Raw genomic sequence first — 56500 nt, forward strand, 5'->3', positions numbered from 1 at the left:
GCGACACCCTCGATGTTGCAACTTGCGTGATCTTCGGCTGACGAGTTTTGCAGCGTGAATAAACAGAATCCTGAATTTACCTGTCACTGCTTTTATTAAGGCGGTAATGCAATCAAATTGCGCAATCTCCGGAGGCACTATGATTACAGTTTATAGTCTGTGTGGAAAAGACGGCATTCATTACTCTCCGCATGTTTGGAAGGTGATAATGGCGTTGCATCACAAGCAGCTTGATTTTGAAATTATACCTGTTGATTTTTCCACCATTCGGGAAATTGAGAATGGGGCCTTTAAAAGTGTACCGGTGCTGCGTGATGGGGATCGGGTGCTGGGCGATAGTTTTGAAATCTGCGAATATCTGGAAACGGCCTATCCCGATGCGCCAAGTCTGTTTGATGGCGAAGGATCCCGGCGGATGGCGCGGTTTTTGGAGAGCTATTGTTTGACGCAATTGCACCCGCCGCTTGCGGTCATCGCCGTGATGAACATGCACAACATCATGCACGAATCAGATCAGGCATATTTTCGCGCCAAACGTGAAGAGCGATTCGGCATGTCGATCGAAGCCATGGCGGAAGGGGCCCCAGAGCAGCGCAAAATCCTGCGTGAGCGACTGGCGCCCCTGCGTGCAATTCTGAATGATCACCCCTGGATATATGGCGATACGCCATTGCTTCCGGACTATGTGGCGTTCAGTGCCCTGCAGTGGTGCTGGGTCGTTGGGGTGCGGGATGTCCTGGAGGAGGATGATTCGGTGCGGGCCTGGTTTGCCCGGTGTCAGGACCTGTTTGAGGGGGCCGCCCGCAATCCGGCCCCGCACTAAGCACCGCCTAAATTCAGGGCGCTGACCGCTCCTGACGTCAGGCCCCAACGCCCCGAAGCGCGCCCCCATTTGGGCGCGCTTTTTTGTGGAATATCTGAATGTTCCAAGGCCTGTCACCAAAGCCGATAGCAGACCTCACGTTTTCCGAATTGCGACATAGAGCATCATTCGCTCATATGTGAATCAAGGCCACGATGCGTTCCAAGCTGAATTGAAATTTCGAATAATCTGGAATGAACGAGTTAATTGGTTGCGTGTCTGAAAGTGTATTTCAGTCAATTCACGATGCCATTGGAGGACTGTTGAATGAACGTCGCACTAATGGATGGTCCAAAAGACCAACACAGCGAGAATATCACGGATAGCTATGATTGGGTGCGCAAGGTTCATACGCTGGGGCCTGCTGGTACGAATTGTGAAAAAGCGGCGCTGAAATGGGCGGCGTTGAAATGCAAGAAAGCGGAGTTGGCGCTGCATGAGTCGATGGAGCGCGCGGCCGAACAGGTTGCGGCGTGTGGCTGTTCCGTGCTGCTGAGCGTTGTTGCCTATCCGCAGCTGCATTCGATCATTTACGAGCATATCGCGCAGCTTGGCCTGCTCGATGTTTTTATCATGAAGACGGATGACATGGTTCTGGCTTCGGTGAGCGGCCAGATGCCGACATTGTGTCAAACCCATCCAGCGCCGGAGAAATTGCTGCCTGCACAGATGCAGCGGATCTATGCGGCAAGCAACGCCCATGCCGCCGCAGAAGTGATGGCGGGGCGCGGTGATGGCTGCATCACCACGCTGGCCGCCGCAGAGCAACACGGGCTGAAGGTGGTGCAGACCTTTGGTCAAGTCCCGATGGGGTTCACCATTCACGGCCCGCTGAAACACGCGCGCTGCCGCGACATCGATTTTGAAGCATCAGATCATAAAAGGAGTATCCCACAATGACACAGCGCGCCTTTGAGACCAGCATCGAAGTTCGCTACCGCGACACGGATTCCATGGGCCATATCAGCAGCCCGATTTACTATGACTATATGCAGTCGGCCTATCTGGAGTACATGCACGCGCTGCTGGAGCTGCCGAAATCCGAGAAGCTGCCGCATATCATGGTGAAGACCTCCTGTGAGTACATCAGCCAGGCATATTACGGCGATACGGTGGTGGTGCTGAGCACGGTCTCCAAGTTCGGTGGCAAGAGTTTCGAGATGGAGCATGAAATCCGTCTCGGCAGTGCCAATGGGCGCGTGGTGGCAAAGCTGCAGTCGGTGCATGTGATGTTTGATTACGAAAAGCAATCGACCTACCCGATCCCCGAAGAGTTCCGCACCCGCGTTGCGAATTTTCAAGAGGCAGGCTGACACCTGATCAGAACAAGGGAGAGTGGGAATGGATTTGAGTTGGACCTCAAGGCAATTGTCGATCCGGGCGGAGTTTGCATCGCTGGGGAGCCGCACCGACCGCGATGAATTGCGGCTGGGACGGCGCGCTTTTGATCAGCAGACATGGGATCAGCTGGGTGGAGCGGGGCTGTGGCAGATGATGGTGCCCACGGACTTTGGCGGCACTGGCGTGGATTGGTGGGATGTGACGGCGGCGCTGGAGGGGCTGGCCTCGACCATCCGCACGCCGGGGCTGTTGTTGTCGGTGATTGCGCAGGCCGGGATGGCATATGCGCTGGACCTGTTTGGCACCACCGCGCAGAAGTCGGATTATTTTCGGCGTATCCTGCGCGGAGAGTTGAGCGCCACCGCGATTGCGGACCCGGACACAGGAACCGATGTGCGGGCCAGCTCGACCTTTCTCAGCCCCCGCGCCAACGAGACATTTGTGCTCAATGGCCGCAAGTACAATATCGCCCATGCGCCGGTGGCCAGTTTCACGCTGGTGGTCTGCAAACTCGAAGGCCATGCCCGTGACGGGATTTCTCTGGTGCTGGTGGATCAAAACAGCAAAGGCGTCACCATTGGGCCGCAGGATCGCAAACTCGGCAACCTTGACCTGCCCACCGGGCAACTGACGTTTGAGGATGTGCCGCTGCACTATGGGCATATTCTGGGCGTGCCGGGTGACGGTCTGCGCAATCTGGTGCGGTTTGTGTCGCTGGGGCGGCTGTACTACGGGCTGGTGGCTGCAACCCTGTGCGAGCCGATGCTGGCCGAGGCGCTGAGCTATGCCAAGACGCGCCAAACCTTTGGCCAGCCAATTGTCGACCATCAGTATGTGCAAAAGAAGCTGACCGACATGCGCATCGCAGCGGATAGCGCAAAATGGGTTTCCTATGGCGCGTTGCACCAATTGTTGAGCGGTGCGCCCGAGGCGGTCATGAGCTGCTCGATTGCCAAACTCGCCGGGGCCAGCGCGATCACGGACGGGGCGGTTGATCTTCTCAAGCTTTATGGCAGCCGGGGCTACCACGAGGGCGAGGTCTCGACGTTCCTGCGCGACGCTTTGGCCTTTTGCAGTGTCGGTGGCACCGAGGAAATGCATCGGCGCAACATCATGAACCAGATGATGCGCAAGGCCCGGCCTGCGGCCAAAGCGGCAGTGGAACCGGCGCGCGATTTGGAAACAGCCTGAAGCTGTGTTTCGTTTTTGAATTGGAGTAAATCATGTTGAGAGATTTGAAGATTTTGCAGCGCGCTGCGGTCGTTGCAATCGTCAGCGCAGCCCCAATGATGCTGGCGGCGGCGGAGCAGGCGATCATAACCGAAGCCAGTATCGACTGGACGTCGGCTGAGGCCGCAGCCACGCAGACTGCCGCGCAAGAAGAAGCGGTGACATCTGCCTTTCTGGCGCTGCCCGCCAGCGCTGAGCCGACCGCGTTGCCGGTGATGTTGTTTGGAGAGGCGGCCGGCCTCTCGGCGCCGGGGTTTGTCAGTCAGGGCAGCGCTTATGCAGCCTATTACACCCAAGGCGACATTCAGATTTCCATTTCGGGATCAAAATCCGTGGTTCAGGCCAAAGATGCGCTGACGTTGCATCATGAGCCTGCGGCCTGGGAGAATATCGGCACCGGGGCAGACTACAGCCTTGCGCAATTTGGGGCCTATTACACGTTGCGCATCACCTGCGATGAACCCACCACCGACACCCGCTGCACGCAGCCTGAATACCTCAGCGGGCTGGCTGAGCATCTCTTTGTTGTGAAAGGACAAGCCAATGCGATGTAAGTCTTTGACCGCGATGCTGTTGATCGGCGTTGCCGCAAGTCAGGCGCAGGCCGATCCGCGTTTTCTAGCGCCGGGTGATCTTTTGCCCGAGAGCGGTGTCGGGGTGACAGACCCGATGGTCTTTTTCCCGGACATGCGCTTTCCGATGGAGAGTGGTCCTGCCTACGCCAATTCATCTGCGGCGCTTATCGGTGGACGCAATGGACCGGAGGGAGATTCCTGTGATCCGTCCAACTACAGCTATCCATGGCGGGACAATTTTTGCGAATACCGCCGGATGGATCTCGCGGTGTGCGGGGCAGGGGGACATATGGGGCAGGATCTAAGACCTGCAACCTGTGAAAAAGGGGTGCATTGGACAGTGGCGGCCACGGATGGGGTGGTGTCGCATATCGGGCGCTTTGCGGTGACGGTGCAATCCCCCGACGGCGCGCTGCATCGCTATATCCATCTCGATATGGACAGCGTCACGCTGAACCCGCTTGATCGTGTCAAACAGGGCGACCGCATCGGCACCGTCAGCAATGGCTGGCTGAGTGAAATTCCGATCCATCTGCATTATGACATCCGCCAGCCGGTTCAAATTGGTGATGCGGTGCATGCGCTGTTCCTGCCGCCCTACAGCAGTCTGGTGGCCGCTTATGAAAAGCTCGACTGAGCCGCGCGGCGGCGTGGACTGCACTTGGGTCTTTGCCTATGGGTCGCTGATCTGGGATCCGGGCTTTGACCCGCAGGAGCAGGTGGTTGCGCGACTGGACGGCTGGTATCGACGGTTCTGTCTGCGTTCACTGCGCTATCGCGGCACCTTTGACGAACCGGGATTGGTGCTGGCGCTCGATGCGGGCGAGGGCAGCTATTGCGAAGGGGTGGCGCTGGCGATCCCTCGGGCCGCAGAAGAGCCGGTCATGGCGTCAATCCGGGCGCGCGAGCTGTTCAATCCGGCCTACCGCGAAATCCGCGCGCCGTTGCAATTGCAGGATGGGCGCGTGGTGCAGGCGTTCACCTATGTGGTCAATCGTGACCACGCGCAATATGGCGACTTCACCCCGGCGCAGCAGGCCGAGATGATCGCCACCGCTGCCGGAGAGCGTGGACCGAATGTGGACTACCTCTTTAATACCGCCGAGCATCTGAGCAAGCATGGGATCGCAGATCCCATGCTCGACCGGTTGTCGGCTGAGGTGCGAACCCTCCAGCGCGAATTGACCTGAGCGGAGCTCCCCAGGACTGCTTTGGCCACACCTTTGTGTGAATTCGCGTCTGGCCCTCCCGGGCATGCTGTCGTGAGAGGGTCTTTTTCTGTTTGGTTTCAAGTAAATAACGAACACATATGGCGTGCTATTTGCTTTGCCGGGGCCTCACTTCAGATAAATCGATTGGATTTCGACCGTCGGGATCGACACAGAATTGATGAATTTCATCATCAATAGGTTCGAAGTGACATGAGCAAGAAAGCACAACAGGCCAGCTTGTCTTCGGTCGGTTTCTCATTTGGAAAGCCCTATCTGGCGTTCTCTGCCAAAGCGTGGAAGATCCTGGTGATTTTCATGCTGGGGCTGTTGGCGTGGATCGGGGCGGATCGATATTTGACCCCGGAACTGGCACCGGTGGCGGCGATCGCCGTGGTGTGTCTGGGGTTCTGGGCCAGTGCTGTGATGCCGGAGTATTGGACGGCGCTCGCGTTTTTTCTGGTTGCGATGATCACGCAGATCGCCCCGCCGGAGACGGTGTTTTCCGGGTTTGAGACATCGACGTTCTGGCTGTTGTTTGCGGGGCTTGTTTTGGGGGCTGCGATTAAATTCACCGAGCTGGACAATCAGGTGGCCCGCTTACTGACCCGGTTGCCGTTTCAGACCTATGCGGGGACGCTTGCGGGGATTGTGGCGGGCAGTGTGGCGCTGGCGTTTCTGGTGCCGTCCTCTATCGGTCGCATCATGATCCTGTTGCCGGTGATTTCCGCGCTGGCGGCGCAGCTGGGATTTGGCACGCAGTCCAACGGGCGCACGGGGCTATTGGTGGCGGCGTGTTTTGCGACCTTTGCGCCTGCCTTCACGATCCTGCCCGCCAACGCGCCCAATATGATCCTGGTGGGGATGAGCGAAGCGCAATACGGGCTGGAGTTTTCCTATTTCGATTACCTTTTGCTGCATTTTCCCGTGCTTGGGCTGGTAAAGTCCGGGGTCATCATTGGCCTGACGTTGCTGTTTTTTCCGGACCACATGCCGGAGCGAGGCGATGTCACGCCGCAGACCCCGGAACCCGTAAGCCGGGCGCAGGCGCTGCTGATCGCCATTCTGGCCCTGTGTCTGATCCTGTGGCTGATGGATGCATGGCACGGGATTTCGCCTGCGTGGATCGGGCTTGCGGCGGCGCTGGTGTGCCTGTGGCCGAGCCTGAAGCTGACCAGCCCCAAATGTATCAATCAAGACCTCAGCTATGGAGCGCTGTTGTTCGTGGCGGGGATCATGGGGCTCGGGGCATTGATCGGCCATGCCGGTCTGGGCGAGGCCCTGGTCGCGGCTGCATCGGATTGGATCAACCTGTCGCCACAGACGCCGGTCTGGAACCTCTCGGTTTTGACGGGGATGTCGACATTGGTGGCCATGGCAACCAGCCTGCCGGGCGTGCCGGCGGTGATGACCCCGATGGCAGGCGATTTGGCGCAGGCGTCGGGCCTGACGGTCACCACGGTTTTAATGACGCAAGTGTTGGCTTTTTCAAATGTGTTCCTGCCCTTTCAAGCGCCGCCTCTGGTGGTCGCAATCCAAGCAGGCAACCTGCGGGCGGGCGCGGTGATCCGCTTCTGTCTGGCCTTGTTTGCGATCAGCTTGTGCCTGCTGGTTCCGCTGGATTTCCTCTGGTGGGCGCTGCTCGGTCAGATCTGAGTGGGCTGATTGCGCAATCGCGAGGCTTCGGATTTGCCGGGGTCTGCCCTCCGGTGTTTCGATTTGTGTGGCCGCGCAACCCGTTTCACACTGAGCTGGGATTAGTGACTTTTCGAGGTGAGATTATGACCCGCGTCTTCAAGAAAATGAAAACTCTTATGGCCTGCTCCGCGCTGGCGACCATCGCCCTGACCCCCTCTGTGCAGGCGGAATTGGCGTCGGATCTGCAAGATGGTGTCGCTGCACTTATGGCGCAGTCCAAATGGACCGGGGCGCAGCGCCAGCGCTCCTTGACCATTATGCATCTGGCGATGTTCGACGCTGCGAACGCCACGCAGGGTGTCTATGCGCCGTATGCCTATGCGGGCAAGATCGATACATCCGCCTCGCCGCAGGCCGCGGTAACCCAGGCCGCGCTGTCGGTGATGCAGGAGTTGCTGCCGGAGCGTCAGCAGGATCTGGAGGCGCTTGCGGGCTCTTACTTTACAGCGGCCACGGATGCGGCAAGTCTGGAGTCCGGGCGTCGGATTGGTGCGGCGGCGGCAGCGGCTGTTTTGGCTGTCCGGGCGCAGGATGGTGCGGACTTTTCGCTCGACTATACGCCCGGTGCCGCCGAGGCAGGGGTGTATCAGCCGACCTCTGATCGGGCGATGGTCGCACCAAAGATCAAGGATATGACCCCATTTGTGCTGACCTCCGCCAGCCATTTCCGGGTGCCGCCGCCGCCGTCTCTGGACAGCGCGCAGTATAAACAAGGGCTGCTGGAAGTGGTGACACGGGGGGGCAAGGACAGCCCGGCCACCGCAGAAGAGATCGAGATTGCCAAACTGCACGCGGGGTCTGGCTCTGGTGCGTGGAACCAGTTGGCGCGCAACAGCAGCCGTGCCTGCGCGCTGCCGCTTCTGGAAGAAACCCGGATGCTGGCGCTGTTGAATGTCGCCCTGAGCGATGCGCTGATTGCCGGGTTCAATGCGAAATACAGCTATGCGTTGTGGCGCCCGCAAACCGCCGTGGAGGCGTTGGGGACAAGTTACAGTCACCCGGATCTGAAAGCGGGTATGGAATGGGAGTCGCGCATCCCGGCGCCGATGCATCCCGAGTACCCCTGCCAGCATTGCACAAGCGGCAGCGCTGCGCTGGAGGTGATGTCCTCGGTGTTTGGCAGCGCGCCATTTCCGATCCGTTTTGAGGGCGCGGCCAATATCAGCAAGGACTACGACAGCTTGCAGCAATTTGCCGAAGAAGAATCTGAGTCCCGTCTGATCGGCGGGGTCCATTACCGCCGGTCGAACGCGGTGGGGGATATGTTGGGCTATCAGATCGGCCATCACGTGGCGCAGACGGCCTTGCAACCGCTCAGCGGTGGCAGCGCCCCCCAGCAGGCCTGTGACGGTTTCGACAGCACCATGGTGCTGCAGTAATTGGTAACGAGTACCGCGCCCGGCCAAGAGAAGGCCGGGCGTTTTTTGCAATGTGTCAGGAGCTGAAACAGCTTTTGATTTCACAAGTGACAGAGAGTGACCCCATGAACATGACCCCTGCACAGATCCTTTTTCGTGTGCTCCTGATCGGAGTTGGTGCAACCCTGGTGATGGATATCTGGGCCATCATTGCAGAGGCGCTGTTTGCGATCCCGCAAAGCAATTTTGCCATGGTGGGCCGCTGGATCGGCCATATGCCAGAGGGTGTGTTTGCGCATGAAAGCATCCGCGCCGCCGCCCCTGTGACAGGCGAAGTCGCACTTGGCTGGGGCGCGCATTACGTGGTGGGCGTGAGTTTTGCTGCGCTCTACGTGGCGATTGGTGGACAGCGTCAGCTGCGGCGACCTCAGTTGGTTTTTGCTCTGCTGGTTGGGTTGGGCACGATTGTGTTCCCCTTCTTTGTCATGCAGCCCGCGATGGGTGCCGGGATCATGGCCAGCAACCGTCCCGACCCGACATTTGCCCAACTCAAGAGCGTGATGACGCATCTGTCCTTTGGGGTGGGGCTTTATGTGGCGGCCTGGCTGCAGGCAAAGCTACTGCCGCAAGCGCGCCTAGAGTTGCGTGATGTCACCGGATAACCCGCGCGGCCCCTGCGTGTTGTTCGCAAGAGCAAAGCCGCCATACGCATTCCGGCGTTTGGCGGCTTTGGCGTTCATGGGGTCTGAGGCAGGGTCAGTGTTGTGGAGTGAGGCGGCTTTGCAGGATTTCGACCACGTCTGAAGGATCAGGCAGCGAATGGTGGCCATGGATCTTTTGCATATGCGGGTCGTTGTGTTCACGCCAGACCGGTTGAAAGACCTCATAGCCATCTTCGCGAATTTGGCTGACGTTGCGCTGCACCGAGGCCTTGTCCCACATTGGCCCCCCCATCACTGGAAAGAAAAGCACCGGGAATTCTGCCGCGAGGATCACCGTGGTCAGTCGGTTCTGTGACGATCCATTGGCCACGGCGCTCAGGGTGTTTGCGGTTGTCGGCAGCACGGCGAGCAGATCGTGTTCGGCGGCGATCCGTCCCGGTTTGTCGGTGCGCCAGTTTTCCGGCCGGTCGCCATGGATCAGCCGATCGACCAGCAGCGCCAGCGTGTCCGTGTTGACGAATTTCACAGCCGTGGGCGTGAGCATCAGGCTCAGCGTGCAGTCGATATTGTCTTTGATGGCGCGCAGGTAGAACGGCAACATGGTCAGATCGAGCGAGCCGCACGCGCCGATGAGAATGCGGGGTTTGGGGGCTGAGGTCATAAGAAATCCTTTCGAATAAATGGAAAAGAGGTGCGATCCATCAGGGGCGCGCCTGCGTGCGCTGGGGCCATTCGCTGGCAACAAGGGTCAGCAGATCAAATTGCGCAACACGGGTATCATCGTCGCTGCGCAAGACCTGACAGGCCCATTGCACCTCGGCTGCGCCGGCCTTGCTCAGAGGGCCGATGCAGCAGCAGGTGAGGGTGACATAGAGCGCGGTGTCGAAATAGACGGGTGCAAAAAACCGCAGGTCCTTGGCACCGAGATTGGCCAGCACCGGGCCGGGTTCAGGATCAACAAAGAGGCCATTGGCCAGCGCCATGATGAACTGACCATGCGCAACCCTGCCTGCAAAGAACGGATGGCTGCGCGCAGCGGTTTCATCCATATGCGCATAAAAGAGATCGCCGGTCAGATGGCCGAACGCTTCGACGTCCTCGGCACTGACAATGCGGTCGGCGCTGCGCAGATGATCTCCGACCCGGAGGCGGGACAGGGGTTTGCGGAACGGGTGTTCGCCTTCGCGCACCGGCACGCCCTCCATCCAGATCCCGGAGACTTGGGTCAGCAGGGTGGCTGGGCCGGTGATTTCACTCTCTTCGAGGTAGAATTCCAATAGCGAGAGGATGTCCTCCTCTGCCGGGGCGGGCGCCTGGGGTCCGGGGCTGGCGGTTTCGGGGTTGAACACGGTGATCTGGTCCAGACAGGGCGCAAGGCTGGCGACAAATTCACCCAGAAACCCGTGCTGGCGCGACACGACCGTGAGGCTGCGCTGGCCGGGAAACTGACGCAGAACCTCCAGCACGCCATGGGTGTCGCTATAGGGCACCAGAGAGATCTGCGGCGCGGGGGCTTGGGTGTTTTCCATGGCGGCGGACAGGGAGGCCGGACCGATGCCGATCTTTCCAAAAGCCGAGCGCAGACGTTCGGTGGCGCGCTCTTCGAGCGAGGCGGGCACCAGCACACAGGTTGTAAAAGAGGCGTTGCGGTGAACGGTGGCGACCGCCTCGAGAAACAGCTCCCACTCCTGCGCACCGGGGTCGTATTCGGGGGCCAGCAGCAGGGCGGTATGGCTGGCCTGACAGGCACCGAGACGCACGCTGCCGTCCAGCACCTTTGGGTGGGCGTGAAAGGTCGCGGTATGCGAGGGCTTGGCGCAGAGGGTGACGATATCGCCGCGTTGAAAATGCGGCAGGAGGGTCTCGGCATCGATCACCGGCACCACATGAAGCACGCTCTCGGGGAGGGCAGCGGTACTGCGCAGCAATCGACACAGGCCGAGGGCCGAAGGCTGTGCGATGTCCGAGACGCACATGAGCACGCTGCGCCCGGACAGGATCGCAAGGCTGAGCCGTTCCATCAGGTTGGGAAAGGAGGCGTCATTGGCCACCACATGCGCGGCCAGCCCGCTGCCCGGTTGTTTCAGTCGCATCCGCACCTGTCGATCGGGGCAGGGGGCGGCGGTCCCCGCTTGTGCGCAGGGGCGGGCGGGGTCGCGCAGGATCATTTTCTGGTCAGGAAGGCCGCGGCAGGCCAGTGCCACCAGCCGTTTCATACGCAACAACCCCTGCAGGAACCCGGTGTCGGCCAGAATGGGATCGTGGCGTGCCCGTTCGCTGTTTGCCAGTGCGGTCAGCCCGTCGTACATCCGGCGCAGCAGTTGCGCGCGTTTGGCAAAGCTCAGACTGCGCAGGCTTTGGCCGCTGGCCCCGCGACATTGGGCAATCTGTTGTGCGAGCGTGCCGTGGCGGCTCCTGTATGGGGTCTCGTGTGTTGCACGTTCTGACAGATCCGGCAGATCCGGGCGCGCGGAGGCGCAAAAGGGCGTGCCATCCGGCACACCGGACTGAATGGCATAGGCCAGTTCTACGCCACGCTGAACGGCGGTCTTGCGCCGTGAGGTCAGATCGGTTTCAACGTCGACGGTATTGGCCATGTCACGCTCCACTCAAATGCACAGATGGCAGAATTGAGCGTGATCCAGCCTCGTATTTCCAATCGATTCATCGGAGGGCGTGCTTCAGCTTTTCCGAGGTCAGTGCGCGGGGCGCGCGCCGTGGCAGGGCGTTGTCTGTGATCAGCCTTGCTGAGAGGGTTGTTCGGAAAAATCGATGCCTCTTTTTTATGCGCCTAAATTATGCTCGGGGCATTGGAATTTGGACCTATTCAGAAAAGAGGTATTTGAACATGGCGGAGCAGAAGACCATTTGTATTGCTGGTGCTACGGGGCTGGCCGGGGCCTATGCGGTGCGCGAAGCCTTGCGCAGAGGTCACAATGTGCATGCCACTGCGCGCGATATAAACCGGGCACATCGGTTATATGAGTTTCCCGGTGCGGCGGGCAGGCTCCGGCTGTTTGAGGCCCATGCCGAAAAGCCCGAGAGCTTTGTTGCGCCCTTGGTCGGCGCGGATGCGGTCATTCTGGCCTGTTTCCCAACCCCGCGCAGCGGGCGAGACGGGCGCGCGATTGCAGAACTGGCGCCAGGGCGGGCGTGGCGCGATGTGGTTGCGCCGGCCAAGATCGCCTGCCGCGAAATCCTGCAGATTGCGGCGCGCACGGATGTTGCGGCGGCGGTTCTGTGTTCAAGCACCGCCTCCGCAGCGCCCGTGCCGCCGCCGCCGGTGCTGAATGAACTGCGTGACGTGTCCTCGCTGGCCGATCAGCGCGCTGCTGGCAAATTCATGCAGGCCCAGAAAACCGCGATGGAGCAGGCCGCACAGGAAGCGGTGGATCAGGGGGGCATCCGTCTGACGGTTTTGCTTTCGAGTATGATGGTGGCCCCTGCTTTGTTGCCGTGGCATCTGGACGGCCATGTACTGGGCTTTCTTGCTGGTTTGGTGCGCGGCATTCCGGGTTGGCATCAACAGGTGCCGGATGGTGCCATGTCATTGACCAGCCCCGAGGATCTGGCGGGTTGCGCCTTGCAGGCCTGCGAGAATGCGCAGGTGGTGGGGCGCTATTTCACCCTGAGCGACAGTTGGACCTGGGCGCGGATCTATCAGGAGATCGCCCATTATGTGCCGCAAAGCGCCCTGCCGGTGACAAATGGCGCAGCGCCAAAATTGCCGACAGTTTATGACTTTTCGCGCCGGGACAGCCTTGGGGTCGCGTTCACACCGATAGACGAGATGTTGCGCCGCTTTTTTGCAAGTGTGCCGACGCCTTCGGGCGAAACTTCACCGCAGCGCGTCAGCGCGGAATGAGGCAGCGCTGACGCTGTGAGCGGCTCAGGAGAACACGATGCCGCCGTCAACATTGAGCGTCTGACCGGTCACAAAGGCGGCATCATCGGAGGCAAAGAAAGCCACCGGGCCGACCACGTCCTCGGGATCGCCGATCCGCGCCATTGCGGTTTTCGCGGACCATGCGCTGCGGGTTTCGGGGTCGTCCAGATTGACCCGGCCCATATCGGTGAGGATGATCCCCGGACAGACGCAGTTCACTGTGATGCCAAGCGGGCCGACCTCTTGCGCCAGCACGCGGGAAAACCCCATGACGGCGGCTTTGGATGCGGAATAATGCGCCTGTTCGGGCGCGCCATGTTTGCCGCCGATCGAGGCGATATTGACGATCCGCCCATACCCGCGGGCTTTCATCGAAGGCAGCAGCGCTTGTGTTACCATGAAGGTGCCCTTGGCGTTGACGTCCATCACCGCATCCCAGACCTGTTCGGGCAGACCATCAACCGGGCCTGATATCAAAATGCCCGCATTGTTGACCACGGCGTCGATCTCGCCGAGGTCTGTGCGAGCCTGCGCCACCATGGCCTCGACCTGCGCCTTGTCGGAGACATCGGCATAAAGGCAAAGCGCGCGCTGGCCTGCGGCGCGGATTTGGGCGGCGACGCCTTCCAGCTCTGTCTTTTGTCGGTCAATATCGTTGAGCGCGACATCATAGCCGCGGGCTGCAAGGCCCAGTGCGATGGCGGCGCCGATGCCGCGGCTGGCGCCTGTCACGAGCGCGGTTCTTGCTTTGGTCATGAGAAACTCCTGTTAAGCTGCGGTATAGCCGCCATCCACCGTGAGGATGGTGCCGGTGATGTAGCTGGCGGCGGGAGAGGCGAGGAACAGAACCGGGTCGGCGATCTCTTGTGGGTCGCCCAGACGCCCCATCGGGGTGCGCTGCATCCAGACCTCAAACCAGTCCTGTTTGGAGCGACCCGCCAGCGTGAGTTCGGTGGCGGTGTAGCCGGGGGCCACCGCATTGACGCGCACCCCTTGGCTGGCCCATTCCAAAGCGGTGGATTTGACCAGCAAATTGACCCCGGCCTTGGCGGCATTATAGGCGGCTTGTGGTTGCGGCCAGACGGCCACCTCGCCGCAGATCGACGAGGTCACAACACATGCGCCGCTGCCGCGGTGGGCCATGCCGGGACCAAAGGCGCGCAAACTGTGAAACACACCCGTCAAATTCACGTCGATCACCCGCCGCCAGTCGGCGGGGTCGACCGTTGCGGTCGGGGCGTTGTGAACGATGCCAGCATTGGCCACCAGTACATCGGGGTGTTCGCGGCGCGCAAGCGCGGCGCAGGCGTCCCAATCGGTCACATCAAGGGGTGCAAAGCGTCCGCCAAGCGCGGCGGCGAGGGCCTCGCCTGCGGTTTGATCCAGATCGGCGATCACCACCGTGGCACCGGCCTGCGCCAGCGTGCGAGAGATGGCAGCACCGATCCCCTTGGCCCCGCCGGTTACCAATGCGGTCTGGCCCTGCAGGCTGAACCGTGCGGCCAAACTCATGACAGCACCTGTTTCAGCGCCGGATAGAGTGCGCAGTAGCGTGTGTAGATCTCGTCATAGGCGCGGGTATTGTCCGCGCGCGGCTCAATCAGGCGTCCGGGGTGGACCATGACGCCGATGCCCTCATCGATGGTGTCAAAGATGCCAGCGCCGACGCCCGCAAGCACCGCCGATCCGGTTGAGGGGGCATCGGGCGAGGCGGGCACCCGCACCGGGATGCCTGCGGTATCGGCGTGGATTTGCAACCACAGATCAGAGGCGGTAGCCCCGCCGCCAACGGTGATTTCCTCGCCCGTGTAGCCCGCCTGCGCAAAAGCATCGAGAATGGCGCGGGTGCCAAAGCCGATACCTTCCATGGTGGCGCGGAAAATATGGTGCAACTCATGGCCAAGGTTCAGCCCGACCAAAGCGCCGCGCGACAGCGGATCGGTGTGCGGCGTGCGGTTGCCCTGAAAATGATCCTGCACCAACAGCCCCTCGGCCCCCGGTGGCAGGGCTGCGGCTTGGGCGTTGAGGCGTTCGAAATCCAGCGGAGCGCCGGTGAGGCGTGACAGCCAGTTGAGGATCGAGCCGGTCGAGGTTTGTCCGCCCTCGACGATCCAGCGGTCGGGGTAAACGATATCGGCATAGCTGCCCCAGACGCCCTGCGCGTGGATGGGGGTTTCGGTGACGCCGAACTGGAGATGCGAAGAGCCGGTGATCATCGCAAGCTGGCCGGGGCGGTGGACCCCGAGGCCGATCATCCCGATCAGCGCATCCGCGCCGCCCTGCACCACTTTGACCGATGCGGGCAGGCCCAGCTCGTTGGCGGCGGCGGCCGTGAGGGTGCCAACCACATCCCCCGGTGCGACGACACGATTGGGCCATTTCTCCTCAAGCTCGGGTATGCCCAGTTTTTGCAGAAGGCTGCTGGCCCATCCCCCCTCGCGCGAGCGGTAGTGCCAGCGCAGCCCGGCATTATCGAGGCTGGCTGCCCATTCGCCGGTCAGACGATAGGTGATGAAATCCTGATATTCGCAGATGCGATGGGCCTTTTCAAAAATCTCCGGCTCATTGCGTTTGAGCCAGAGCGATTTTGGGATCATCCATTCGGCAGAGACCGGCCCCTTGCCGCCGCCATTGAGCGCCAGTGCGGGATCTGCGGTGTCGAGCACGGCTTGCGCCTCGTCGTGGGCGCGCACATCCATCCACATGATCGCGGGTCGCAACGCGCGGCCATTTCCATCAATGGCGACCACCGTGCAGCAGGTCGTCGCGTAGCAGATCGCCTTGATCTGATCGGCGGGGACGCCAGCCGCACGGATTGCGCCCTGTGCAGCGTTGACGAAGGTCTGCCACCAGTCCTCGGGGTTTTGTTCCACCCGTCCCGGTTTGAAATCGGTTTTGTAGGGCACGGCGCTGGTCCCGAGACAGGTGCCATCGGCATCGTAGACGCGGGCGCGCAGGCTTTCGGTGCCACCATCGGCAGTCAAAAAACAGGCCATGAAACCTCCTCATATCATGGACAGGGTTCCTTTTTAGAGAGTGCGGTAGGCCTCCAATGCCTTGCCCGCGTACATGACAGCGGGCCCGCCCCCCATTTCGACGGCCACCTCAAGGGCCGCAACCAGCGCCTCCTCGCTGGCCGCATGGCGTTTGGCCGCATCGACATGATAGAGGATGCAATCTTCGCAGCGGGTTGCAACAGCGATTGCAACGGCGATCAATTCGCGGTCGGCGGTGCTGAAGTGGCCTGCCGTGGTGGCGGCGGATGACACGGCGGCAAAGCCTTTCATCAGGTCGGGTGCTTGTTTGGCAAAAGCGCCCATGCGCAGTTTTGCGGCCTTCAGGGCCTCGGTCGGCGGTGTGTCAGTCATCGATGATCCCCTTGGCGATAATGGCGGCGGCGGCTTTGGGGTCATCCCAATGCGGCATATGTCCGGCGCGGGCAAAGACGTGGAGCGCGATCTCGGGCGCAACATCGAGCGCATCCTGCCAGTCGAGCACCGCATCTTCGCATCCGGTTAGAATCCGCACTGGCATGTGCCGGGCCAGATCTGCGAGCGGGGCGCGCAGGTTCAACCGCTGCTGATCGCCATGGCTCAGATCCGAGGCCAGTGCGGTCAGACGTCCGCGCGCAAGGTCGGCGTGGATCTGCGCCACGGTGGCTGGCGAAAAGGCGGCGGCACGCGCAGAGAGGGTGCGCAGCAGATGGGCGATGGCCCCGGCGCTTGTGGCTTCGGCCATGCCAGTGAGGAAGGCACCGTTGATCCAGAGACCAAGCCCCGCAGGCGCAATCAGCGTAAGCGAGCGCACCGCTTGGGGCGTGGCAGCGGTGGCGGCAATGGCGGTGGCTGCCCCAAGCGAATGGCCCACCAGATGCACCGGGCGCGCGGGGTCGAGCTCTTGGGTCAGGGCGTTGACCAGATCGTCAAAGGTCTGCGCCTCTTGCGGCGTCTTGCCATGGGCGGGCAGATCGACCGCCCGCGCGGCGATCCCGGCGCGACCAAGCATTTTACCAAGCTGTTCAAAGGTGACGCTGTCGCCTGCAAAGCCGTGCACGAGCAGGGCAGGGGTGCCATTGGCTGGTCCCCAGGACATTGCCGCCAGACGACCTGTGCTGCCGGATTGGCTGCGGGTCACATCGATAAGCTCAATACGGCCACGCCGCCCGGTGCCTTGGATGCTGTTGAGATCCAGCCCGGCCCGGCGCGCGGCGCGGCGGGCCAGAGGAGTGGCGCGCAGACGCTCCCCGGCAGGGCGCGCCGCGGACGGAGAGGGGGCCGTGGGGGTGTTGGCGGTGGCGGCTGCGGGCGAGACCTCGGGTTCTGCGGCGGGGGGCATATCGCCTGCATCTTTAGGTGCGACTTCGACGCGGGCGATGGGGGTGTCGACCTTGACGGTCTCTCCCGGTGCAACAAGGGTTTCCACCAGGCGACCGGGCACCAGAGCGGGAAATTCAGCCACGGTTTTGTCGGTCTCGACCTCCAGCAGGGAAGCGCCGCGGGCGTAGTCTTCGCCCAGTTTTACCATCCAGCTGATGATTTTGCCCTCTTCCATGGTTTCACCCAAGCGAGGCATCAGCAGGTCGATCACCACCTTGCCCGCTGCGGGGGGCGCTGTATCAGCTTCCGTATCTGGGTCAGCATCTGTGGCGCTGACCCAATCTTCCGCGCCCGCGAGATCGATTTCGGCAATCGGCTCTCCCAGGCGCACCAGCGCGCCGGGGCTGACGAGGATCTTTACCAAGCGACCGGAGCCAAGGGCCGGGTATTCCACCGCCGTTTTGTCGGTCTCAAACTCGACCAAAGGCGCGCCGCGTTCAAACGACTGACCCTCGGTGATGCGCCATTCGGAGACCGTGCCTTCTTCCATGGTCTCGCCAAGGCGGGGCATGGTCAGGGTGACGGTGCTCATGCTGCGCTCCTTTCTGCCAGCAGTCGCGCGGCCACCTGTTGCACCGCCTGTGATGTGGGCACGGAGTTGGCCTCCAGATCGACCGAGACGGAGATCGGGATGTCCTCGCCGCACAGCCGGATCACCGGTTCTGCGAGGAAGTCGAAACATTCCTCGTGGATGCGGGCAGAGAGTTCCGCGCCAACACCGGCGGTCATGACCCCTTCGGAGACGACCATCACCCGCCCGACGCGTTCCACATGTTCGCGCACAGTGTCGAAATCCAGCGGGTTGAGGCAGCGCAGATCAATGACTGTAGCCTCAAGTCCTTGTTTGGAAAGCTCTTCTGCGGCCTTTAGTGCATGATGCACCTGACGCGAGTAGGTCACGATCACCAGATCGTCGCCGGTGCGGCGCACGGCGGCCTTGCCCCATGCGGGGGGTGGGGCCGAGAGGTCGACCTCTTCTTTCAGGGTGTAGAGTGCCTTGTGTTCGATGAACACCACCGGATCGGGCTGGCGCAGCGATTGGCGCAACAGGTGATAGGCGTCTGATACGGTTGCGGGCATCACGAGGCGCAGGCCGGGCGTGTGCAGCACGTAAGCCTCAAGCGATTGCGAATGCTGCGCGCCTGCGGACCGGCCCGTGCCACCTTGGGTGCGCAGGACCATCGGCACGCCGATCTGACCGCCGAACATATAGCGGATCTTTGCGGCCTGATTGCCCAGCTGGTCCATCGTCATGCCGATAAAATCGACATACATCAGCTCGGCCACGGGGCGCAGGCCGGACATGGCAGCCCCCACGGCAGCGCCGATGATGGCAGGTTCTGAAATTGGCGTGTCGATCATCCGCGCGGCGCCAAATTCCTCATAGAGTCCTTTGGTGACACCATAAGCGCCGCCGTAGCGTCCGACCTCTTCGCCGATCACCACAACGCTGTCGTCCTCGGTCATGGCGTCGCGCAGCGCCTGTTTGAGCGCATCCCTATATGTCATCTGGACCATGTGCTCACTCCCTTGCAAGAATTCGGTCAATACGCGCGGCCACCGCCTCGGGTTCGGGTTCGCCGGGCGCGTAGACATCGCGGAACATCGAGTTCAGTGGCGGCTCACTGGCGGCGATGGTGAAATCAATGGTGGCATCCATCTCTGCTGCGATCTCCTGATCGAGTGCGTCGAGATGTGTGCCCTCTGGCTCGCCCCCTTCGATCAGGGCGGCGCGGGCGAATTGGACCGGGTCCTTGGCGCGGCCCTGTTCCTCGTCCTCGGCGCTGCGATAGGGGCTTTTGTCCATCCGGGCGTGACCATAAAAACGGTAGCATTCTATGGCGAGAAACCCAGGCGTGCCGCCGCGCGCGGCATCAATCACCCGGGTGGCCGCGGCGCGCACCTCGCGCACATCCAGCCCATCCACGGTTTCGGCATTGAGACCAAAGGCCAGACCGCGTTCATGCAGGGCGCGGCCCTTGGTGGCCTGTTCGATGCGGGTGCCCATGCCGTATTGGTTGTTGATACAGACAAAAACCACCGGCAAATCCCAGAGCGCGGCCATGTTCATGCTCTCGTAGAGGATGCCCTGCTGCATCGCGCCATCGCCAAAAAACGCCACCGAAATGGCCCCTTTGCCCGCGCGTTTGGAGGCCAGACCCGCGCCGACCACGGCAGGGATGCCGCCACCCACGATGGCGTTTGCGCCCAGATGCCCGAGCCCCATATCGGCAATATGCATGGAGCCGCCTTTGCCCCGGCAATAGCCCTCTTCCTTGCCGCCGATTTCAGCCATCATGCGTTTGGGGTCAGCCCCACGGGCGAGAAAGATCCCGTGACCGCGGTGGTGGGTCGTGAAGGTGTCGCCCTCCTGCATCAGCGAGGCAACGCCGACAGCGGCGGCTTCTTCGCCGATCGACAGGTGGAGCATGGAGCCTGCGGACTGGCCGCGCACGAACAATTCGCCCACCCGTTCCTCGAAGGTTCTGACACGGCGCATCTGTCGATAAAGCGGGAGCAGTTCCGTGTTGGAGCGGGCAGCCCGGTCGGCCACGGCGGTTTCAATGGGTGCCGTCATAGTTGCATCCTCACAGCAAATTCAGTTTGGTCGTGCGGGAGACAATCGCCACGGCGGTCAGAATGATGATGCCTTTGACGATGTTCTGGATGTAGGTGTCCATCCCGATCAGGTTGAGGCCGTTGTTGATGACCCCGATGAAGAGCGCGCCGCAAAAGGTGCCCAGCACGGTTGCGGTGCCCGGACGGAACATGGTCATGCCGATAAATACGGTGGCCAGCCCGTCGAGCAGGTAGCGTTCGCCCACATTGGGCTGTCCCGACCCCAGACGGGAGGCCAGAAGCGCGCCAGCGATCACCGCAAAGACCGAGACAAGGACCAAGGCCGCCATCCGGTAAAAGGTGATCCGCACCCCCGAAAGCTCCGCCGCTTTCTGGTTGCCGCCGACCGCATAGACGTAGCGGCCAAAGACTGTGCGCTCCATCACGAACCACGCGATGGCCACGGCGCAGACCATAAAGAACGCAAGGTTGGGGATGCCAAACAGACGGCCCTGACCCAAGGCGAGATAGGTGTCGGGCAAGCCGCCATAAATCGCGCGTCCGCCGGTCATCAGGAAGTTGACCCCAAAGAGGATGGACCCCATGGCGAGGGTCGCGATCAGCGAGGGAATACCGACCTTGGTGATCAGCACCCCATTGATGAGGCCGACGATGATCCCGGCCAGCAACCCCGCCAGAAGTGCGAGCGCCAGCGGGTAGCCCATGGTCAGCAGGAGCGGCACGAGAATGCCCGCAAGCCCCACCGTATAGCCCACCGAGAGGTCGATTTCCTTGGCCGCAAAGCCAAAGGTCAGCCCCGAGCCCACAATGGTCAGGATCGCAATCTGTTGCAGAATGTTAGAGAGGTTAAACGGCGTCAGAAAACGGTCGACGAACAGCGAGAACCCCAAAAACATCAAGATCAGAACACCCAGCGTCGAGTAGCGCTGAACAAAGTCCGACCGGACCGGTTTGGGCGCGGAGGCGGGGGTGGACGCAGATATCTGTGCAGTTTGGCTGGTCATGCTGCATCTCCGGTGATGGCTGTGATGAACTGGCCCTCGGAAAAGTCCCGGGCATGAATGTCTGCACCGGGGCGACCGTGGACAAAGGGAATGGCGCGGTGGCAGACCTGAGCGATCTCGCCCAGATCAGACGAGGCAATGAGGATCGCGGCGCCTTCTGCGGCGAGGCGGCGCATATGGGCGTAGATCTCCATTTTAGCGCCGATATCGACGCCTTCGGTTGGCTCGATGAAGATCAGAACCTTGTAGCGGGCCTCTGCGCCATAGAGCCATTTGCCGATAGAGACCTTTTGCTTGTTGCCACCAGACAGGTTGCGGATCAGCTGGCGTTGGTTTGGGGTTTTGACATTCAGGAGCTTAATCACCCGGTCCGCTTCGCGCCGCTCAAGGCTGCGGTTGAGGATGCCGCTTTTGGCGGCAAATTCGGGATGCACCATGGTGAGGTTTTCAACCACCGTGCCATCGCCCGCGAGCGCGTTTTCCATCCGGTGATCCGGGACCAAGGCCACGCCGGCGCGCTGCATGACACGCACGCCTGAGCCGCGGATCGGCTGGCCATCCACAGAGAGTTCACCGCGCACGACACCCTGTCTGGCATAAAGAGACCGTGCAAAGCCAAAATGCCCGGCCCCCGTCAGGCCGATCAGGCCGACGATCTCGCCCCGGCGCAGATGAAATGCGTCCATCTCGACGGAGCCGACGGCCCAATCCTCGACCGCGAGGATAACAGGGGCAGTGGCGGGGTCCGCAGGCATGGAGGGGGTGGCGGTTTCGGCCGCTGGCTGTCCGGCCTCGCGGCGCAGCATAAGATCGGTCAGCACCGCTTCGCTGGCGGCGGCGCGGTCGAGCGTGCCCACATGTTTACCGTCCCGCAGCACGGTGATCCGGTCCGACAGCTCCACCACCTCAGAGAGGAAATGCGAGATCAACACCACTCCGACGCCTTTGGTGGGCAGCCGTTTGATGATGCCCCACAGCTGCTTTTTCTCGCGCGCCTCAAGCGTTGCGGTGGGCTCGTCAAGGATCAGCAGACGAATGTCACCACGCAGGGCGCGCACGATCTCGATCACCTTGCGGTCTGCCATCGGCAGGTCACCAACCGGGCGGTGCAGATCTAGATCCAACCCCGGAAACCATGTTGCCAGCAGCCGCTCGGCCTCGGAGCGCAGGGCACCCCGGCGCATGATCCCGGCGGTGTGGCGGGGTTCGACCCCGAGCATGATGTTTTCAGCGCCCGTCAGCGAGGGCACGAGGCTGCCTTCCTGGCTGACATGGGCAATGCCATGCCCAAGCGCGCTGCGCGGGCTGCTGAGTGTGACGTCGGTGCCCGCAACCGTGATCCGGCCGCGCGTGGGCTGGAGCGAGCCGCCAAGGATGTTCACAAAGGTGCTCTTGCCTGCGCCGTTTTCGCCTACGAGGCCATGCACCTCGTTGAAATGGAAGGCGACATTGACCTCGTCCAGCGCCCGCGTGCCCGGGAACTCCATAAGGATATCAGAGAGATGCACAGACATGTGCCCCTCCTTTCGGGTGATTTCAAAAAGACCGTTTGAAGGCGGACCACGCAGCCTGCTGGCACATGGTCCGCCGCCGGGGAGACAGGAGTTACATGAAGTCTTTGCAGTTTTGCTTGGTCACCAAGGGGGCGTCCATGTAGACGATATCGCTGGGGATCACGTCCTCGCGCGCCTTGCCCTCGCCGACGATGGCGGTGATCCAGTCGCCAATCTGCGCGCCCATGCCCTCAAACGGCTGGCTCACGGTGGCGATCATCATGCTGTCGGGCTTGCAGACCTCGGCCACGGCCTGCGGGTGGCCGTCGATGCCGATGACTTTGACATCCGAAAGCCCTGCGGCCTTCATCACGTTGATGGTGGCCTGCGCCGGTTCGTCCCATGGCGCCCAGACCGCATCGATGTCCTCGCCAAAGCGGGCGACATAGTCCTGCATGGTTGAGGTCGTGTCCTCAAAGAAGGCGGTGTAGTCGATGTTGTGTTCGGCCAGCACCTTTACGTCGCCGTATTCCTGCAGCACTTTTTCCATCACGTCGCCGCGTTTGCGGGTGCCGTGGTGTTCGGCCATGCGGAAGAAGATCAGATTGCCCGCGCCGCCCAGTTGATCGAGCAGGTAAGGCGAGACATCTGCGGACATGGCCCAGTTGTTGGTGGTGATATCCACCTGCACGCCGTCGATATAGCCGCTGTCGACGGAAAAGACCGGCACGCCTGCCTCGACCGCGACATCAATGGCCGCTTTGGAGGCGCGCAAATCCGACATGGTGATGATGATGGCATCAACCCCGCGCGACACCGCGTCCTGAAGGTTTGAGGCGGTGGCCTCGCCAGAGCCCTGACTGTCCAGAAAACTGACGTCCCAGTCATACCCTTTGTCCGAAAGCCAGTCCTCAAAACCGGCTTTGACGCGCTGTTCGGACTGAGCGGCGGCGTTGGAATGAACCCACGCGATATTGAGCGCATCCTGCGCGGCAAGGGGGGCGGCGACGCCCACGGCCAGCGCGGTTGCGGCGACACATGTTGAGAGTTTGAAGGCGATTTTAGTCATTGGTTCCTCCCTGGAATGGATGTGATCGCGGTCCTCCTCACCGCTGGCACAGGGGGATACTGCGACTCGATATTACTTTTGTCAAGCACGAGTACATTTGTAATTCATGAAGTGGATGTACAATTGTCAGGCCGAGAGACAAAGGTTATTCTCTGGGCATGAAAGATATTGATGATCTGCAAATCATGAGCCGCGCAGCCTGGCTCTATTATGTCGGCGGCCTCAATCAGGAGGAGACGGCAAACCGGCTTGGGATGACTCGCGCGCGGGTCAACAAGTTGCTTCAACTCGCAAAAGAGGCGGGGATCGTGTCGATCTCGATCGATTCACGGGGCAATGGTCTGTTGGAGGTGGAAGAGGCGCTGCGGGCGCGGTTCAACCTGGAGCGCTGCATCTGTTCGCCGCCATTGGGGCTGACCCGTGGCAGCAGATTGCCCGGCCATCTCAAGGATTTTCCGCGCCGGGCGGTGGGATCGCTGGCGGCGGCGCTGTTGCGCGATCAGCTGGCGCGGCAACCCGACTCAGTGATTGGCACGGGATGGGGGCGGACCCTCGATCAGATCACCCGCAATATGGCCGGTGTGCGGGCACCTTCTGCGCGTTTTGTCAGCCTGATGGGGTCCTTAACCGCCAATAGCGCGTTTAATCCGTTCGAAGTGGTGCAGGCGCTGGCCCGTGCCACGGGGGCGGATGGTTACTTTCTGGCGGTGCCGTTTATTGCCAATAGCGCCGAGGATCGCGACACGCTTTTGGCGCAGACCACGGTGAGCGCGGTTCTCGATATGGCGCGTCGGCCCGATCTTGCGATCATCTCGGTCGGAGAACTCACGGATGAGTCGCTGTTGCGCCAGTCCGGGATGATCTCTTCGTCGGAACTGAGCGCGCTGCGGGATGCCGGGGCGATTGGCGACACCAATGGTATCTTCTTTGGCGCAGCTGGTCTGCCGGTCGATCATGACCTCAATCACCGCACCCTTGCGGTCGGGTTTGACTCGCTGCGGCAATCACATTGTGTGCTGCTGTCCGGAGGCGTTGAGAAGGCAGAAGCCACGCTTGCGCTGCTGCACAGCGGTCTGGTGAAGACCTTGATTATTGACGGCGACACCGCCTGCCTGCTGAACGAGATGTGAGATTTCCAAATTGAGCGCAAACAGGGCGGGCGGTGCCATACGCAGCCCGTGGCGTCTGCAATTTGAAAAATTGACCAATTGGTAAAGTGCTGGCAGGCTGCGGGCAAAGGTCCGGCGCGACGGGGGAAACTGGCAGAGCCAGCCCCCAACGCAGCTGGCAACGAGAGGACAGCCACCATGAGTTTTGACCTGATTATCCAGAACGCGACCCTGCCCGATGGTCGCAGCGGGTGCGACATTGCCTGTCGGGACGGGCGCATTGCCGCGCTTGAGCCCAATATCACGGCAGAGGCCGCGCGGGTCATTGATGCGCAGGGGCTGCTGGTGTCGCCGCCCTTTGTGGATGCGCATTTCCATCTGGATGCCACCCTGTCGCTGGGACGTCCCCGGATGAATGCTTCGGGGACGTTGCTGGAAGGGATTGCGCTCTGGGGGGAACTCAAACCGATCCAGAGCATTGATGAGATCGTCGCGCGGGCGATGCGCTATTGTGATCTGGCGGTCAGTCAGGGCCTTCTTGCCATCCGCACCCATGTGGACGTGAGCGATGAGGATCTCAAGACCGTCGAGGCGATGCTAGAGGTGCGCGAGAGCGTCAAAGACTATATCGATCTGCAGCTTGTGGCCTTTCCGCAGGATGGGGTGTTTCGCGCCGAAGGAGCGGACAAGCACCTGTTGCGGGCTCTCGATATGGGGGTCGATGTGGTGGGTGGCATCCCGCATTTTGAACGCACGATGGCGGATGGCGCGCGCTCGGTTTCGTGGCTGTGCGAAGTGGCCGCAGAGCGGGGCCTGCGGGTCGATATGCATTGCGACGAATCCGATGATCCGCTGTCGCGCCATGTGGAGACATTGGCCTATGAGACCCAGCGGCTTGGGTTGCAGGGGCGGGTGACGGGATCGCATCTGACCTCGATGCATTCGATGGACAATTACTTTGTGTCCAAGCTGATCGCGCTGATGGCCGAGGCCGATATGCAGGTGATCGCCAATCCGCTCATCAATATCATGTTGCAGGGCCGCCATGACAGCTATCCCAAACGCCGGGGCCAGACCCGCGTGCGCGAGCTGCGGGATGCGGGGCTGAATGTGGCCTTTGGTGCGGATTGCGTGATGGACCCTTGGTATTCGCTGGGGGCGGCGGACATGCTGGAGGTGGCCTCTATGGGGCTGCATGTGGGGCAGCTTTCGTCGCGTGAGGATATGCGCTGGTGCTTTGATGCGGTGACGGAGCACCCGGCCAAGATCCTCGGGCTGGAGGGCTATGGTCTGGCGGTTGGCAATAAGGCGGATATGGTGCTGTTGCAGGCCTATGACCCGATTGAGGCGATCCGGTTGAAACCCTCGCGGCTGGCCGTTGTGCGCGGCGGCAAGGTGATCTCTGAGACACCGCCAAAGATTGCGACGCTCTCGCTAAAGGGACGTCCCGCGCAGGTGGACCCGGCAAGCTATTGTCCCGGTGAATGATCGCAGACTGCAAATTGTGAAATAATGTTGCGTGAAATATGCGCAAAGAGACAGAAAATTTTTCACCTATTTGTCTCTGATGTGCATAACATTTGACCAAACGGTCAAAAAGAAGGCGAACAACGCCGATGATCGTCATTCAGCGCGGACCGGAGGAGGGTTGCGCTGGCTGGGCGATCAAACTGAGGGAATGATCACCAGAATAGACACAAGCGAAAAATGATCTGTGGAGGAGAACAATCATGAAAAAGCCAGGTCTCGATCGAAGAACAATTCTGAAAAGTGGTGCGGCCTTGGGCGCGGCCTCTTTGTTGCCAGCCCCGATGGTCATGGCGCAAGCGCCGATCAAGGTGGCGGGGGTGCATGCCTCACCCGTTGAGAATGCTTGGAATTCGCGTCTGCATGTGGCGATGTTGGAAGCGGCAGAGCGCGGCGAGATTGAATATGTCTTCTCCGAAGGGATTGCCGGGACCGATTATGCCCGTGCAATGCGGGAATTTGCCGAACAGGGCGCGCAGGTGATCGTGGGCGAGGCCTATGCGGTCGAGCGCGAGGCGCGGCAGGTTGCGGGTGACTACCCGGAGACACGGTTTGTGATGGGCTCCAGCGGCAAGCCGCAGGGCGACAATTTCGGCACCTTTGGCACATGGAACCATGAGGCCGCCTATTTGTGCGGCATGCTGGCCGGTAAAATGAGCCAGTCCGGGGTGTTTGGGGCGGTGGGCGCAATCCCGATCCCCGAGGTGAACATGCTGATCAACGGCTTTCGCCAAGGGGTGGATGCGGTGCGCCCGGATGCAAAACACCTGATCAACTTTATCGGTACGTTTTTTGACCCGCCCAAGGCGCGCGAGGCGGGGCTGGCGCAGATCGATTCTGGTGCGGATATCCTGTTTGGCGAACGCATCGGCACTGCTGACGCCGCCAAGGAGCGCGGCATCAAGGCGGTGGGCTCGCTCACGGATTATTCCGAGCGCTACCCGGAGACGGTGTTCTCTAATGCGATCTGGAACTTTGGCCCGATCCTGGGTGCGGCACTTGCGGATCGCGCGGCGGGCAAGTCCAGCGGCGAGGATTACACCCGTTTTGGCCTCATGAAAGAGGGCGGCAACGATATCTCCTTTGTGGCCTCGATGGTGCCGGAAGACGCGATTGCACCAATGGAAGAGGTCCGCGCCGCCATCAAGGCGGGTGAGTTCGAGGTCGATATCAACTTCGACGAGCCAGCCTGAGCTTTCCAAACACATTGCCCAAGGCGCAGGGCCCCCTCTGCGCCTGACATCCTACAGCACATGTTCAGGAGGCACCGACATGTCTGAACCCGTTGTGCTGCATCTGGATTCCGTGACCAAACGGTTCGGGTCCTTTGCGGCGAATGACAATATCTCCATCACGCTGCACCGGGGCGAGGTGGTGGCGCTGCTTGGGGAAAACGGCGCGGGCAAGACGACGCTGATGAACATCCTCTTTGGGCATTACGTGCCGGACGAGGGCGAGGTCTATATCAACGGCAGCAAAATCGCGCAGGGCAAGCCCAAGGAGGCGATTGCAGCGGGTGTGGGCATGGTGCACCAGCATTTCTCGCTGGCCAAGAACCTCACGGTGCTGGAAAACGTCATGACCGGGACCGAGCCGCTATTGGGGTGGAAATCGGACACCGCCAAGGGCCGTCAGAAGCTCAGGGCGCTGGAGCAGAAATTCGGCCTGAGCGTCGATGCGGATGCACGGGTGGGCGATCTGTCGGTGGGCGAGCAGCAGCGGGTGGAGATCCTGAAGGCGCTTTATAATGACGCGCGCATTCTGATCCTTGATGAGCCGACGGGTGTTTTGACGCAACAGGAAGCGGAGGGGCTGTTTCAGACCCTGCGGGTGATGGCGCAGGACGGTTTGTCGATCATCTTTATTTCGCACAAGCTCAATGAGGTCATGAAGGGGGCCGACCGTGTGGTGGTGCTTCGGGCGGGCAAGGTGATTGCGGAGCGCGCCACCTCGCAGACCAGCAAAGAAGAGCTGGCCGAACTGATGGTGGGCCGCCGGGTGGAACGCCCGGTGCGCGAGGCCAGCACGCCGGGCGCGGTGGTGGTCCGGGCGCGCGATGTTGTGGTGCAGGCCGGGGCGGTGACGCGGTTGAGCGGGATCAGTTTTGATATCCGCGCCGGAGAAACGCTCGGGATTGTGGGGGTCTCTGGCAACGGGCAGGCGGCGCTGTGTGATCTGGTGGCGGGCGTGGTGCAGGCGGACAGTGGAGCATTTGAGATCGACGGCCAGCCCGTCGCGCAGCTAACTCCGCGCGATCTGAGCGGCATGAACGTGGGCCGCACGCCCGAAGATCGCAACACCCAAGGTGCCGTTGGAGAGCTGACCTTGTGGGAAAACGCGGTGCTGGAGCGGATCAGCGATCCGCGGTTTTCGCGCCAAGGGTTTCTGAGAAAGGCCCCCGCGCGGGCCTATTGTCAGGAGTTGATTGAACGCTTTGACGTGCGCGGTGGCACCCCAAACAGCCGCATCAGCCTCCTGTCGGGGGGCAATATGCAAAAGCTCATTCTGGGGCGCAGCCTCGCGCAGCGCCCGGTGTTCCTGTTGGCGGCGCAGCCGACACGCGGGCTGGATGAGGGCGCGATTGCCGCCATTCACGAAGATATCCTTGCAGCGCGTAAGGGCGGCACGGCGGTGCTGCTGGTGTCAGAAGATCTCGACGAGGTGATCTCGCTCTCGGATCGGATTATGGCGATCCACGCCGGGCGGTTGTCGCCTGCGGTGGATGCACAGGGCGTGGATGCGCGCCAGCTTGGCCTGATGATGGCCGGGGAATGGGGAGGGATGCGCTGATGCGGATCGAACGCAGGCAAAACCAGCCAACGGCGCTGTTGATCGTGGCCCCGATGTTGGCGGTGCTGGCGGCGCTGTCGCTGGCGGGAATTTTGATTGCACTGGCGGGCGTGCCGGTGCTGGCGGCGTATAAATCGCTGTTTGTGGGGGCCTTTGGGTCCAAGTTTGCCATCACCGAGACCCTGACACGGGCCACGCCCTTGATCGTGACCGGGCTGGCGGCGGCGGTCGCCTTTCGTGCGCGGATCTGGAATATCGGCGCGGAGGGGCAGTTTTATATGGGCGCGCTGCTGGCCACGGTGTTTGGCTTTCAGAACTTTCTGGGCCTGCCGTCCTTCGCGCTGATCCCTGCGCTGTTTCTGGCGGGCGCGCTGGCGGGCATGGTGATGCTGGTGATCCCGCTGGGCTTGCGGCTGCGCTTTGGCGTTGACGAGGTGGTGACGACCCTTCTGCTGAATTTCGTGGTGCTGTTGTTTGTGTCGATGATGCTGGATGGCCCGATGAAAGATCCGCTGGCCTTTGGCTGGCCGCAATCGGTGCCGATTGTCGACGAGGGGCTCTTGCCCAAAATCATCGAGCGCACACGCCTGCATCTGGGGCTGATCATCGCGATTGCAGCGGCGGTGCTGATCTATGTCATCAATGCCTTTACCGTCTTTGGGCTGGAGGCCAAGGCCGCCGGGTTCAACCCCGCTGCGGCCAAATTTGCGGGCGTGCCGTTTCAGATGACGCTGATCAAAGTGGCCTGCCTGTCGGGCGGTCTGGCCGGGCTTGCGGGCGCAATCGAGGTGATGGGCGTCAAGGGGCAGCTCTCCAATGATCTGTCGGCGTCGTTTGGCTATACGGGCATCGTGGTGGCGATGCTGGCGAGCCTTAATCCCATTGGCGTGATCTTTGCCGCCATCTTTACCGCGATGATGTTTGTCGGCGCAGAGAGCATGAGCCGCAGCTTTGGCATCCCCAGTTTCATCGCGGATGTGGTGGTGTCGCTGTCGCTGCTGACGATGCTGGTGGCGATCTTTTTCTCCAACTACAGGATTCGCAAATGACTGATATCTTTGACATCCTGTTTACGGTTGGCCTGTGGTCCTCGGTGCTGCGGATCGCAACGCCGCTGATCTTTGGCACGCTGGGAGCCCTTTTGTGCGAGCGGGCAGGGGTGCTCAATCTCGGCATTGAGGGCATCATGACCTTTGGGGCGATGATCGGCTGGCTGGCGGTGTTTCAGGGCGCGGACCTGTGGGTCGGGCTGCTGGTGGCGGCGCTGGCGGGTGCGCTGTTTGGTCTGTTGCATGCGGGGCTGACGGTGACGCTGGGGCTGTCGCAGCATGTGACGGGGCTGGGGATCACCCTCTTTGCGTCGAGCTTTAGTTACTACATCTTTCGCATCGCGATCCCGGCGCAGAACACGCCGCCCACGGTAGAGCCATTTCAGCCGCTCGATATTCCGGTGCTGTCGGATCTGCCCTTTGTGGGGCCTGCGCTCTTTAGTCAGACCGCGCCCACCTATCTGGCCATCGGCATTGCGATCTTCCTTGCGTATTTCCTCGCCCGCACGCCGATGGGGCTGGCGGTGCGGATCACCGGTGAAAACCCTCATGCCGCCGAAGCGCAGGGCGTCGATCCAATCCGGGTGCGCTATGGTGCGGTGATGGCGGGCAGTGCGCTGATGGCGGTGGGCGGCGCGTTTTTGACGCTCTCGGCCTTTAACAGCTTCTTTCCGACCATGATGCAGGGGCGGGGCTGGATCTGTATTGCGCTGGTGGTGTTTTCCACATGGAAACCGGGCCGTGCCATTCTGGGCGCGCTGCTCTTTGCGCTGTTTGATGCCTATCAGCTGCGGTTGCAGAATGTGCTGGGGCAGGTGGTGCCGTATCAGATCTTCCTGATGATGCCCTATCTGTTGTCGATTCTGGCGCTGGTCCTCATGTCGCGCAGCGCGCGTGTGCCGCAGGCCTTGATGCAGCCTTATCGCAAGGGAGAGCGCTAGGCGCTTGATATTGCAGTTGACGCCAGCCGCCGCACGGCGTTCTCTGTCGCCGAGACCGCACGGAGGCGGCGGTCAGCACGATAAAGCGGCAGATGATGCCAAGACCGGGCTGTCACAGACCGGAACGGAGGACCCACCCATGACCAAGTTTTTCAAAACACTCTCAGCCACGCTGGCGGCGGGTGTGATGCTCGCGGGCACCGCCCAAGCCGAGACCCGCGTGACCTATAAATCCGCCAAGAGCGGGTCGTCCTATTACCAGATGGGGGTCGAGCTGGCTGAGGCGATGAAGGCGGGCACCAATGGCGATATCATCGTCACCATCGAGGAAAGCCAAGGGTCCACGCAGAACGTCATGGAAGTGCGCGCGCGCGGCGGCGATTATGTCTTCACCACGCCGCCGGTGCTGGTGTCGCTGGCACAAAAGGGCAAAGGCCCGTTTGATGGCAAATCCGCGCCGCAGTTTGATGAAATCCGCGCGCTGTTCCCGATCCCGTCGCTGACCATGCATTTTGTGATGGCAGGCGAAGGCGGTGCCGCCTCGCTTGACGATCTGGAGGGGCAGACGCTCCTGTTGGGCAAAGGCTCCTTTGGTGCGACCGAGGGCGAGAAATACCTGACTCTCTTTGGTCTGGCCGACAAGGTCGAGATCGCGGATGCGGAACTGTCGAATGCGGTGGCGGCGCTGAAGAACGGCCAGATCGGGGCGTTTGTGACCGCAGGGTCCTTCCCGGCGCCGAATGTGGTTGAGGCCGCAGCCTCCACCCCGGTGCGGCTGGTGTCGTTGACGCCCGAACAGGTGGCGGAGACCAAGCGCACCAAGCTGGTGATCCCGGCGGGCACCTATGCGGGCCAGACCGAGGATGTGACCACCACCTCGCTGCCGGTGGCGGCCTTCACCACCACCAAGATGGACGAGGACACCGCCTATCAACTGACCCGCACCTATTGGGAGCAGAAGGCCGAAATGGCGGATACCTCTGCGTGGTGGAACGGTGTCACTGAGGAGCTGATGGCCAATATCACCACGCCGCTGCATCCGGGTGCGGTGCGCTACTACGAGGAAGCAGGCTTCACCCTCTCTGACGCGCAAAAGCAATAATCGACTGTCCAGCGCGCTTCGGGGTCGCTATCCCTGCGGCGCGCTGTTTCTTTTGAAGGCCCCCGATGACACATTTACCAAAAAGCCGCCTCGCGGCTGGCTTCTGGCTGCTGCTGGCCGCAGGGCTGGTGGCCTATCACCTCGCGCTTGTGTTTGCGGGGATCGTCCCGAACCTTGTGAGCCGCCCGCTGCATATGGCGTTTATCCTGCCCTTTGCGCTGGTCTTTGGCGTCACCGCGAGGGGGCGGTTTTATTCGGGGATTGTGCTGGCGGTGCTGGGCACGGGCGCGGCGATCTGGGTGGCGCTCAACGCGGATGCCTTGGGCGATCAATACGGCTTTCTTGAAGGGCGCGGGCAGGTGGTCATTGCGGTGATCCTCTTGGCTGTGGTGCTGGAGACCGCGCGGCGTGCGATTGGCTGGCCGCTGCCGGTGGTGGCGGCGCTGGCGCTTTTGTACGGGCTGTTTGGGCAGCATATTCCGGGTGAATTTGGCCATTCCGGCACCCCATTGGAGAGCTTTCTCGGCACGCTCACCATTGCCGAAGGCGGCATCTGGGGTTCGCTGACGGGCGTGTCGGTGGGCGTGGTGTCGATCTTTGTGATCTTTGGCGCGGTTCTGAACGCGGGCGAAGCGGGGCAGGGGTTCATGAATGTCGCGGGCGCGGCGGCGGGGCGGCTGAAGGGCGGTGCGGCCAAGGTCTCGGTGATTTCCTCGGCGCTCTTTGGGTCCATCTCCGGGTCGGCCTCGGCCAATGTGGCCTCGACGGGGGCGATCACCATGCCCGCGATGGTGCGGCTGGGCTATCCCAAGCGACTGGCGGCAGCGGTGGAGGCGGTGGCCTCCTCGGGCGGGCAGATCATGCCACCCTTGATGGGGGCGGGGGCCTTTGTGATGGTGGAGCTGACGGGTGTGCCTTACACGGCGATCATGGCGGCGGCGGTGCTGCCGGCGCTGTTGTATTTCCTCGCGGTCTGGGTTGGCATCAATGCCTATAACCGCCGATTTGACCTTAAGGGCGTGCCCGAAGAAGACCGCCCCAAACGACGCGATGTGATCGTGACCTCGCTGTTTTTTCTCGTCCCGTTCAGCGTGCTTTTGTGGGCGATGTTCGGGGCCGGGTTCACACCGGAGTATGCGGCGGCGCTGTCGGTGCTGGCGGGGGCGATCCTGCTGCTGTTCAACGCCGAGATGACGTTTAAGCCGGGCCAGATCCGCGACCGGGCCTTGGCGGCACTGCTGAATGCGGCGCGGCAGGTGTCGATGATCGCGGCCATCATCTTGTGCGCGTCGATCATCATCGGGGTGCTGTCGATCACCGGGCTGGGGGTCAAGATCACCTCGTTGATCATCCAAGGATCTGGCGGGCTGCTCTGGCCGTCGTTGCTGCTGACGGCACTGGCCTGTCTGGTGCTGGGCATGGAGGTGCCGACCACGGCGGCCTATGTGATCTGCGTGTCGGTGGCGGGGCCTGCGTTGACGAAACTGGGGCTGGAGCCGTTGCAGGCGCATCTCTTTGTGTTCTGGTTTGCGCTGCTGTCGACGATCACGCCGCCGGTCTGTGGCGCGGTGTTCATTGCGGCGGGCATGATTGGCGAGAGCTGGCTCAAGGTGGCGCTGACGGCGATGTCGCTGGGGGTTGGTCTCTATTTGATCCCGCTGGGGATGGTGGCGAACCCGGCGATCCTGACCCTGGCCGATGATCCGCTGGGGGCGCTGTTGGCGCTGCTGCGCATGGGCGTAGGCCTGACGCTGGTTTCAGCGGGGCTGATTGGCGCGCGCGGTGTGCTGGGCACGGTCGGGCTTTGTGCGCTGGGGCTGTTGGTCACGTTTTCGGGGCTGTGGATTTAGCGCGCGCGTTTGCAGCGCTCGGAACAATAGCGCACCTCATCCCAGACCTTCGCCCATTTGCGCCGCCATGTGAACGGGCGCTGGCAGTGGGCGCAGATCTTGCGGGGCAGATCGGATTTCTTACGCATCTTCATGGGGCTAGTTCTCAAACGGCAGGCTGAGCTGATCGGGAGCGGACCGTGCCCCCTGTTGTGTGTCCTTGGTGTTGCGGCGCGTTGGTTTGCGGCTGGCGTGTTTGGCAAGGATGCCTTTGGCCTCTTGGCGGAAGCCGCCAGAGCGGCGCACCGCCCAGATCTGATCGCGGGCCGCGCGGGCGGCACTCAGGTGATCGATGATGGGGTGCGGATAGGCCTTCCCCAGCACCGCAGAGGCGTTTTCAGCCTTCCATGGCTCTTGCAGGTGGTGGTCGGGGATGGCCGCGAGTTCCGGCACCCAGCGGCGGGTAAACGCCCCGGTGGGGTCTTGGTCCTTGCCCTGTTTGACCGGATTATAAATGCGCGGCGTGTTGATGCCGGTGGTGCCCGATTGCATCTGCACCTGACTCCAGTGGATGCCCGGCTCGTAATCGGTGAAGCGACGCGCCAGCACGAGGCCGGGCGCGCGCCAATCAAGCCAGAGATGATAGCTCGCCACCGACATCACCATGGCTCGCATCCGAAAGTTGAGCCAACCGGTGGCGTTGAGGCAGCGCATGCAGGCATCCACAAAGGGCAGGCCGGTTTCGCCCTCGGCCCAGGCGTGCAGGCGGGTGCTGTCTGGGGTGGTGGGGCGCAGGCCATCATAGGCACGGTGCATGTTTTCATGCTCGATGCGCGGCTCATCCTCGAGCTTTTGGATAAAGTGGCAGTGCCAGTGCAGCCGCCCCAAAAAAGAGCGCAGCGATTGCTGCCAGTTGCGCGGCAATTCGGGGTCGCTTTGGCGCTGCCACGTGGCCTGCGTTACCTCCCGCAGCGACAGGCTGCCCCATGCCAGATGCGGCGAGAGGCGTGAACAGGCGCGCGCGCCCTGAAGCGGTGAGGACATCGCCCAGCGGTAGGGCTCTGCCCGCGTGTTGAGGAAGGAGCGCAAGCAAGACTGCGCCACCGCACGCCCGCCCGGTTGACGGTCGGGGCAGGGGTCCTGCGCCAGATGCAATGCGCGGGCGGTCGGGATGGTGCCGAGATCCAGATCAAGCGGGGCAAGGGGGCTGGCCTCTGCAAGAGGTTCCGCCATAAAGCGATCCCATGTTGTGGCCCAGCCATTGCGCGAGCGCAGGCGGCGATGGACACCGTTCTGGCGCAGCTCTGTCCAAGGGAGCGCATTGTCACGACACCATGCGCCGACGCGCAGATCGCGCTGATAGGTCCAGGCGTTGCCGGTTTCCTCATGCGACCAGAGGGCGGTGGCGCTATAGTGCTGGACCATATCGCGCAGCACCGTGACCGCATCCCCCACCCGCACCACCAGGGGCTGACCAAGGCGGGCAAGATCCGCGCGCAGGCTCTTAAGGGTTTCGGCGATAAACGCCCAGTGCCGGGCGGAGCTGTCCGCCTGCGCCCAAAGCTCCGGTTCGACAATATAGAGCGGCAGGACCGGACCGCGCTGACTGGCCGCCGCCAGCGCGGGATGATCCGCGACCCTCAGGTCTCTTTTGAACCAGACGATATGCACGCGACGCCCCTTTTACCTCCGTCGGAGGAGATACGGCGCGGGGGCGGGGGTGGATGAGTTTTCCCCGCCCTTCTGTGCGGGCAGCGGGGTCATGCGGGACCGATCAAACCAATCCGGCCAGCCAGAGGTAAAGCGGCAGGCCCAGCGTGATGTTGAACGGAAAGGTCACCCCCAGCGACAGCGTCAGATAGATGCCGGACTCCGCCTGAGGCAGGGCGATCTTCATCGCTGCGGGCACCGCGATATAGGAGGCAGACGCCGAGAGCACCATCAGCAGGAACAGGCTGCCGGTCTGCAGCCCAATGGCCGCGCCAAGCACCATCGCCAAGAGCGCGCCGACAATGGGCATCATCAGACCAAAGCCAAACAGCCCGGCGCTGAGCAGATGCCGATTGCGCAGCAGGCTGCGGCCTGCGGACAGCCCCATATCCAACAGAAACAGACACAGGATGCCAGTAAAGGGCGTCACCACAAAGGGGGCGATCATCTCCATGCCTTTGTCCTGTGTGAGCATTCCGATCACAAACGCGCCGGTCAGCAGCACCACGGAGCCATTGGCAAAGAGGTCACGCATCGGCACCGCGCCAGCCTCTTTGGTGCCGCTGAAACGATGCGCGATCCACAGTGCGGACAGAATTGCGGGCACCTCCATCGAGGCGGCGACCGCGACCATATAGCCATCAGAAGCAATCCCCGACAGATCCAGCAGGCTGGAGGCGGCAACGAAGGTGACAATGGAAATCGAACCATAATGTCCCGCAACCGCTGCCGCGTTGAGCGGGTTCAGTCGCGTTATGCTCCGCAGCAGCGCATAGGCGATAAAGGGCAGCAGAAAGGACAGCACCAACCCGGCACCAAGGGCGGCAAAGACATCGGCGCTGAGCCCGTGTTGAGCAAGGCTGTGACCGCCCTTAAACCCGATGGCAAGGAGCAGGTAGAGCGACATGAATTTGGCGGCCCCTTCGGGAATCGACAGATCGCTGCGCACTGCCGCCGCGATCAGCCCCAACACGAAGAACAGGATTGTGGGCACCATGAGGTTGCCGATCAGGCTATGGAAGATTTGCGTCATCTGAGGCTCCGAATGTTCAGTTCGGCCCCTGTTGCCTGAAACGCTCGCATAGCTAAAATACAAAGAACAGGTAGATTACATATCTTGAGGCTATGAATGAGACCCACCCTGCGCCAGATGCAATATATCGTCGCGGTTCATCAGCTGGGCAGCTTTGGTCTGGCGGCAGAGGCCATGCATGTGAGCCAGCCGAGCCTGTCGAACCAGATCGCCGCAGTGGAGGCGGAGCTGAAGATCCGGCTGTTTGAGCGGGGACGGGGCGGGGTGCAGACCACCGCCAAGGGGCTGGAGTTCATCACCCGCGCCCGCCGCATCCTTGCGGAGGTGGAGACCCTGCGCGGGGTGATGCAATCCGACGTGGCCTTTGGCGGGCGGTTGCGGCTTGGGGTGTTGCCCTCGATCGGGCCGTATCTTTTGCCACAGGCCATGAAGGCGCTCCACCAGGAAGAGCCGGATCTGCGGGTGATCGTGCGCGAGGAAAACACGCTGAACCTCGATGAGGGCATCCGCAACGGGCGTTTTGATGCGATAATTTCAACACCGGAGGATCATCCCAACACCCACCAGCACCCGCTGTTTCTGGAGCCGCTCTGGGTTGCGGTGGCGCGCGATCACCCGTTGGCGCACCGGGATGGCATCGGGCCGGAGCAGTTGCAGGGTCAGCGGCTTTTGACGCTGGACACCGGCCACCGGCTGGCCCGGATTGTATACGGGATTGCGGGGCTCAGCGGCGGCATCGTTTCGGATGATTACGAGGGCACCAGCCTTGATTCCATTGTCTTAATGGCCGCGACCGGCGCGGGCATCGGCATTCTGCCCGACCTTTTTGCGCGCAGGCAGGCGGTGCATCGCAGCGAAGTGCATGTGATGCCGCTGCGGATGCAGGACGCCAACCGCACCATCAGCCTGCTGTTGCCGCGTGATCACGACAAAGGCCCCGAACAACCTCTGGCCACAATCCTGCGCCGCTCTGCGCGGGAGCTGACCTTGCAGGTGATTGAGAGCTGAAGTGCGCGACATGCGCGCGCAGAGAAGGGAACTGAGCAGATTGTGATACGTTGAAACGCTGAAACTGCGCTAAGATATGCTGTATTCTAAGTTATGGAGATTGCCGATGCTGACTCGACGCCATTTCATTGCCACTTCTACGGCATTGTTTTCGGCCCCCCTGACCGCCTATCCCGCGCTTGCGGCGGGGCGGCCCAGTGCGGCGCAAATGAACGCGTGGGACAAGCGGGTGATCCCAGCCGGGTATGATGCGGCCACCACAAACCCGTGGGGGTTCCATCCACGGTTTTTGCCGCAGCGGGTCGAGGCGAATGACGGTTTGGTGCCCGGCGATATCCATGTGGATGCGGTGGCGCGCTACCTCTACCACATTGAGGAAGGCGGCACCGCGATGCGCTACGGCGTGGCGATTGCGCGCGGCAATCTTTATGAACCCGGTGTCTATGCCATTCGTCGCAAGGTGAAATGGCCCAATTGGACGCCGACACCTGCGATGATCAAGCGCGATCCGGCGGCATATCAGCAATATGCCAACGGGATGCCTCCGGGGCCGAAAAATGCACTGGGGTCACGCGCCCTCTATCTGTTTGAAGGCAACCGTGACACCTATCTGCGCATTCACGGCACGCCTTATCCCAATTCAATTGGCGGTCGGGCCAGCTCTGGCTGCGTGCGGATGGTGATGGCGCATATCATCGACCTCTATCCGAATGTGACGATCGGTTCGACGGCGCATCTGTATTCGGCCGAGGACAGCGTGACCTCGGCCTGATCGGGGACGCCGCGCGGGGGTTACTCGGCGCGGCTCACACAGATCGGGTTGCCCTTTGCCGTACGCAGGGGCAGGAGCGTGCTTTCAACCGGACCACGGTGAACATACCAATAACAGCCGTCTGCCTCTTGCAGGCGGGCGGTTGTCAGATCCTGCGCGGGTGCGGCAAGGGCCGCCACCTCTTCGGGCAGCGCGCCTACTGTGCCCGCGCCATCGACACAGGCGCCCAGACCAAGCAAAATGGCCCCGATTACACTAATTCTACTCTTCACGATCTTTCCCTTCTGACTGGTCTGTCCCCCATAAAAGCCGCGTGAATGAGCGAGGGGGTCGGCTCCACATTGGCACCCTGATCGGCGCGGCGCAACATTGCTGCAGGGGGCGGGGAGATCTGTCGCAGGGTCAGTTGCTGATCGGCGAGCGCCTGTGCCACCGCTGGCGCATGGGTGATCAGCAAGATGGATATGGCCGCGCGCTGTTTGAGGTCGCTTAGGGTTTTGATGACCTCAGCGGCCGCGCATTGATCCAGCGATGAGGTGGGTTCATCGGCAATGATCACCTGAGGTTGCACCAAAAGCGCGCGCGCAAGGCAGAGCCGCTGCGCCTCGCCACCCGACAGATCCCGTGTGAGACGCGCAAGGAAGGGCGCATCCGTCGGGAGTGATACTGCGGTCAGAGCGTTGCATATGGCGGTGCGTGTTGCGGGATCGCTGTGACGGGGGCGCTGGAACCAGCGCAGGCGACCCTGCGAAAGACTCAAGGCTTCGGCCAGGGTCTGAGCGACGGAAAAATGCGCGGTCAATGCGCGGTGCGGAAATTGCGAGACATAGCCGATCTGGCAGGGACAGGGGCCGGGACAAGGACGGAGGCGGGGGCTGGGGCGGGCAGGGCGTGTCGCCTCGGACCAGATGATCTGACCGGATTGGAGCGGCTCCATCCCAGCGATAAGTCTGGCGAGCGTGGATTTCCCGCAGCCGCTTGGACCCAGCACCGCAAGACATTCCCCGGCGCGCAGGGTGAAGCTCAGGTTGCGCAGCACCGGGCGCGCGCCATAGCGATGGGACAACTGATGCACCCGCAGCACATCGGGGCCTGAGGGCGCTGTCACCGTGCCCGGCGCAGTGTCACGTGGCTGCTGTATCATTGCGCGGCTTTTGGGATGCTGCGGCTGTCGCTGAAGGTCGCGGGGTGTACCGGTTTCAACGATGCGGCCTTGATCCAGAACGGCGATGTGATCGCAGACGGACAGCGCCAGCGCGGGGTCATGGGTGATCAGGATCTGCGCCCGTTGCGCGCGGCCATGCGCCATTGCCTTGACCGTCAGCGCCTGATTGGCCGGGTCCAGCGCGGCGGTGGGTTCATCCAAGATCAGGCATTTTGGTTTTGGCAGCAATGACAGGGCGATCAGGACTCGCTGGACCTCGCCGCCACTGAGATAGGCGGGCCGGCGTTGCAACAGGCCGTGCGGTAGGTTGAACGTCGCAAAGACCTGTTCGGGCGTGATGCCGGTGATCTGGTGCAGCGCCAGCACCTCGGCCACATGCGCCCGCATGGTAAGCTGCGGGTTGAGCGCGTCGCTCAGGCTTTGGGTGATCAGCCCGATCTGGTTGCCCCGAAGGTGGCGCATTTGTCCAACAGAAGCGCTGAGCACATCCGTGCCCGCCACAAGCGCCTGTCCCGACCAGTGAAACCCGCGATGTCGCGCTTTGTGGCGCAGGGTGCGGCTGGGCTGGCCTTCTAACAACCGCAACAACAGACGCGCGAGGCTGCTTTTCCCGGCACCAGACGGACCAAGCAGCGCCAGTGTTTCGCCCGTGGCGACCCTGAGATTGATGTCTTGCAACAGGGCCGTGTCGCCTACGCTAAGGCTGAGATTACGCAGCTCGATCATGGGTTTGGTCCTTGTCTCAGCCGCGCGTGGCGCTGTTGGCGTTGATCCAATGTGGTCAACACCAGCAAGAACCCCGTCAGACAAAGCGCGGGCGGCAACAGCAGCCATTGCCACGCAGGCGTGTGTAGATAGCCGGTCGCGTCTTGCAGCATGCTCCCCCACGTCAAAAGATCGCCAGCCGTTAGTCCCAAGAAGGCCAGCCCGGCCACGCGCATCACCGCCTGCACCACATTTTGCAGATATACTCCGGTGAGCGTCGGCAAGATTGCGGGCAGAATGTGGTGGAGCAGAAGATAAGGCCAGTTCGCCCCCATGTGGCGCGCAAGGCGGATGTTCTCGCGCCCTATCTCGCGCAGCAGGACAGAGCGCAAAATCCGCACATCGTCATGCCATGTCAGCACCGCCATCAGCAGGATGATCTCAACCGCGCCCGGTTGGTGCCACGCAGCAACAAGCAAGAGCAACAGGATCGAGGGCACGATCTCTGCCATATCAGTCAGATGCAGCACCACCGCGCGGCCCGTGTTTGGAAAGACAACCGCCAGCCCGGCCATGGTGAGGCCAATCAAAAGCGCAAGCGCTGCCGTCACCAGCGCCAGCCCAACCGTCACGGGGGTTGCGCGCAGCAGGCCCGTGAGCACGCTTTGGCCAATGTCGTTGGTGCCAAGCCAATGGCGCGCAGAGGGCGGTTGCAACGTGTCGACGCTGGTCACATAGGCGGGGAGCAGCGCGTCCGATGCGGCGATCAACAGCGTCAGGACCACAACGGCAAGCAGACCCAGCACCTGCCGCCTTTGGCGCGTTATCGTTTGAGGTATTCGGGGCGTTGGGGCACTCATATCCGCTACCCTCGGTGGGCCAATATGTCGGTCAGCGCATCAAAGACCCAGTTCAGGCTCAGCACCAGCGCCGCGAGCACCGCAATTGCGCCTTGCAGCAGGGCATAGTCGCGATCGAGCACCGCCTGATAGGTGAGCGAGCCGACACCGGGATAAGAGAAGATCACCTCGACAAAGAGGCTGGCCGTAAAGAGCGTTGCGACCGACTGACTGAGCCGGGCGCAGATCACTGGCAGCAGATTGCGCCCGTAATAGTCGCGCCGCTCGCGCCACCCAGAGATGCCACGGCTGCGGGCGTTGATCACAAAGGCGCGGCGCGACAGCCCCGCCGCCTCGCCCCGCACCACAAAGAAATAGCGCACCACCTCATGCAGCGCCAAGGCACAGGCAGGGAGGAGGGCGTGGCGGGCGACCTCTCGGGCATGAGGCCATGGGGCCTCTGCGGGAAACAGCGGCTCTGCGCCGCCTGTTGGCAGGATCGGCCAGAGGATCGCAAAACACAAAAGCAGCGCCATTGCCGTCACAAAGGGCGGCACACTGGCCAGCAAGCTCATCGCGGTGGTGATGATCCGGTCAAGGCGCGCGCCGGGGCGGCGGCCTGCTTCGATGCCAAAGATCACGCCGACACCCAGAAAAATGGGTGTTGCCAGTGCGATCAATAGCGCGGTCCATGGCAGAGCGTCGGCCAGCAGGCGGCTGACAGGCGCGCCGTGCAGGTGTGAATACCCAAAATCGCCGCGCAGCAGCCGCATGAGGTCGCGGCCGACCTGTTCGATCAGGGTGCCTCCAAGGCCCAATTGATCCCGCAAGGCGCTGCGTTCGCTCTCCTGAAGGTCGCGCTGAACGTCGGAATCCATCAGCACATCCAACGCGTCCCCCGGCAATAACCGGGGCAGAACCGACATCAAGACCAGCAGGAACACAAAGACCGCAAGGCGTTGCAGCAAACCGCGCAGCAGGGCCGCCGCCTTGCCGCGCGATATGCCAATGCCCGCTTTGGGCCGCATGGGACCATGCCCTCGCGTACGCGCATTCATTCCTCTAGCAGCATGTACTTATGCGTCGCGACAGGAATGCCGAGGGTGAGACCGTCGTCAAAGAACCACGGTTTGCTATCCGCATCATGCGCAATGGTGCGAGACACATTCAGGAGCATAATCGCGGGCAACTCTCTGGAGTAAAGGTGCTGAAACTTCGCCAGAAGGGCCGCGCGCCTATCTGGGTCCAATGCGCGCGCCTGTGCCTCGGCCAGCTGGCGCAACGTGCCATCACCCTGATATTGTTCGTTGTTCCAGCGGGTGCCAAAAACCCGCTCCAGAATGGTGACCGGATCGCCCAGGGTGCTGCCACCTGCAAGGATCAAATCGTAATCCTCGCCCGGTTTCATCTTGCGCAGGGCACCGCGCTCCAACACGCGGATCGAGACATCAAGGCCAAATGCGTCCAACTGATCCTTGATCACCTGCGCCAATGCCTCCTCTCTTCCGCTGGTGATCAGGCGCAAGGTCACGGGGCTGCCATTCTCAGCCCATCGCCCGGACGCCTCATCACGGCTCCAGCCTGAACGCATCAACAGGGCTGCGGCCTTGTCCGGGTCGTGGTTATACTGCAGCACGGTCTCGGCGTTGAACCAAGCGGAATTGTCCTGCAAATAGCCAAGGCTGGCGAGCGTTGCGCCCCTGCGATAGGCAATGTCGATCAACGCCTGACGGTCCAGAATGAAGGCCAGCGCCTGCCGTCGCTGCACGGATGAGAACAGACCCGCGTGATCGAACCGCAGCTTGATCGGGTGACCTGCGGGAGACATATCCACCTGCAAATCATGCTGCTTGGCATAGTCCACCAGACGAGTGGGCAGATCCGAAATCACGTTCACCTGACCTTTGGCGGCGGCCTCAATGGCGGCCTCGGGTTGCAGTTTGGCAATCAGGACTTCGTCGTATTTCTGCGCGCCGCCGTAGTAATTTTCGACGGCAGAAAACACATAACGCCCCTTGGCGTGCTCATGGCTGCTGAGCCGATAGGGGCCAGAGCCGATCATGGCGCGCGGGTCCGAAAAGCTGCGCGGATTGTCCTGCCCGCGATAAATATGCTGTGGTAGGATCGGCAGGCCGACCAAGACACTGGAGACAAAGCCTGCGTCGGGGGCGATCAACGTAATGCGCAGATCATCAGGCGACAGCGCCTCTATGGCGCTGACATTTGCCAGCGACACAAACGGGTGCGGATGCTGCGCCATATACTCAAAGGTAAAGGCCACATCGGCGCTGGTGATATCGGTTCCGTCGTGCCAGCGCGCCTGTGGATCAAGCGTGAGCTCTACGTGCAGGCCATCCTCCGACACCTGCCAGCTGCTGGCCAGCTCAGGCGCCAAGGCGCCGGATTTATCCTGCCCCAGAAGATTGTCGAACACAAAATGGGTCAGCATGTAGCCAAGCCCGCCGCGCGCTTGCAGATAGGGGGTGGCCAGACCCCAATCGGTGTTGCTGTTGGAAATCACCAGTCGTTTGGTTTCGGCAGGGTTTGCCATCGCCAGCGGGGTTTGCGTCGCCATAACCAAGCACAGGCCAAACGCGCGCAAAATGGGTCTCAATCGGTGTCCCATGAGGTCCTCCAATAAATGTCGTCAGGAAATGGGGCTAGCGATTGAGGGCTGGCTCAGAATGTGGGGGAATCCAGCCGATGGTTGCATCGGGGATATGATCAAGCTGTGGCACATAGGGTTTGATATCGATAACCGCGGTGCCGTCGATACAATCCAGTCCCTCCACCTGAAGTATGTTCTGATCATGCGCGATCAGCCGGGTCACGCTCATCGCAATCGGATTGGGGCGGTTTGGCGTGCGGCTGGCAAACACCCCGCGCTTGCTGCCGTTGCAGCCGGTGGCATCCAGATGTGGTTTACGGTTGGACAGATGCAGCCAGTAGAACACAATAAGATGCGAGGCGAGGTGAATATTATGCAACCCGGCGGCGTAATGTGGGAGCAATTCAATATAACTGGTGCCATCATTGCCCATCAAAGAGGCCGGACACTCCGCCAGCGTTTCAAATCCCGTGCGCAAATAGCCAATCGGGTCCAGTTGAATGCAAGGGGGAGAGGGGTTTGTCATCGGGCCACGTCCAATCAAGTTTGGGGAGCGGCTCAATCCTTACGGGTTCTCTCGCCTTTTCAGAAGTTGCGTCATCTGCACTTCACACGTGCATCTGACGTCATGTCTGATCGAGATCGGATTCTGTGAGCTTGGCCTGAGCACAGATGTCACGCAGGGTCAGACGCATCCAGCGGTGCAGTGGGTCCGCATCAAAGCGTGGATGCCATAGCATTGAGACCGTGATGCCGGGCACCGCAAAGGGCAATGCGCCACACACCATATCGCGGCGCAGGTTGCGGGTGTGAAGGGCTGGGACCGTCGCCACCAGATCGGTGCAACGTGCCAGCGATAAGGCAGCGGCAAAGCCGCCGACCACGACCTTTGCACTGCTGCTGTGACCCAGATCTGACAACGCCTTGTGGATCGGGCCGCGACGCTGATTGTCCGCATTGGTATGTCGCGCCACATCAACATGTTCGCACTCTGCATATTGTGCGGTGGTCAGCGCTCTGGCTGCGAGCGGGTGGGCTGCGCGCATCGCGTAGACAAAATGATCTTTCATGAGCGCTTGGCTTTGAAAATTTGGATCGGTCTTGGCGCTGATGACTCCCGTCTCAAGATCGACATTCCCGTCCCGCAGCGGGCGATTATTGTCGGCTTCTTTTTGTACGAACCGCAACCGGACCCCCGGTGCGTCAGCGGCCAGCTGTGTAATCAGAGCGGGGCCGAAGGTTTCCGCAAAACCGTCGCTGCTCCGCAGGGTAAAAATCTGCGAGACGGTTTGCAGATCGACGTCATGCATGGGGCTGAGCGCCGCCTCGATCTCCTCGACAAGCTGGGCGGTGACCTCCCGCAGCTCAAGGGCACGCGGGGTCGGCACCAGTTTGCGGCCCGTGCGCACCAACAACGGATCGCCCGTGGTGTCACGTAGCCGCGCCAGTGCCCGGCTCATCGCGGACGGGCTGAGTTGTAGGCGATTGGCAGCACCCAGTACGCTGCCTTCTTTCAGCAGAGCATCAAGGGTGACGAGGAGGTTGAAATCAGGACGCGAGGGCAATGGCAAACACAAAATCAGGACTAAGATCCCGTCACGTTAGCACCCGTGGAGCGGATGGCCAACGGGGCCGGTGATGGTGCGACGGTTGGTCGTTGTGTATGCGAAAAGTAGCTGTAATGTTGATTATGTTATAAGTGCTTATCTTGCAGTGTTGGCAGGTGCAGTCGGCGATACGCGAGCGGCAGACCCTGCTGGGACAGAGGGGTTGAGTGTGTTTCATCATCCGGTCTGCCACGGCCTCTATGCAAGTGCCGCGTGTTGGGGCATATAGCTCCTGAACACGCCGCGTTTCATGTTGATAGCGCGGCATTGTCATCCGCGCTCAGGAGCCAGCTTGCCGTGCCCCGATCCGCTACCCAGCCCGACGCCATCACCGAGAATATGTCTTTTCTCTTGGCGGAACTCGACGGGCAGCTCTCGCGCCTCATTGCCTATTTCGAAGCCCCCCGCAGTGAGGTCGCCGCGCAGTTGATGCAGCGCGCAGGCTATTCGAGCAACCTTGCCGGGCGGGTGCGCAAAGCCTGTCTTGCCGCGATGCTACACAAGAAGACCAACGAGGCGCGACGGCTGCGCCTGCAGGGTATCGACGCGGTCGCGCGCAACCTCGACCTGCTGTCGCGCCTCGGTCGGCGCGGGGTGGATCAGGCAGAGCGCACGCGCAAAGTGAAGCTGCTGCGCGCCGACACCTATGTGCCCCCTTTGCGGCTGGTGCGCCGCACGGTCGCCCGCGTGCAGGACGCACTCGACAATCAGGACAGCAAGCTGGCGGTGAAGATCGGCGAGACCCGCGGCGAGATCGCCACCTTCCACGACCGCCTGTTTCGCACCTACACCCGCGACATGGCCGAGACGAGACACACCGAAGATCTCGCCTATGCGCTGCTCACGCTGAACGAGGTCTCGCGCATGGGCGAGGCGCTGGAGGCCATCTCAGAAGCGCTTTTGTCGATCAACATCGGCCAGACTGTGCAGTTTGAACGCTATTTCACCCTGCGCAGTGTGCTGGCGGGCGTGGCGCGCGACCACGATGAAGAGATCAGCCTGAAGCCGCTGGCAGAGACCCGCTCCGGCTCGGCGATCTCCAGCGTCGAGATGCGCGACCGCAAGGGGCGTTCGGTGGCGGCGGTGTTCAAGGACGGCGACAAACGCAAAGTGAAAGAAGAGCGCGTTGGGGTCAAAAGCTGGAACTCGGTCTATCCCGGCCTCGCGCCGGAAATCCTATCCTATGAAAAGAACGGCCAGTCCGCCGCGCTGCTGATCGAGCACCTCGATGGCGAGACCTTTGAGGATATCGTATTGGGCGGCAGCGATGCGGCGCTGGCAACGGCGCAGTCCGCGCTGCACAAGACCGTGCGCGACATCTGGCGCACCACACTGACGGACGAGCCCGCGCGGATGGGCGCGATGGACCAGCTGGCCAAGCGGATGAAGGATGTGACGCGGCTGCATCCCGGTCTGGTGCCCGGCGCGCAGGGGATCAACGGGACCACGGTGCCGGGTCTGGCCACGTTGATCGCACGCGCGCAGACGCGGGAGGCGGCGCTGGCTGCGCCGTTCTCCGTCTACATCCACGGGGATTTCAACCTCGACAATGTGATCTTTGATCCGGTTGCGGGCAAGATCCGCTTCATCGACCTGCACCGCTCGCGCTACATGGATTACGTGCAGGATGTGTCGGTGTTCATGGTGTCGAATTACCGCCTGCAGGTGCTGGACCGTGCCACCCGCGCCCGCATCGGTGGGGTCGCCGTCGCCATGCATCAGATGGCGGAGAAATTCGCCCGGCGTCAAAAAGACGGCACGTATCACTATCGTCTCGCGCTGGGGCTGGCACGCAGCTTTGCCAGTTCGACGCGGTTTGTCGTCGACGAATATCACGCGCGACGGATGCTGCTCCGCGCCCGCTATATCCTAGAAACCGCGCTGGCTGTGCCCGAGGGGCGCGAAGCGCGGTTCAAACTTCCCGTGAAGGACCTCTTTCATGACTAAACGCATCGGGGTGATTGGTACGCCCGGAAAATGGTCCACCGAGACCCTGGCCGACGCCTTTGCCGAGCATAGCGGATTCCGTCAGGTGATCGACATGGGAAAGGCGATGCTGGACCTCGAAAAAGGGCAGCTGATTTGCGACGGGGTGGACCTGTGCCAGCTTGACGGGCTGGTGCTGAAGAAGGTGGCCGAGGACTACAGCCCCGATGCGCTCGACCGGCTTGAGATGCTGCGCGTGGCCGAGGCGGCTGGGGTGCGGGTCTTTTCCCCTGCCGAGAACGTCATCCGGCTGATGGATCGCCTCGCCTGCACAATCACCTTGCGCACCGCTGGCATCCCGATGCCCAAGACCGTCATCACCGAGGATGTGGACGCGGCTCGTAGCGCCTTGGACCGCTTTGGGGCGGCGGTGTTGAAGCCGCTCTTCTCCACCAAGGCGCGGGGCATGGTGCTGCTGGATGCCGAGGCCCCCGATGCCGATGCGCAGATCGCCTCCTTCAAGGCTGCCAACCCGGTGATGTATGTTCAGCAAAAGGCTGATCTGTCGGGCGAAGACCTCGGGATGGTCTTTCTGAACGGTGAGTACATCTGCACCTACGCCCGCGTCAGCCAGTCCGGTGCGTGGAACACCACGATCCATTCGGGCGGCAAATACGCGCCCTTTGACCCGTCGCCGGAGCTGATCGAGCTGGGCCGCCGGGCGCAGGCCCCCTTTGGTCTGACCTTCACCACGGTGGATATTGCGCTGACGCCTGAGGGGCCAATCGTTTTTGAGGTTTCGGCCTTTGGCGGCTATTCCGGTGCGCAAAAAGGCTGCGGCATCGATGCGGCGGCGCTGGTGGCGGCGCACGTATTGGCGGAGGTTTCATGATGACCTTGTCGGATATTCTCGCCCATCTCGACCTGTCTGCGGCAGGCGATGCGCCCTTTGGCCTATCTGTGGGCCATGTGTCGCTGACGGTTCACGCGCCAGAGCCGCTGCGCGCCCGGCTGATCGCCTATTTCGGCGAGACGATTACCGCGCCCGGCGGCGGCGCGCCGGTGCATCTGCTGGTAGGGCAGAGCCTTCCGCAGGAGCCCGACTGGATCGACTGGCAGCGCGAGGGCGGCAAGAGCGGGCGCAAGGATGCGGTGTGCGACCTTGGGGCTGCGCGGCTGATCCGCAAGGTGCGCAGCGGTGTGTCCTTCGTGCAAGCGCCGGGTGTTGCCATCGCGCTGGGGGCGCTGGCCGACAATGAGAGCACCGTCATCAACTTCATCAACACGCAGGTGCTGAACGCCTGTCTGCGCGAGGGATGGCAATTGGCTCATGCGGCGGCGGTGACGGATGGCGCGCGCACGCTGGCGATCTCCGGCCTGTCGGGCGGCGGCAAGTCCACGTCGATCCTGCGGATGATGGATCTGCCCGGCACGCAGTTCCTGTCCAATGATCGGGTGCTGATCACGGGCGGTCCGGCGCGCGCACTTGGCATCCCCAAGCATCCGCGCATCAATCCCGGCACGATCCTTGGCAATCCGCGCCTGCACGGGATGCTCTCTGAGACACGCAAGGCCGAGCTGCGCGCCCTGCCACCCGCCGACCTTTGGGAGCTGGAAGAAAAATACGATCTGATCGTGCCGGAGGTATACGGGTCGGGGCGGATGCGCCTTTATGGGCCGTTGACCGATTTCTGGGTGCTCAACTGGTCGCATGACAGCGACCAGCAGACCCGCGTGACGCCCGTCACGCTGGCCGACCGACCAGACCTGCTGAGCGCCATCATGAAAAGCCCCGGCCCCTTCTACCAGCACGCCTCCGGCGCGTTCGAGCCTAACGGCAACAGCCCTGACCCCGCGCCTTACATTGAGGCGCTCAACGGGGTGAGGGTGTGCGAGGTCTCCGGGCGCATCGACTTCGACGCCATCGCCGCGGCGGGCAAGGCGCTGTTTCATGCCTAAAAGCTATCATGCCTTTTTTCGCCACGGGGCCTACCACCAGTGGGCGGACGTGCCTTCGGCCCGCCAACCTTGGGCGCTGACCGATGAAGGCATTCAGCAAGCACGTGCCGGCGCGCGGGTCCTGCATGACATGCTGGTTGAACAGGATCTGAGGCTTGCGCCCGTGGCGTTTTGCTCGCGCCAGTTGCGCGCATGGCAGACAGCGGATCTGCTGATCGCCGCCTTACGGGACCTCGGGCACGAAATTACTGATCTGAAGGAGACGTCTGCTCTGGCCGAACGCGGGCTGGGCTCCGCCGCCAATCTGAGCGTTGCGCAGATCGAACAGGCGCTTGCGGCCGATCCGCGCCACGACGCCCCTCCCAACGGCTGGAAGTCCGACAGCGACTATTGCCTGCCGCTCGAAGGGGCCGAGAGCCTGATGATGGCCGGGGCACGCGTTGCGACCCATCTGGAGCACCGCAACCGGCCGGACCGCGTGACGATCCACGTGGGCCATGGGGCGTCCTTCCGCCACGCCTGTTACCACCTCGGGCTGCTGTCTCGCGACGACATCGCGCGGTTTTCGATGTTTCATGCCCGACCGTCACTGATCTGTCATGAGGCGGATGGTACATGGCGGTATTTGGCAGGTGCGTGGAAAATCAGGGAACCAAAGTCCGAGCCGAAGGATTGACCCTGTAAGCAACATGGGGGCCCCGGCATGGATGATCTTCGAAACTTCACCACGACGGACGTCCTGCTGCCCCCGATCCTCGACACCGACGCCTGCATGGCGGATCTGCCGCGCCTGCTGGAACCTTGGGATGAGGCTGCGGCGGCTCCCGTGGTGGATTGCCTGTCGCGCGCGCGCAGTCATGGCGGCTGGCATTGGCCGGATCGTCCGGTGGTCTTTGTCTCGGACCCCCATGCGGATGCTGAGGGGTTCCTGCGTTCGCTCCTCGCCGCCGGGGTGATCCACCGCAGCAAGGGGCGGATCGGGCTGACGCCGTTCGGCCGCACCGCACATATCGTGCTGGGCGGCGATGCGCTGGACAAGGGGCCGAGCAATCTTGCGCTGCTGGACGCCATCGCCGCTGTGCTGGGCACCGGCGCCGATGTGACGATCCTCGCGGGCAACCACGATTTGCGGATGCGGCTGGCCATCGGGTCGGTGCGGGGGGAACGCAGCGCGCTCACCGAACATCTCTTTGTGCGCATGGGGCGCAAGATCCTGCCCGCCTTGCGCGAGGTGCTGACCCGCTTTGTCATGCCCGAGGATATTGCTGCCCTGCCCCCAGAGGCTGTGTGCAAGGCTCGTCTGATGCCGGGTGAGGATTGGTCGACACGATTTGCTAGAGCCGCGCGCCCTGAATTGCCCGCCAAGGTCATCACCAAGGAAATCCGGAAGCTCGAGGAAAAACGCGCCAAGTTCGAGGCCGACCGCGCCCGCATCGGCATGACCCACCGGGAGCTGCTGGCGGCGCTGTTGAAATGCCACGATATCTTTTTGGAACCCGAAGGGCATTACGCTTGGTTCTTTGAGCGGATGCAGGCGGTCGCGCGCTCTGGCTCATTGCTGTTCGTCCACGCCGGGTTGTGTGATGACATGGCGCGCGCGCTGGTGCGCGATGGGGTTGAGGCGGTGAATGCGGCCTATGCGCGTGCCGCCGAGGGGGCGAGCTTGGGCTTTTACTTTGGACCCTTGGCGAACCTCGTTCGGACGAAATACCGGGCTTCCGACTGCGCCCTGACCGTGGCAGGCGTCGAGGTGCTCAACCGCGCCGGGCTGCACATGGTGGTGCAGGGCCATGTGAACAACCACGCAGGCCAGCGTTTGCTGGCCAAGCGGGGCCTGCTGCATCTGGAGGCGGACATCACGCTGGACCGTGCCTCTCGGGCGCTCGAAGGGCTCGATGGCATTGGGGCCGGGGCGACCTTGATCTTTCCGTCGGGGGATGTGATCGGTTTAAGCCGAGACCACCCGCGCGCCAAGCACTTCGCCCCGGAACGCATGGCGGCCCACTGACCGCATTGCAAGGATCCTCGCATGAGCACAGACAAGCGTTTTTCTCACGAATCTCTGCAAGACGCCAAGACGATCAAGACCCTGTTGTCCGCGCTGTCGAAAGGCTTTGCCAAGGGGGAAATGTCGCTGGGCGATGACGATGAAACACTGGTGCTGCAAACCGCTGACCTGATGACCCTGCGTCTGAAGGGAGAACGGGTCGACGGGCGCTGCACCGTCAGCCTGCGCGTGAGCTGGACCGACCCGGACGCGCCAGAGACCGGCAAGACCGGAGCGCCACGGATCGACAGTTGATCTTGATACCTGTCCCAATTTGCCGCAGGCGAAGGCTGGTTGTGGCGGCGTTTTTGGTTCTGGACAGATCGCTCATGTGCTGATCAGCAGATGCAAATTTCTGTCGAGCAGTCGCCACAAAATTCGCTCTCGTAAATTTAAGCCTGCCTGACCTTGCAGGCGGTTTGTTGATCGCTCAAAACTCCGCTGATCGTCCACCTGACCCAACCCCAAAGAGAACCCCAAAGAGACAGTGCGCTCACGGTGTTTGAGGATGGCATACGAGGGCCAAGAAACGGGATTCGGGACCTCAGAAATCAGGTTTGAGCCAGAATGCAGAAGGTCCAAATTGCGCGGGATTCTGACTGGCGGGTCAATGTTGCTTCTTTTGATGGCAACAAAATCAGGGATTTACCTGAAAAGCATATATCGAAAATTTACCATGAATCGCAGGATCTTATCGTGATCTAGGCCGAATTTCGCCGGTGCGGCACATGTCCTAATTCGCAATCTAGCGCGTCCTATTTCGCGAAATTGGACGCCCCGGATTTTACGCCGTTGTAGCGCTTTTGAGGTCGCCAGACGTTTTGGCGGCAGAAAAGAGGAACGGCCCCATGACAAGCCTGTGTCACATCGCGCTGTCCCACGACAGTGGTCGAAAAGTCCCCGTCGCAGAGCTGGGTGGCAGCCACGGGCTGACCGCCGCCTCGGCCAAGATGTATGATCGGTTTTTCGGATTACAATCGGTGCTGCGTCAAAATAGTGACCAGACTCATATGCTTGGGTCGGTGCTGCAAAAGGCCGTCGCCAGCCTGCCAGATCAGGGACAGACACCGGGGGTCTTGGTCTATTGCAAGACCCAGACCCACAACACGCAGAGCGATCAGAACTGGCTGCGGCGCTTGGCCGATGCTGCGGGTTTGGCGCATTGGGAAGTGCATGCGCTGTCAATGACAAGCTGCGCCTCGGCGCTGGTTTGTCTGCATTTCATTCAGTCCTGCGGCACCACCGCGCCGGTGATTGTGCTGACCGGCGAGAAAGCCTTTCACCCCTCGGTGGCCCGCCTGACCGTGGGGCTGCTGGCAGAAGTGCCAGTGGCGGCGGTGCTGAACGGTGGGCCGGGATCATGGCGGGTTCGTGCAACCGACGTGCGGCACCTGCCCCGGTTTCATATCAATCCCGAAGCGATGGACGCGCAGGACCGCAGCGCCCTGCAAGAGGTCTATGCGCCGGAACTCACCCGTTTTATCGCCGGTTTCCTTGAACAACATGCTGCGGCTCTCGACCCGGAGTTGGTGTTTGTTCCGCATAACCTGAACCGCCCGCTGACCGATGCCTTGATCCGGGAGTTCGGCTGGGAAGAGCAACATCATGCGGGCGATGTGACGCAGATCGGTCACGCCTATTGTTCGGACCCCTTTCTCAACCTCGACGCCTTTGTGCAATCGCGCCGGCCCGCGCAGCAGGTGCTGCTGCTGGCGGCGGGCACTGGCGTGACCTTTGCAACCTGCCTGCTGGAGCGATCCACCGTCCCCGAAACCGTCTGATCCTGTGATCCAACCCTTTGCTGAAATACAAGGAAGCCTTTTATGAACACCACCATTTCCACAGCCATCGCCGAGGTTCTCACTGAGGTTCTGGAACGCCCCGTTACAGATCTGCGCCCCGAGATGCGGTTCGACCGGGATTTCGACCTCGACAGCTATATGTTTGTGCAGTTCCTGCTGGGGCTAGAAGACAAGCTGCCGGGGCTGCGGTTTGATCCTGAAACCATCGGTCAGGCCGGGTTCAACACCATGGAAAATCTGGTCCAGCATGTGGAGGCAAGCCTTGCCCGCGCGGAGCAGGCGCATGCTTGATCGGGTCGCCGGATCACCTGTGGAGCAGGTGTTTGAAACCGCGCGCAAGGCGCATCCCGCGCAGGCATTGCAGGCGACCTGTCTGCTGGCCACCGGACGGGATGGCTTTTTGGCCGGTGCCTGTCATGCGGTGCATCGCTCGGGCGCGCCGCTGGTGGCGCTGTCGAATACGCCGGTTGAGGTCGTGATCCGCGACACCGAACAGGAGCCGGGCATCGCCTGTTTTGATCTGGTGCTGTCGCAGCTGGAGCCGCGCGCGCCGCAGGCGATACCGCCACAGGTGCATACGTTGGTCGTGGCGCTGCGGGCGGGCTTGCTGGCGCGGACCATGGATCTGGCATTTCTGCATCTGCAGGATCGTGAAAGCCTCGGTCAGAAGACCTTGCATCACCAGTTGGTAAAGTCGCGGTTCTCGGACACCAGCGCGTTCCTCAGTCAGTTGCGCCGGGAATTGGCCGTTGTGGGCAGCGAAGGCATCGTCGACTCGCCGGGGCGGCTGCATAACGCAATCGACACCCATCTGCTGCATTGCGCCAAACTGATGGGCGGGCACGGGCTGCGAGACGCGGCAGTGCATGGGCTGGAATATCTGTCGGTGCTGATCCGCGCGACATTGGCCAGCCAGCAGGGCACCGGAGTGTGATCCGATGATGAGTCGCTCCCACCACTCTGAGGTACAGCTGCTTGCGGCGGGATCGCTGCCGGATCGCCCCAGCGCCCGCCCGCTGCTGTTTTCCTGCGACGCCGCGGACGCCGCCCCGGCTGACCCCTGCCGCCCCGCGCGGCTGGAGGCCTGGCACCGCCTGCACAGCGCGGCCACGGGGCCGACCGGGGCGGTGGCGCATTTGTTTCAAGGGGCGGGACCTGGTCCGGACCTTCATGCGCAGCGCTTGCGCGAGGACTGGCAGCGGCTCTGCGCCGAGACCGACACGCCCCTGCTGGTCTATCTGCATTGCGGGCATCAGCCCGACACCCGCAGTCCGGTGCTGCAACATCTGCTGCAAACGCTCGATCACCATGGCGCTGTGCATGCGCTGCGGGTCGAATGCCGCCGGTCTTTGCGCGACGCCATGGTGCTGGCGCGTGCCCTGACAGCCAACAGCAGCCTGTCGCTGGTGCTGCGCGACCCCACGGAACGCCTGAGCATGCGCCCGGAGCGCAGCCGCCCGCTGCGGTTTGCGCTGCTGGCCACCCGAGACCGTGCCAGCGCCTTTGCGGCGCGCCACGCGCCCATGTCCGGCACTTTTGCCGCCACGCCGATCAGGAGCCTATGATGCAAACTGCCAATACCACCGCCGACGCGCTTCTTGACGCGCCCAGACCGTCGGTCTGGCATACGCTGTCGCGCATTCTGCTGCTTGCCCTGCCGTTTGCGGTGGGTGCAGCGGCGACCTCGACGCTGAATTTGGGCAAAGTGGCCCTGCTGGCGCGGGTGCCGGACACTGGCGCGCTGGCCACGCTGTCGCTGCTGCAACCGAGCTTCATCCTTGCGCTGGCCATCATGGAAGGTCTGGCGATCACCGCGCAGGTGTTCAGTGCCCGTTCACGCCACAACTGGCCCCGCCGGGGCACCCAGCGTGCGGTGTATCGCCTGTGTCGCAATGGCGTGCTGCTGTTTGCAGTGGTCGCCGCACTTGGCTACGCGGCCGCGCAGATGCTGACGGTCCAGAACGCGGAACTGCGCGTGATCCTGGATCATTTCCCACTGTTCATGCTGTCGCTGGTGCCCTTTGTGGTCTTTGACATCTTTTACGGCGCGATGCGCGGACAGGGCAAAGTGCTGCTGGGTCTTTTGCCCTTCATGGGGCTGGTTGCCCTCGATCTGAGCGCCACCTACGTGCTGGTGTCGGGCTACGGCTGGGGGTTTGAGGCGGTTCTGGTCGGCAACCTTGTGGGGCCGGTGCTGATGCTGCCGGTCATTGCCTGGCTGTTGCACCGCGAAGTGCGCAGCGGCGATGACAGCCCGGAAGAGCCCTTTCGTATCCGCATGCGCCAATTGCAGATCGGGGTTGGCATCCCGGTGTTCAGCTCGATCGTGGTGGGTTTTGTCAGCGCCTCGGTGGTGTTTCCGATCCTTGCCAAAATCGGTGAGGACAGCGCCTCTGCCTTCTTTGTGGTGCTGCGCTATCGCATCGCCTTTATGATCCCGGCCATCGCCATCGGCTCGGCCATTGCGATCCTCGTCAACCAATTGGCCGAGGAAGGACAGACCGCGCAGCGGCTGCGCTATCTGGTGATCGGCGTGCCGTTTATGCTCAGCCTTTACGCGGCGGTGACGGCTTTGTTGCCCCAGTGGGGCGGCGCGCTGGATCTCTTGGTGCCCGCGCAGGCCGAAGCGCTGCGTCAGGCCACCGACGAGATGTTTGCGGCATTGCTCGTTACCTTCTTTCTGGTCTCGGGCTCCGCCATGCTGCAGGTGATCCTAGAGCAGCTTGGCCGTGGGATTCAGGTGCTGGTGATTACCTTCCTCATTGAGGCGGGCACCTGTGCGGGGGTGGTTTGGGCGATGATGCAGGGGGCCGAAATGGGCCTGATCCTTGACATCCTGGTTGCCGCCGCCGCCCTGAGCTTTGGCCTCTTTGCGGTGCAGTTCCTGCTGCTTCTGCGCAAACTGGGGCGCGCCGATGCTGTTTGAGCTGGCCTATCCCGGCCTCTGTGCCTGGGCGCTGTTGCGCCGGGCAACGGGGCGCCCCACCCCGGCGGGGCCATTGTTTGCCTTTCGCGCCATTCGGGGGCGCATGCGGCGGCACGAGTTGAGCGGCCTCACGGCGCTCAATCCGCGCTGGGGCGCATGGCTGGCGCTGCATCGCTTTGAGCGCATGGTGCCCGGAGCCGCGCCGCAGATGCGCAGCACCTACGAGACAGGCGGCCTTGCAGAGCAGCGCTTTGGTCCCGTGGATGGGCCACGGGTGCTGCTGTTGCACGGCTGGAACGCGCGCAGCGATATGATGCTGCCGCTGGCCTTGGATCTGGCGGCACGGGGCGCGCGGGTGATCCTGCCGGATCTGCCCGGCGAAGGGCGCAACCCCGCTCGCCCCATGAGCTTTGGTGCCAAGGCCCGCATCCTGTCCGCGCAATATCGCAGCGAGAACATCACAACCGTGATCGGACATTCCGCCGGTGGCCTGATCGCGGCGCTGGCGCTGGAGGCAGGTCTGGGACGGGCGCGGCTGGTGACAATCTGCGCGCCTTTCTCGCTCGAAACGCTCCTGCGCGCCTATCTGTTTCGCATCGGCGCACCCAAAGCCCTGAACACGGCGCTTTTGTCTTATGTCGAACAACGCGATGGACGCGCGCCTGCCAAGGTCGGACCGGAGCTTTATGCCCATATGGGCGCGC

56 protein-coding genes (2 of these 56 only partly in view) are annotated in these 56500 nt (G+C 62.1%); 34 read left to right on the plus strand and 22 right to left on the minus strand.

The genetic code is table 11. The annotated features are described in order from the left end of the window. From K529_RS21705 to K529_RS21755, 11 genes are all read left to right on the plus strand, one after another. Positions 1–30: the end of a LysR family transcriptional regulator gene (locus K529_RS21705; protein ID WP_005642814.1), read on the plus strand. 891 nt of this gene lie to the left of the window's left edge; only the last 30 of its 921 coding nucleotides appear in the window; its start codon lies off the left edge, out of view; it ends in the stop codon at positions 28–30. A 178-nt stretch (positions 31–208) separates the two neighbouring features. Continuing rightward, on the plus strand, positions 209–823 hold the full coding sequence (locus tag K529_RS21710; RefSeq protein ID WP_005642816.1) for a glutathione S-transferase N-terminal domain-containing protein: 615 nt from the start codon (positions 209–211) through the stop codon (positions 821–823). Positions 824–1129: 306 nt separating this feature from the next. Further along, the gene (locus K529_RS21715; protein ID WP_005642821.1) at positions 1130–1762 is read left to right on the plus strand and encodes a hypothetical protein; all 633 of its coding nucleotides are present in this window, start codon (positions 1130–1132) and stop codon (positions 1760–1762) included. After that, a complete protein-coding gene (locus K529_RS21720) occupies positions 1759–2175 on the plus strand; it encodes an acyl-CoA thioesterase (protein ID WP_005642823.1) in 417 nt (138 codons plus the stop codon). Before K529_RS21715 ends, K529_RS21720 begins: the two co-directional genes overlap by 4 nt. A gap of 28 nt (positions 2176–2203) precedes the next feature. Next, positions 2204–3394 (plus strand): acyl-CoA dehydrogenase family protein, encoded by a 1191-nt coding sequence (locus K529_RS21725; protein WP_005642825.1) that lies wholly within the window; start codon positions 2204–2206, stop codon positions 3392–3394. Between the two features lie 32 nt (positions 3395–3426). Then, entirely contained in the window at positions 3427–3987 is a 561-nt protein-coding gene (locus K529_RS21730) for a hypothetical protein (protein ID WP_005642827.1), read from the plus strand. Beyond that, positions 3977–4645, plus strand: coding sequence for a M23 family metallopeptidase (locus K529_RS21735; protein ID WP_005642832.1), 669 nt, complete (start codon positions 3977–3979; stop codon positions 4643–4645). The genes K529_RS21730 and K529_RS21735 overlap by 11 nt, the downstream gene beginning before the upstream one ends. Then, complete coding sequence (locus K529_RS21740; RefSeq protein WP_005642835.1) at positions 4629–5198, plus strand: gamma-glutamylcyclotransferase; 570 nt, start codon at positions 4629–4631, stop codon at positions 5196–5198. The genes K529_RS21735 and K529_RS21740 overlap by 17 nt, the downstream gene beginning before the upstream one ends. A gap of 231 nt (positions 5199–5429) precedes the next feature. Then, positions 5430–6872: an SLC13 family permease gene (locus K529_RS21745; RefSeq protein ID WP_005642839.1), complete on the plus strand. Its 1443-nt coding sequence runs from the start codon at positions 5430–5432 to the stop codon at positions 6870–6872. Positions 6873–6997: 125 nt separating this feature from the next. Then, positions 6998–8293, plus strand: a complete 1296-nt coding sequence (locus K529_RS21750; protein WP_005642842.1) for a vanadium-dependent haloperoxidase — start codon at positions 6998–7000, stop codon at positions 8291–8293. Between the two features lie 110 nt (positions 8294–8403). Further along, a complete protein-coding gene (locus K529_RS21755; protein WP_040643156.1) occupies positions 8404–8934 on the plus strand; it encodes a DUF2938 domain-containing protein in 531 nt (176 codons plus the stop codon). 94 nt (positions 8935–9028) lie between these two features. Here the strand turns inward: K529_RS21755 and K529_RS21760 are convergent, their stop codons facing one another. Beyond that, entirely contained in the window at positions 9029–9595 is a 567-nt protein-coding gene (locus K529_RS21760; RefSeq protein ID WP_005642854.1) for a flavoprotein, read from the minus strand. Between the two features lie 40 nt (positions 9596–9635). Beyond that, positions 9636–11531 carry a MaoC/PaaZ C-terminal domain-containing protein gene (locus tag K529_RS21765; protein ID WP_046002216.1) on the minus strand — a complete coding sequence of 632 codons (1896 nt, stop codon included), beginning with the start codon at positions 11529–11531 and terminating at the stop codon, positions 9636–9638. Between the two features lie 251 nt (positions 11532–11782). On the opposite strand from K529_RS21765, the gene K529_RS21770 reads away from it, so the two are divergent. Further along, positions 11783–12799, plus strand: a complete 1017-nt coding sequence (locus tag K529_RS21770) for an NAD(P)H-binding protein (RefSeq protein WP_052699523.1) — start codon at positions 11783–11785, stop codon at positions 12797–12799. A gap of 24 nt (positions 12800–12823) precedes the next feature. Here K529_RS21770 and K529_RS21775 read toward each other — a convergent pair whose 3' ends face one another. The 10 genes from K529_RS21775 to K529_RS21820 all read right to left on the minus strand — a co-directional run bounded on the left by K529_RS21775 (position 12824) and on the right by K529_RS21820 (position 23342). Further along, positions 12824–13576, minus strand: a complete 753-nt coding sequence (locus tag K529_RS21775) for an SDR family NAD(P)-dependent oxidoreductase (protein WP_046002214.1) — start codon at positions 13574–13576, stop codon at positions 12824–12826. Positions 13577–13588: 12 nt separating this feature from the next. Next, a complete protein-coding gene (locus K529_RS21780) occupies positions 13589–14332 on the minus strand; it encodes an SDR family NAD(P)-dependent oxidoreductase (protein WP_046002213.1) in 744 nt (247 codons plus the stop codon). Continuing rightward, positions 14329–15816, minus strand: coding sequence for an FGGY-family carbohydrate kinase (locus tag K529_RS21785; protein ID WP_046002212.1), 1488 nt, complete (start codon positions 15814–15816; stop codon positions 14329–14331). Before K529_RS21785 ends, K529_RS21780 begins: the two co-directional genes overlap by 4 nt. Before the next feature lie 33 nt (positions 15817–15849). Continuing rightward, positions 15850–16188: a carboxymuconolactone decarboxylase family protein gene (locus K529_RS21790; protein WP_005685823.1), complete on the minus strand. Its 339-nt coding sequence runs from the start codon at positions 16186–16188 to the stop codon at positions 15850–15852. After that, entirely contained in the window at positions 16181–17728 is a 1548-nt protein-coding gene (locus tag K529_RS21795) for an alpha/beta fold hydrolase (RefSeq protein WP_046002211.1), read from the minus strand. Before K529_RS21795 ends, K529_RS21790 begins: the two co-directional genes overlap by 8 nt. Further along, positions 17725–18714 carry an alpha-ketoacid dehydrogenase subunit beta gene (locus K529_RS21800; protein ID WP_005666417.1) on the minus strand — a complete coding sequence of 330 codons (990 nt, stop codon included), beginning with the start codon at positions 18712–18714 and terminating at the stop codon, positions 17725–17727. Before K529_RS21800 ends, K529_RS21795 begins: the two co-directional genes overlap by 4 nt. Before the next feature lie 4 nt (positions 18715–18718). Continuing rightward, positions 18719–19774, minus strand: a complete 1056-nt coding sequence (locus K529_RS21805) for a thiamine pyrophosphate-dependent dehydrogenase E1 component subunit alpha (protein ID WP_046002210.1) — start codon at positions 19772–19774, stop codon at positions 18719–18721. A 10-nt stretch (positions 19775–19784) separates the two neighbouring features. Next, positions 19785–20780, minus strand: coding sequence for an ABC transporter permease (locus K529_RS21810; protein ID WP_046002209.1), 996 nt, complete (start codon positions 20778–20780; stop codon positions 19785–19787). Next, positions 20777–22294 (minus strand): sugar ABC transporter ATP-binding protein, encoded by a 1518-nt coding sequence (locus K529_RS21815; RefSeq protein ID WP_065317508.1) that lies wholly within the window; start codon positions 22292–22294, stop codon positions 20777–20779. Before K529_RS21815 ends, K529_RS21810 begins: the two co-directional genes overlap by 4 nt. A 91-nt stretch (positions 22295–22385) precedes the next feature. Beyond that, the gene (locus tag K529_RS21820; protein ID WP_080929584.1) at positions 22386–23342 is read right to left on the minus strand and encodes a sugar ABC transporter substrate-binding protein; all 957 of its coding nucleotides are present in this window, start codon (positions 23340–23342) and stop codon (positions 22386–22388) included. 158 nt (positions 23343–23500) lie between these two features. Here K529_RS21820 and K529_RS21825 point away from each other — a divergent pair, with 158 nt between their 5' ends. The 8 genes from K529_RS21825 (at position 23501) to K529_RS21865 (ending at position 33710) form a co-directional block, all read left to right on the plus strand. Then, positions 23501–24472, plus strand: a complete 972-nt coding sequence (locus tag K529_RS21825; protein WP_005662673.1) for a sugar-binding transcriptional regulator — start codon at positions 23501–23503, stop codon at positions 24470–24472. 177 nt (positions 24473–24649) lie between these two features. Then, positions 24650–25939 carry an amidohydrolase family protein gene (locus K529_RS21830; protein WP_005662675.1) on the plus strand — a complete coding sequence of 430 codons (1290 nt, stop codon included), beginning with the start codon at positions 24650–24652 and terminating at the stop codon, positions 25937–25939. Between the two features lie 242 nt (positions 25940–26181). Beyond that, complete coding sequence (locus K529_RS21840; RefSeq protein ID WP_046002264.1) at positions 26182–27171, plus strand: BMP family protein; 990 nt, start codon at positions 26182–26184, stop codon at positions 27169–27171. 79 nt (positions 27172–27250) lie between these two features. Beyond that, positions 27251–28768: an ABC transporter ATP-binding protein gene (locus tag K529_RS21845; RefSeq protein ID WP_046002263.1), complete on the plus strand. Its 1518-nt coding sequence runs from the start codon at positions 27251–27253 to the stop codon at positions 28766–28768. Beyond that, a complete protein-coding gene (locus tag K529_RS21850; protein ID WP_046002262.1) occupies positions 28768–29817 on the plus strand; it encodes an ABC transporter permease in 1050 nt (349 codons plus the stop codon). The genes K529_RS21845 and K529_RS21850 overlap by 1 nt, the downstream gene beginning before the upstream one ends. Continuing rightward, a complete protein-coding gene (locus K529_RS21855; protein WP_005610212.1) occupies positions 29814–30758 on the plus strand; it encodes an ABC transporter permease in 945 nt (314 codons plus the stop codon). The genes K529_RS21850 and K529_RS21855 overlap by 4 nt, the downstream gene beginning before the upstream one ends. 139 nt (positions 30759–30897) lie before the next feature. After that, positions 30898–31860: a TAXI family TRAP transporter solute-binding subunit gene (locus K529_RS21860; protein ID WP_005610214.1), complete on the plus strand. Its 963-nt coding sequence runs from the start codon at positions 30898–30900 to the stop codon at positions 31858–31860. Between the two features lie 65 nt (positions 31861–31925). After that, on the plus strand, positions 31926–33710 hold the full coding sequence (locus tag K529_RS21865; protein ID WP_046002261.1) for a TRAP transporter permease: 1785 nt from the start codon (positions 31926–31928) through the stop codon (positions 33708–33710). On the opposite strand, the gene K529_RS23365 is transcribed toward K529_RS21865, so the two are convergent. The 3 genes from K529_RS23365 to K529_RS21875 all read right to left on the minus strand — a co-directional run bounded on the left by K529_RS23365 (position 33707) and on the right by K529_RS21875 (position 36432). Next, a complete protein-coding gene (locus K529_RS23365; RefSeq protein WP_080929583.1) occupies positions 33707–33844 on the minus strand; it encodes a DUF2256 domain-containing protein in 138 nt (45 codons plus the stop codon). The two genes, K529_RS21865 and K529_RS23365, sit on opposite strands and share 4 nt — an antisense overlap. A gap of 4 nt (positions 33845–33848) precedes the next feature. Beyond that, positions 33849–35360, minus strand: coding sequence for an FAD-binding domain-containing protein (locus tag K529_RS21870; protein WP_046002260.1), 1512 nt, complete (start codon positions 35358–35360; stop codon positions 33849–33851). Between the two features lie 103 nt (positions 35361–35463). Then, positions 35464–36432 carry a sodium-dependent bicarbonate transport family permease gene (locus K529_RS21875; protein ID WP_005661777.1) on the minus strand — a complete coding sequence of 323 codons (969 nt, stop codon included), beginning with the start codon at positions 36430–36432 and terminating at the stop codon, positions 35464–35466. 96 nt (positions 36433–36528) lie between these two features. Between K529_RS21875 and K529_RS21880 the strand changes: the two genes are divergently transcribed. Both K529_RS21880 and K529_RS21885 read left to right on the plus strand, forming a co-directional pair. Further along, positions 36529–37440 carry a hydrogen peroxide-inducible genes activator gene (locus K529_RS21880; RefSeq protein ID WP_046002259.1) on the plus strand — a complete coding sequence of 304 codons (912 nt, stop codon included), beginning with the start codon at positions 36529–36531 and terminating at the stop codon, positions 37438–37440. 106 nt (positions 37441–37546) lie between these two features. Next, positions 37547–38212, plus strand: coding sequence for a L,D-transpeptidase (locus K529_RS21885; RefSeq protein ID WP_005633274.1), 666 nt, complete (start codon positions 37547–37549; stop codon positions 38210–38212). 20 nt (positions 38213–38232) lie between these two features. On the opposite strand, the gene K529_RS21890 is transcribed toward K529_RS21885, so the two are convergent. The 7 genes from K529_RS21890 to K529_RS21920 all read right to left on the minus strand — a co-directional run bounded on the left by K529_RS21890 (position 38233) and on the right by K529_RS21920 (position 45100). Then, positions 38233–38463 carry a hypothetical protein gene (locus K529_RS21890; protein WP_225265214.1) on the minus strand — a complete coding sequence of 77 codons (231 nt, stop codon included), beginning with the start codon at positions 38461–38463 and terminating at the stop codon, positions 38233–38235. 17 nt (positions 38464–38480) lie between these two features. Further along, entirely contained in the window at positions 38481–40103 is a 1623-nt protein-coding gene (locus K529_RS21895; RefSeq protein WP_052699529.1) for an ABC transporter ATP-binding protein, read from the minus strand. Beyond that, positions 40100–40888, minus strand: coding sequence for an ABC transporter permease (locus tag K529_RS21900; RefSeq protein ID WP_040643604.1), 789 nt, complete (start codon positions 40886–40888; stop codon positions 40100–40102). Before K529_RS21900 ends, K529_RS21895 begins: the two co-directional genes overlap by 4 nt. Before the next feature lie 59 nt (positions 40889–40947). Beyond that, positions 40948–41949: an ABC transporter permease gene (locus tag K529_RS21905; protein WP_080929581.1), complete on the minus strand. Its 1002-nt coding sequence runs from the start codon at positions 41947–41949 to the stop codon at positions 40948–40950. Positions 41950–41975: 26 nt separating this feature from the next. Continuing rightward, positions 41976–43496 (minus strand): ABC transporter substrate-binding protein, encoded by a 1521-nt coding sequence (locus tag K529_RS21910; protein WP_046002258.1) that lies wholly within the window; start codon positions 43494–43496, stop codon positions 41976–41978. Between the two features lie 85 nt (positions 43497–43581). After that, complete coding sequence (gene tsaA / locus K529_RS21915; RefSeq protein ID WP_040643799.1) at positions 43582–44055, minus strand: tRNA (N6-threonylcarbamoyladenosine(37)-N6)-methyltransferase TrmO; 474 nt, start codon at positions 44053–44055, stop codon at positions 43582–43584. A gap of 100 nt (positions 44056–44155) precedes the next feature. Next, a complete protein-coding gene (locus K529_RS21920; RefSeq protein ID WP_005669349.1) occupies positions 44156–45100 on the minus strand; it encodes a LysR family transcriptional regulator in 945 nt (314 codons plus the stop codon). Positions 45101–45433: 333 nt separating this feature from the next. Here K529_RS21920 and K529_RS21925 point away from each other — a divergent pair, with 333 nt between their 5' ends. The 12 genes from K529_RS21925 to K529_RS21980 all read left to right on the plus strand — a co-directional run. Further along, complete coding sequence (locus K529_RS21925; protein WP_227512340.1) at positions 45434–47083, plus strand: aminoglycoside phosphotransferase family protein; 1650 nt, start codon at positions 45434–45436, stop codon at positions 47081–47083. Beyond that, on the plus strand, positions 47076–47954 hold the full coding sequence (locus K529_RS21930; RefSeq protein WP_005676292.1) for a GAK system ATP-grasp enzyme: 879 nt from the start codon (positions 47076–47078) through the stop codon (positions 47952–47954). Before K529_RS21925 ends, K529_RS21930 begins: the two co-directional genes overlap by 8 nt. Then, a complete protein-coding gene (locus K529_RS21935) occupies positions 47951–49021 on the plus strand; it encodes an HprK-related kinase B (RefSeq protein ID WP_046002256.1) in 1071 nt (356 codons plus the stop codon). The genes K529_RS21930 and K529_RS21935 overlap by 4 nt, the downstream gene beginning before the upstream one ends. Continuing rightward, positions 49014–49697, plus strand: coding sequence for a histidine phosphatase family protein (locus tag K529_RS21940; RefSeq protein ID WP_046002255.1), 684 nt, complete (start codon positions 49014–49016; stop codon positions 49695–49697). The genes K529_RS21935 and K529_RS21940 overlap by 8 nt, the downstream gene beginning before the upstream one ends. 27 nt (positions 49698–49724) lie before the next feature. Continuing rightward, positions 49725–51029 (plus strand): metallophosphoesterase, encoded by a 1305-nt coding sequence (locus K529_RS21945; RefSeq protein ID WP_046002254.1) that lies wholly within the window; start codon positions 49725–49727, stop codon positions 51027–51029. Positions 51030–51050: 21 nt separating this feature from the next. After that, on the plus strand, positions 51051–51323 hold the full coding sequence (locus tag K529_RS21950) for an amphi-Trp domain-containing protein (protein ID WP_005643328.1): 273 nt from the start codon (positions 51051–51053) through the stop codon (positions 51321–51323). A gap of 593 nt (positions 51324–51916) precedes the next feature. After that, positions 51917–52849, plus strand: coding sequence for a 3-oxoacyl-[acyl-carrier-protein] synthase III C-terminal domain-containing protein (locus K529_RS21955; protein WP_005643330.1), 933 nt, complete (start codon positions 51917–51919; stop codon positions 52847–52849). Positions 52850–52891: 42 nt separating this feature from the next. Continuing rightward, the gene (locus K529_RS21960) at positions 52892–53161 is read left to right on the plus strand and encodes an acyl carrier protein (protein WP_005643333.1); all 270 of its coding nucleotides are present in this window, start codon (positions 52892–52894) and stop codon (positions 53159–53161) included. After that, a complete protein-coding gene (locus tag K529_RS21965) occupies positions 53154–53804 on the plus strand; it encodes a hypothetical protein (protein ID WP_046002253.1) in 651 nt (216 codons plus the stop codon). Before K529_RS21960 ends, K529_RS21965 begins: the two co-directional genes overlap by 8 nt. 4 nt (positions 53805–53808) lie before the next feature. Continuing rightward, the gene (locus K529_RS21970; protein WP_046002252.1) at positions 53809–54435 is read left to right on the plus strand and encodes a hypothetical protein; all 627 of its coding nucleotides are present in this window, start codon (positions 53809–53811) and stop codon (positions 54433–54435) included. Then, positions 54435–55796 carry an MATE family efflux transporter gene (locus K529_RS21975; protein ID WP_046002251.1) on the plus strand — a complete coding sequence of 454 codons (1362 nt, stop codon included), beginning with the start codon at positions 54435–54437 and terminating at the stop codon, positions 55794–55796. Before K529_RS21970 ends, K529_RS21975 begins: the two co-directional genes overlap by 1 nt. Next, on the plus strand, positions 55786–56500 hold the 5' portion of the coding sequence (locus K529_RS21980; RefSeq protein WP_046002250.1) for an alpha/beta fold hydrolase. The gene runs 254 nt beyond the window's last position; only the first 715 of its 969 coding nucleotides appear in the window; its start codon is at positions 55786–55788; its stop codon lies beyond the right edge, outside the window. The genes K529_RS21975 and K529_RS21980 overlap by 11 nt, the downstream gene beginning before the upstream one ends.

It is taken from the genome of Tritonibacter mobilis F1926, assembly GCF_000376545.2.
GTDB classification, from domain to species: domain Bacteria; phylum Pseudomonadota; class Alphaproteobacteria; order Rhodobacterales; family Rhodobacteraceae; genus Epibacterium; species Epibacterium mobile.

Bases quoted from the DNA above. Each gene is read 5' to 3' on its own strand.
- K529_RS21750 (WP_005642842.1), top strand. From the start codon at position 6,998: ATGACCCGCGTCTTCAAGAAAATGAAAACTCTTATGGCCTGCTCCGCG.
- K529_RS21720 (WP_005642823.1), top strand. From the start codon at position 1,759: ATGACACAGCGCGCCTTTGAGACCAGCATCGAAGTTCGCTACCGCGAC.
- K529_RS21865 (WP_046002261.1), top strand. From the start codon at position 31,926: ATGACACATTTACCAAAAAGCCGCCTCGCGGCTGGCTTCTGGCTGCTG.
- K529_RS21795 (WP_046002211.1), bottom strand. From the start codon at position 17,728: ATGAGCACCGTCACCCTGACCATGCCCCGCCTTGGCGAGACCATGGAA.
- K529_RS21780 (WP_046002213.1), bottom strand. From the start codon at position 14,332: ATGAGTTTGGCCGCACGGTTCAGCCTGCAGGGCCAGACCGCATTGGTA.
- K529_RS21955 (WP_005643330.1), top strand. From the start codon at position 51,917: ATGACAAGCCTGTGTCACATCGCGCTGTCCCACGACAGTGGTCGAAAA.
- K529_RS21895 (WP_052699529.1), bottom strand. From the start codon at position 40,103: ATGATCGAGCTGCGTAATCTCAGCCTTAGCGTAGGCGACACGGCCCTG.
- K529_RS21800 (WP_005666417.1), bottom strand. From the start codon at position 18,714: ATGGTCCAGATGACATATAGGGATGCGCTCAAACAGGCGCTGCGCGAC.
- K529_RS21855 (WP_005610212.1), top strand. From the start codon at position 29,814: ATGACTGATATCTTTGACATCCTGTTTACGGTTGGCCTGTGGTCCTCG.
- K529_RS21710 (WP_005642816.1), top strand. From the start codon at position 209: ATGGCGTTGCATCACAAGCAGCTTGATTTTGAAATTATACCTGTTGAT.
- K529_RS21960 (WP_005643333.1), top strand. From the start codon at position 52,892: ATGAACACCACCATTTCCACAGCCATCGCCGAGGTTCTCACTGAGGTT.
- K529_RS21785 (WP_046002212.1), bottom strand. From the start codon at position 15,816: ATGGCCTGTTTTTTGACTGCCGATGGTGGCACCGAAAGCCTGCGCGCC.
- K529_RS21770 (WP_052699523.1), top strand. From the start codon at position 11,783: ATGGCGGAGCAGAAGACCATTTGTATTGCTGGTGCTACGGGGCTGGCC.
- K529_RS21860 (WP_005610214.1), top strand. From the start codon at position 30,898: ATGACCAAGTTTTTCAAAACACTCTCAGCCACGCTGGCGGCGGGTGTG.
- K529_RS21845 (WP_046002263.1), top strand. From the start codon at position 27,251: ATGTCTGAACCCGTTGTGCTGCATCTGGATTCCGTGACCAAACGGTTC.
- K529_RS21945 (WP_046002254.1), top strand. From the start codon at position 49,725: ATGGATGATCTTCGAAACTTCACCACGACGGACGTCCTGCTGCCCCCG.
- K529_RS21830 (WP_005662675.1), top strand. From the start codon at position 24,650: ATGAGTTTTGACCTGATTATCCAGAACGCGACCCTGCCCGATGGTCGC.
- K529_RS21885 (WP_005633274.1), top strand. From the start codon at position 37,547: ATGCTGACTCGACGCCATTTCATTGCCACTTCTACGGCATTGTTTTCG.
- K529_RS21765 (WP_046002216.1), bottom strand. From the start codon at position 11,531: ATGGCCAATACCGTCGACGTTGAAACCGATCTGACCTCACGGCGCAAG.
- K529_RS21935 (WP_046002256.1), top strand. From the start codon at position 47,951: ATGATGACCTTGTCGGATATTCTCGCCCATCTCGACCTGTCTGCGGCA.
- K529_RS21735 (WP_005642832.1), top strand. From the start codon at position 3,977: ATGCGATGTAAGTCTTTGACCGCGATGCTGTTGATCGGCGTTGCCGCA.
- K529_RS21825 (WP_005662673.1), top strand. From the start codon at position 23,501: ATGAAAGATATTGATGATCTGCAAATCATGAGCCGCGCAGCCTGGCTC.
- K529_RS21910 (WP_046002258.1), bottom strand. From the start codon at position 43,496: ATGGCGACGCAAACCCCGCTGGCGATGGCAAACCCTGCCGAAACCAAA.
- K529_RS21730 (WP_005642827.1), top strand. From the start codon at position 3,427: ATGTTGAGAGATTTGAAGATTTTGCAGCGCGCTGCGGTCGTTGCAATC.
- K529_RS21820 (WP_080929584.1), bottom strand. From the start codon at position 23,342: ATGACTAAAATCGCCTTCAAACTCTCAACATGTGTCGCCGCAACCGCG.
- K529_RS23365 (WP_080929583.1), bottom strand. From the start codon at position 33,844: ATGAAGATGCGTAAGAAATCCGATCTGCCCCGCAAGATCTGCGCCCAC.
- K529_RS21725 (WP_005642825.1), top strand. From the start codon at position 2,204: ATGGATTTGAGTTGGACCTCAAGGCAATTGTCGATCCGGGCGGAGTTT.
- K529_RS21940 (WP_046002255.1), top strand. From the start codon at position 49,014: ATGCCTAAAAGCTATCATGCCTTTTTTCGCCACGGGGCCTACCACCAG.
- K529_RS21930 (WP_005676292.1), top strand. From the start codon at position 47,076: ATGACTAAACGCATCGGGGTGATTGGTACGCCCGGAAAATGGTCCACC.
- K529_RS21840 (WP_046002264.1), top strand. From the start codon at position 26,182: ATGAAAAAGCCAGGTCTCGATCGAAGAACAATTCTGAAAAGTGGTGCG.
- K529_RS21875 (WP_005661777.1), bottom strand. From the start codon at position 36,432: ATGACGCAAATCTTCCATAGCCTGATCGGCAACCTCATGGTGCCCACA.
- tsaA (WP_040643799.1), bottom strand. From the start codon at position 44,055: ATGACAAACCCCTCTCCCCCTTGCATTCAACTGGACCCGATTGGCTAT.
- K529_RS21965 (WP_046002253.1), top strand. From the start codon at position 53,154: ATGCTTGATCGGGTCGCCGGATCACCTGTGGAGCAGGTGTTTGAAACC.
- K529_RS21850 (WP_046002262.1), top strand. From the start codon at position 28,768: ATGCGGATCGAACGCAGGCAAAACCAGCCAACGGCGCTGTTGATCGTG.
- K529_RS21740 (WP_005642835.1), top strand. From the start codon at position 4,629: ATGAAAAGCTCGACTGAGCCGCGCGGCGGCGTGGACTGCACTTGGGTC.
- K529_RS21760 (WP_005642854.1), bottom strand. From the start codon at position 9,595: ATGACCTCAGCCCCCAAACCCCGCATTCTCATCGGCGCGTGCGGCTCG.
- K529_RS21790 (WP_005685823.1), bottom strand. From the start codon at position 16,188: ATGACTGACACACCGCCGACCGAGGCCCTGAAGGCCGCAAAACTGCGC.
- K529_RS21815 (WP_065317508.1), bottom strand. From the start codon at position 22,294: ATGTCTGTGCATCTCTCTGATATCCTTATGGAGTTCCCGGGCACGCGG.
- K529_RS21810 (WP_046002209.1), bottom strand. From the start codon at position 20,780: ATGACCAGCCAAACTGCACAGATATCTGCGTCCACCCCCGCCTCCGCG.
- K529_RS21880 (WP_046002259.1), top strand. From the start codon at position 36,529: ATGAGACCCACCCTGCGCCAGATGCAATATATCGTCGCGGTTCATCAG.
- K529_RS21745 (WP_005642839.1), top strand. From the start codon at position 5,430: ATGAGCAAGAAAGCACAACAGGCCAGCTTGTCTTCGGTCGGTTTCTCA.
- K529_RS21755 (WP_040643156.1), top strand. From the start codon at position 8,404: ATGACCCCTGCACAGATCCTTTTTCGTGTGCTCCTGATCGGAGTTGGT.
- K529_RS21950 (WP_005643328.1), top strand. From the start codon at position 51,051: ATGAGCACAGACAAGCGTTTTTCTCACGAATCTCTGCAAGACGCCAAG.
- K529_RS21805 (WP_046002210.1), bottom strand. From the start codon at position 19,774: ATGACGGCACCCATTGAAACCGCCGTGGCCGACCGGGCTGCCCGCTCC.
- K529_RS21775 (WP_046002214.1), bottom strand. From the start codon at position 13,576: ATGACCAAAGCAAGAACCGCGCTCGTGACAGGCGCCAGCCGCGGCATC.
- K529_RS21975 (WP_046002251.1), top strand. From the start codon at position 54,435: ATGCAAACTGCCAATACCACCGCCGACGCGCTTCTTGACGCGCCCAGA.
- K529_RS21905 (WP_080929581.1), bottom strand. From the start codon at position 41,949: ATGCGGCCCAAAGCGGGCATTGGCATATCGCGCGGCAAGGCGGCGGCC.
- K529_RS21970 (WP_046002252.1), top strand. From the start codon at position 53,809: ATGATGAGTCGCTCCCACCACTCTGAGGTACAGCTGCTTGCGGCGGGA.
- K529_RS21715 (WP_005642821.1), top strand. From the start codon at position 1,130: ATGAACGTCGCACTAATGGATGGTCCAAAAGACCAACACAGCGAGAAT.